41 protein-coding genes and 1 pseudogene are annotated in these 48,217 nt (G+C 68.9%); 16 read left to right on the top strand and 26 right to left on the bottom strand.

Going from position 1 to position 48,217, the window contains the following annotated elements; genetic code table 11:
* From AC5I49_RS15730 to AC5I49_RS15745, 4 genes and pseudogenes are all read right to left on the bottom strand, one after another.
* Positions 1 to 214: pseudogene (locus tag AC5I49_RS15730) on the bottom strand (phenylacetate--CoA ligase); the annotation flags it as partial.
* 12 nt (positions 215 to 226) lie between these two features.
* Positions 227 to 694 carry a hydroxyphenylacetyl-CoA thioesterase PaaI gene (paaI, locus tag AC5I49_RS15735; RefSeq protein WP_043792457.1) on the bottom strand — a complete coding sequence of 156 codons (468 nt, stop codon included), beginning with the start codon at positions 692 to 694 and terminating at the stop codon, positions 227 to 229.
* Positions 695 to 704: 10 nt separating this feature from the next.
* Positions 705 to 1,487, bottom strand: a complete 783-nt coding sequence (locus AC5I49_RS15740; RefSeq protein WP_046987044.1) for an enoyl-CoA hydratase-related protein — start codon at positions 1,485 to 1,487, stop codon at positions 705 to 707.
* Between the two features lie 167 nt (positions 1,488 to 1,654).
* Positions 1,655 to 2,650 (bottom strand): tripartite tricarboxylate transporter substrate-binding protein, encoded by a 996-nt coding sequence (locus tag AC5I49_RS15745; RefSeq protein ID WP_495789593.1) that lies wholly within the window; start codon positions 2,648 to 2,650, stop codon positions 1,655 to 1,657.
* A 177-nt stretch (positions 2,651 to 2,827) separates the two neighbouring features.
* Between AC5I49_RS15745 and hemE the strand changes: the two genes are divergently transcribed.
* The 3 genes from hemE (at position 2,828) to AC5I49_RS15760 (ending at position 8,012) form a co-directional block, all read left to right on the top strand.
* Positions 2,828 to 3,940, top strand: a complete 1,113-nt coding sequence (gene hemE / locus AC5I49_RS15750; protein WP_046987045.1) for a uroporphyrinogen decarboxylase — start codon at positions 2,828 to 2,830, stop codon at positions 3,938 to 3,940.
* 510 nt (positions 3,941 to 4,450) lie between these two features.
* A complete protein-coding gene (priA, locus tag AC5I49_RS15755; RefSeq protein WP_212646621.1) occupies positions 4,451 to 6,652 on the top strand; it encodes a replication restart helicase PriA in 2,202 nt (733 codons plus the stop codon).
* A 223-nt stretch (positions 6,653 to 6,875) separates the two neighbouring features.
* The gene (locus AC5I49_RS15760) at positions 6,876 to 8,012 is read left to right on the top strand and encodes an asparaginase (RefSeq protein ID WP_046988369.1); all 1,137 of its coding nucleotides are present in this window, start codon (positions 6,876 to 6,878) and stop codon (positions 8,010 to 8,012) included.
* 183 nt (positions 8,013 to 8,195) lie between these two features.
* Here the strand turns inward: AC5I49_RS15760 and AC5I49_RS15765 are convergent, their stop codons facing one another.
* From AC5I49_RS15765 to AC5I49_RS15805, 9 genes are all read right to left on the bottom strand, one after another.
* The gene (locus AC5I49_RS15765; protein WP_495789594.1) at positions 8,196 to 9,059 is read right to left on the bottom strand and encodes a ChbG/HpnK family deacetylase; all 864 of its coding nucleotides are present in this window, start codon (positions 9,057 to 9,059) and stop codon (positions 8,196 to 8,198) included.
* A complete protein-coding gene (locus AC5I49_RS15770; protein ID WP_017406517.1) occupies positions 9,056 to 9,478 on the bottom strand; it encodes a GtrA family protein in 423 nt (140 codons plus the stop codon). Before AC5I49_RS15770 ends, AC5I49_RS15765 begins: the two co-directional genes overlap by 4 nt.
* A 2-nt stretch (positions 9,479 to 9,480) precedes the next feature.
* Positions 9,481 to 10,485 carry a glycosyltransferase family 2 protein gene (locus AC5I49_RS15775; protein WP_016454509.1) on the bottom strand — a complete coding sequence of 335 codons (1,005 nt, stop codon included), beginning with the start codon at positions 10,483 to 10,485 and terminating at the stop codon, positions 9,481 to 9,483.
* Positions 10,482 to 12,101, bottom strand: coding sequence for a glycosyltransferase family 39 protein (locus AC5I49_RS15780; protein WP_495789595.1), 1,620 nt, complete (start codon positions 12,099 to 12,101; stop codon positions 10,482 to 10,484). The genes AC5I49_RS15775 and AC5I49_RS15780 overlap by 4 nt, the downstream gene beginning before the upstream one ends.
* A 107-nt stretch (positions 12,102 to 12,208) precedes the next feature.
* Positions 12,209 to 13,159 carry an AEC family transporter gene (locus tag AC5I49_RS15785; RefSeq protein WP_016454507.1) on the bottom strand — a complete coding sequence of 317 codons (951 nt, stop codon included), beginning with the start codon at positions 13,157 to 13,159 and terminating at the stop codon, positions 12,209 to 12,211.
* 124 nt (positions 13,160 to 13,283) lie between these two features.
* Positions 13,284 to 13,643 carry a hypothetical protein gene (locus AC5I49_RS15790; protein ID WP_016450375.1) on the bottom strand — a complete coding sequence of 120 codons (360 nt, stop codon included), beginning with the start codon at positions 13,641 to 13,643 and terminating at the stop codon, positions 13,284 to 13,286.
* A 93-nt stretch (positions 13,644 to 13,736) separates the two neighbouring features.
* Positions 13,737 to 14,138 (bottom strand): roadblock/LC7 domain-containing protein, encoded by a 402-nt coding sequence (locus AC5I49_RS15795; protein ID WP_016450374.1) that lies wholly within the window; start codon positions 14,136 to 14,138, stop codon positions 13,737 to 13,739.
* Positions 14,135 to 14,698 carry a GTP-binding protein gene (locus AC5I49_RS15800; RefSeq protein ID WP_016450373.1) on the bottom strand — a complete coding sequence of 188 codons (564 nt, stop codon included), beginning with the start codon at positions 14,696 to 14,698 and terminating at the stop codon, positions 14,135 to 14,137. The genes AC5I49_RS15795 and AC5I49_RS15800 overlap by 4 nt, the downstream gene beginning before the upstream one ends.
* A complete protein-coding gene (locus tag AC5I49_RS15805; RefSeq protein WP_016450372.1) occupies positions 14,695 to 15,453 on the bottom strand; it encodes a hypothetical protein in 759 nt (252 codons plus the stop codon). Before AC5I49_RS15805 ends, AC5I49_RS15800 begins: the two co-directional genes overlap by 4 nt.
* A 281-nt stretch (positions 15,454 to 15,734) precedes the next feature.
* Between AC5I49_RS15805 and AC5I49_RS15810 the strand changes: the two genes are divergently transcribed.
* The 4 genes from AC5I49_RS15810 to AC5I49_RS15825 all read left to right on the top strand — a co-directional run bounded on the left by AC5I49_RS15810 (position 15,735) and on the right by AC5I49_RS15825 (position 20,241).
* A complete protein-coding gene (locus tag AC5I49_RS15810) occupies positions 15,735 to 17,804 on the top strand; it encodes an ATP-dependent helicase (RefSeq protein WP_016450371.1) in 2,070 nt (689 codons plus the stop codon).
* Positions 17,805 to 17,822: 18 nt separating this feature from the next.
* Positions 17,823 to 18,305, top strand: a complete 483-nt coding sequence (locus AC5I49_RS15815) for a hypothetical protein (RefSeq protein ID WP_279494062.1) — start codon at positions 17,823 to 17,825, stop codon at positions 18,303 to 18,305.
* Positions 18,306 to 18,392: 87 nt separating this feature from the next.
* Complete coding sequence (locus AC5I49_RS15820; protein WP_047219272.1) at positions 18,393 to 19,613, top strand: phospholipase A; 1,221 nt, start codon at positions 18,393 to 18,395, stop codon at positions 19,611 to 19,613.
* A gap of 166 nt (positions 19,614 to 19,779) precedes the next feature.
* Entirely contained in the window at positions 19,780 to 20,241 is a 462-nt protein-coding gene (locus AC5I49_RS15825) for a hypothetical protein (RefSeq protein WP_160855432.1), read from the top strand.
* A 27-nt stretch (positions 20,242 to 20,268) separates the two neighbouring features.
* On the opposite strand, the gene AC5I49_RS15830 is transcribed toward AC5I49_RS15825, so the two are convergent.
* A complete protein-coding gene (locus tag AC5I49_RS15830) occupies positions 20,269 to 20,739 on the bottom strand; it encodes a universal stress protein (protein ID WP_016450367.1) in 471 nt (156 codons plus the stop codon).
* A 135-nt stretch (positions 20,740 to 20,874) separates the two neighbouring features.
* On the opposite strand from AC5I49_RS15830, the gene tgt reads away from it, so the two are divergent.
* Positions 20,875 to 22,047, top strand: a complete 1,173-nt coding sequence (gene tgt, locus AC5I49_RS15835; protein ID WP_046988757.1) for a tRNA guanosine(34) transglycosylase Tgt — start codon at positions 20,875 to 20,877, stop codon at positions 22,045 to 22,047.
* A 45-nt stretch (positions 22,048 to 22,092) separates the two neighbouring features.
* Here the strand turns inward: tgt and AC5I49_RS15840 are convergent, their stop codons facing one another.
* The gene (locus tag AC5I49_RS15840) at positions 22,093 to 23,043 is read right to left on the bottom strand and encodes a LysR family transcriptional regulator (RefSeq protein ID WP_016450365.1); all 951 of its coding nucleotides are present in this window, start codon (positions 23,041 to 23,043) and stop codon (positions 22,093 to 22,095) included.
* Between the two features lie 112 nt (positions 23,044 to 23,155).
* Here AC5I49_RS15840 and AC5I49_RS15845 point away from each other — a divergent pair, with 112 nt between their 5' ends.
* Together AC5I49_RS15845 and AC5I49_RS15850 are read left to right on the top strand one after the other, a co-directional pair.
* Positions 23,156 to 24,286: an aryl-sulfate sulfotransferase gene (locus AC5I49_RS15845; protein ID WP_016450364.1), complete on the top strand. Its 1,131-nt coding sequence runs from the start codon at positions 23,156 to 23,158 to the stop codon at positions 24,284 to 24,286.
* A complete protein-coding gene (locus AC5I49_RS15850) occupies positions 24,283 to 25,281 on the top strand; it encodes a Bug family tripartite tricarboxylate transporter substrate binding protein (RefSeq protein ID WP_016454503.1) in 999 nt (332 codons plus the stop codon). Before AC5I49_RS15845 ends, AC5I49_RS15850 begins: the two co-directional genes overlap by 4 nt.
* 34 nt (positions 25,282 to 25,315) lie before the next feature.
* On the opposite strand, the gene AC5I49_RS15855 is transcribed toward AC5I49_RS15850, so the two are convergent.
* The 7 genes from AC5I49_RS15855 to AC5I49_RS15885 form a co-directional block, all read right to left on the bottom strand.
* Positions 25,316 to 26,092 carry a D-apionate lactonase family protein gene (locus tag AC5I49_RS15855; protein ID WP_227472682.1) on the bottom strand — a complete coding sequence of 259 codons (777 nt, stop codon included), beginning with the start codon at positions 26,090 to 26,092 and terminating at the stop codon, positions 25,316 to 25,318.
* Positions 26,093 to 26,189: 97 nt separating this feature from the next.
* Positions 26,190 to 27,350, bottom strand: coding sequence for a GGDEF domain-containing protein (locus AC5I49_RS15860; protein ID WP_244160491.1), 1,161 nt, complete (start codon positions 27,348 to 27,350; stop codon positions 26,190 to 26,192).
* Positions 27,351 to 27,543: 193 nt separating this feature from the next.
* Entirely contained in the window at positions 27,544 to 28,563 is a 1,020-nt protein-coding gene (locus AC5I49_RS15865; protein ID WP_227472683.1) for a GGDEF domain-containing protein, read from the bottom strand.
* A 302-nt stretch (positions 28,564 to 28,865) separates the two neighbouring features.
* The gene (locus AC5I49_RS15870) at positions 28,866 to 29,963 is read right to left on the bottom strand and encodes a zinc ribbon domain-containing protein (protein ID WP_017406530.1); all 1,098 of its coding nucleotides are present in this window, start codon (positions 29,961 to 29,963) and stop codon (positions 28,866 to 28,868) included.
* Positions 29,964 to 30,030: 67 nt separating this feature from the next.
* On the bottom strand, positions 30,031 to 30,849 hold the full coding sequence (locus AC5I49_RS15875) for a DUF2145 domain-containing protein (protein WP_026062678.1): 819 nt from the start codon (positions 30,847 to 30,849) through the stop codon (positions 30,031 to 30,033).
* 8 nt (positions 30,850 to 30,857) lie between these two features.
* Entirely contained in the window at positions 30,858 to 31,328 is a 471-nt protein-coding gene (locus tag AC5I49_RS15880) for a hypothetical protein (protein ID WP_016450357.1), read from the bottom strand.
* Positions 31,329 to 31,365: 37 nt separating this feature from the next.
* Positions 31,366 to 31,839, bottom strand: a complete 474-nt coding sequence (locus tag AC5I49_RS15885) for a YiaA/YiaB family inner membrane protein (RefSeq protein ID WP_012202471.1) — start codon at positions 31,837 to 31,839, stop codon at positions 31,366 to 31,368.
* Positions 31,840 to 32,149: 310 nt separating this feature from the next.
* Here AC5I49_RS15885 and AC5I49_RS15890 point away from each other — a divergent pair, with 310 nt between their 5' ends.
* Positions 32,150 to 33,334, top strand: a complete 1,185-nt coding sequence (locus AC5I49_RS15890; protein ID WP_392451287.1) for a saccharopine dehydrogenase family protein — start codon at positions 32,150 to 32,152, stop codon at positions 33,332 to 33,334.
* On the opposite strand, the gene AC5I49_RS15895 is transcribed toward AC5I49_RS15890, so the two are convergent.
* Positions 33,331 to 35,295, bottom strand: a complete 1,965-nt coding sequence (locus AC5I49_RS15895; RefSeq protein ID WP_392416351.1) for an MFS transporter — start codon at positions 35,293 to 35,295, stop codon at positions 33,331 to 33,333. The genes AC5I49_RS15890 and AC5I49_RS15895 overlap by 4 nt on opposite strands.
* 11 nt (positions 35,296 to 35,306) lie before the next feature.
* Entirely contained in the window at positions 35,307 to 36,131 is an 825-nt protein-coding gene (locus AC5I49_RS15900) for a hypothetical protein (RefSeq protein WP_016454494.1), read from the bottom strand.
* Positions 36,132 to 36,245: 114 nt separating this feature from the next.
* Here AC5I49_RS15900 and AC5I49_RS15905 point away from each other — a divergent pair, with 114 nt between their 5' ends.
* The 5 genes from AC5I49_RS15905 to AC5I49_RS15925 all read left to right on the top strand — a co-directional run bounded on the left by AC5I49_RS15905 (position 36,246) and on the right by AC5I49_RS15925 (position 41,443).
* Entirely contained in the window at positions 36,246 to 36,986 is a 741-nt protein-coding gene (locus AC5I49_RS15905; protein WP_012202467.1) for a helix-turn-helix domain-containing protein, read from the top strand.
* Between the two features lie 182 nt (positions 36,987 to 37,168).
* The gene (locus tag AC5I49_RS15910) at positions 37,169 to 37,558 is read left to right on the top strand and encodes a YXWGXW repeat-containing protein (protein ID WP_016450353.1); all 390 of its coding nucleotides are present in this window, start codon (positions 37,169 to 37,171) and stop codon (positions 37,556 to 37,558) included.
* A 162-nt stretch (positions 37,559 to 37,720) separates the two neighbouring features.
* Positions 37,721 to 38,728, top strand: a complete 1,008-nt coding sequence (locus AC5I49_RS15915; protein ID WP_017406536.1) for a Bug family tripartite tricarboxylate transporter substrate binding protein — start codon at positions 37,721 to 37,723, stop codon at positions 38,726 to 38,728.
* 65 nt (positions 38,729 to 38,793) lie between these two features.
* Positions 38,794 to 40,275, top strand: coding sequence for a SidA/IucD/PvdA family monooxygenase (locus tag AC5I49_RS15920; protein WP_495789596.1), 1,482 nt, complete (start codon positions 38,794 to 38,796; stop codon positions 40,273 to 40,275).
* Between the two features lie 7 nt (positions 40,276 to 40,282).
* A complete protein-coding gene (locus AC5I49_RS15925) occupies positions 40,283 to 41,443 on the top strand; it encodes a CMD domain-containing protein (RefSeq protein WP_495789597.1) in 1,161 nt (386 codons plus the stop codon).
* Between the two features lie 136 nt (positions 41,444 to 41,579).
* On the opposite strand, the gene AC5I49_RS15930 is transcribed toward AC5I49_RS15925, so the two are convergent.
* Both AC5I49_RS15930 and AC5I49_RS15935 read right to left on the bottom strand, forming a co-directional pair.
* Entirely contained in the window at positions 41,580 to 44,198 is a 2,619-nt protein-coding gene (locus tag AC5I49_RS15930) for a PepSY domain-containing protein (RefSeq protein WP_495789598.1), read from the bottom strand.
* Positions 44,199 to 44,519: 321 nt separating this feature from the next.
* On the bottom strand, positions 44,520 to 47,936 hold the full coding sequence (locus AC5I49_RS15935; RefSeq protein ID WP_495789599.1) for a beta strand repeat-containing protein: 3,417 nt from the start codon (positions 47,934 to 47,936) through the stop codon (positions 44,520 to 44,522).
* Positions 47,937 to 48,217: the final 281 nt, after the last annotated feature.

The raw sequence follows: 48,217 nt of genomic DNA on the forward strand, positions 1-48,217 counted from the left end.
TGGTGGTGAAGGGAAAGCGGGCCAGATCGGACAGCGTGCGCAGGTCGGACGGATGAACGCCCTTCTCATCGAAGGCGCGGCGGTAATGCGGCACATGGTCGTAGGCATGCTGCAGCGACCAGCGCAGGCGCAGCAGCTGCAGCGAGGCGATCTCGTCGCGGCTGGCGGTTTCGATGGGTTCGAGTTCGCCGGGGGCGGGGCGCTGGACAGGCATGGCTGGGCCCTTTCAGACGGGCTGGTTCAGGCCGGGCACGGTGGGCCGGCCCTTGAAGCTGTGCGAGCGGCCACGGAACAGCGCGATCACTTCCTGGCGCTGGTTGGTGACCTGCACGTCATAGACGCCGGTGCGGCCTGCGCGCGAGACTTCGCGGGCCTGGGCCGTGAGCACGTCGCCGGGCCGGCCGGGCGCGACGAAGTCCACGCTCAGGCCCGAGGCCACCGTCATCTCGTTGCGCGCATTGCAGGCATAGGCAAAGGCCGTGTCGGCCAGCGCCGTGATGAAGCCGCCGTGGCAGATGTCGAAGCCATTGAGCATGTCGTCGCGCACGGCCATCTCCATGCGCGCCGCGCCGGGGGCGATGTCCGTGATGCGCAGGCCCAGGCCTTGCGCGGCGCGGTCGCGCGCCAGCATGCCGTCGCGCACCTGCTCGGCCAGTCGCTGGGCGGCCTCGCCCGGGGTGTGGTTGTCTTGCATGGCGGGCTCCTCAGCGGTCCGAGAACACGGCAGCCCGCTTGCCCAGAAAGGCGGCCACGCCCTCCTGGTAGTCGTGGGCTGCGCCCAGCTGGCCCTGCTGGCGCGCCTCGCGCGTGAGCGCATGTTCGTAGTCCAGCAGCTGGGCCGAGTCCATGGCCTCCCGCGTGCGCGCCAGGGCCCGCACCGGCATGGCGGCCAGGCGCTGCGCCAGGGTCTGGGCCTCGCTGCGCAAATCGGCATCTTCCACGCAGCGCCAGATCAGGCCGATGCGTTCGGCCTCGGCCGCAGGCAGCTTGTCGCCTAGCAGCGCAAGGCCCAGGGCGCGCGCACGGCCCACCAGGCGCGGCAGCAGCCAGGTGCCGCCGCAGTCGGGCACCAGGCCGATCTTGGCAAAGGCCTGGATGAAGCTGGCCGAGCGTGCGGCCAGCACCAGGTCGCAGGCCAGCGCGATATTGGCGCCCGCGCCGGCAGCCACGCCGTTGACGGCGGCCACCACGGGCACGGGCATGGACTTGAGACGCAGGCACAGCGGCTGGTAGCGGCGCTCGATCAGGTCGCCCAGGTTCTGGTCGGGCGCGGCCTCGGGGTCGGAGAGATCCTGGCCCGCGCAAAAGCCGCGCCCCGCGCCCGTGAGCACCACGCAGCGCACCGAGGCATCGCCGGCAGCCTGTTCCAGGGCCGAAAGCAGCTGCTCGTGCAGCTGCGCGTTGAAGCTGTTGAGCGCGTCGGGGCGGTTCAGCACCAGGGTGCGGACGGCGTCTTGCTGCTCAACCAGAACCAGCGATGGGGGCATGGAAGTCTCCGTGGCCTGTCTGCCGTCTTTATGCGGCAGATCAAACATAATTTACCGAATGGTCGGTAAATGTTAGTCGCCAGACCCTTTCCACCACAAGCGCCCAGGCACCGAGGAAACCCTAGGCCCCATGAAAAAAGGCCCTCACGGGCCGATTTGTCGAAGGTTCAGGGCTTGAAACCCGAGCGCTGCACCACCGGCGTCCACTGGGCGCGGTAGGCCTTGAGCATCTCGGCCGTCTGCGCGCTGCTGCTGGAGACCGGGGTCAGCCGGCTGGCCTCGAATTTCTGGCGCGTGTCGGGCTCCTTCATGATCTCCTGCACCATGCGCGACAGGCGCTCGGCAATGTCGGGCGCCATGCTCTGGGGCGCGAACAAGGTGTTCCAGCCCATGCCCGACAGGTTCAGGCCCGATTCCTTGAGCGTGGGGATGTCCGGCGCCATCGTGCTGCGGCGCTCGCCCGACACGGCCAGCACGCGGATCTTGCCGGCCTCGTGCTGGGGCAGCAGCACGTCGAAGGTGTCGATGGCCAGCGGCACCTGGCCGCCCACCAGGTCGGTCAGCAGCGGGGCCGAGCCCTTGTAGCCCACGGTTTCGGTCCGGACCTTGGCGGCCTCGCCCAGCATCAGCGAGAAGAAGTGCGGCAGGCTGCCCGTGGCCGGCACGCCCACGTTGGCCTGCTGCGGATTGGCACGCAGCCAGGCCAGCAGGTGCGACAGCTGCCTGACGGGCACGGCACTGGCCACGGCCACGCCGAATTCGTAGCGATTGACCTCGCTGACCGGGCGGAAGTCCTTGTCGGGGTCGTAGCCCGAGTCAGGGAACACCAGGGGCGCCACCAGCATCACGGCCGGGTTGGCCAGCAGCAGCGCGGGCTGGGAGGCCGGCGCGTTCTTCACATACTGTGCCGACAGGCGGCCTCCCGCGCCGGGCTTGTTCTCCACCACCACGGGCGAGCCCACGCGCGCCTGCAGCTTGTCGGCCAGGATGCGCGCCACGCGGTCGGTGGCGCCACCGGGCGGGTAGCCCACGACGATGCGCAGCGGCGCCTTGCCCGGAAACAGCGGCTCGGCCGCCGTGGCACTTCCAGCCAGCCCGCTGGCAGCCCAAACGGCCGAGGCCGGTGCCAGGGCCAGGATCTGGGTCAGGGTTCTTCGCTGCATCGCAAACTCTCTCCTTGCATGGACGGATTCCCGTGCGGAACGCACGCCGCACAATGTAGCGGCCTCAAAAAGCCCGTTGCCGCCGATATTGACCAGGGTTAACCCGGGGCAAGACGCCCTGCGCTGCTCGGGCATCGCGGCAACCTGGCGAAGCCGACTCGGCGACAATCGCCCACCATGAGCTTCGCCCCCCTGACCAACGACACCTTCCTGCGCGCCTGCCGGCGCCAGGCCACCGACTACACGCCGCTGTGGCTGATGCGCCAGGCGGGCCGCTACCTTCCCGAATACAAGGCCACGCGCGCCCGGGCCGGCAGCTTCATGGGCCTGGCCACCAACGTGGACTACGCCACCGAGGTCACGCTGCAGCCTCTGGAGCGCTTCCCGCTGGACGCGGCCATCCTGTTCTCCGACATCCTGACCGTGCCCGACGCCATGGGCCTGGGCCTGTCCTTTGCCGAAGGCGAAGGCCCGCGCTTTGCCAAGGTGGTGCGCGACGAGGCCGCCGTGGCCGAGCTGGCCGTGCCCGACATGGACAAGCTGCGCTATGTGTTCGATGCCGTGACCAGCATCCGCCGCGCGCTCGATGGCCGCGTGCCGCTGATCGGTTTCTCGGGCAGTCCCTGGACCCTGGCCTGCTACATGGTCGAGGGCAAGGGCAGCGACGACTACCGCCTGGTCAAGAGCCTGATGTATGCGCGCCCCGACCTGATGCACCGCATCCTGTCCGTCAACGCCGACAGCGTGGCCGCCTACCTCAACGCCCAGATCGATGCGGGCGCCCAGGCCGTGATGGTGTTCGACAGCTGGGGCGGCGTGCTGGCCGATGGCGCCTTCCAGGAATTCAGCCTGGCCTACACGAAGCGCGTGCTGGCCGGACTCAAACGCACGGGCGTCGATGGGCAGGACGTGCCGCGCATCGTCTTCACCAAGGGCGGCGGCATCTGGCTGCCCGACATGAAGGACCTGGACTGCGAGGTGCTGGGCCTGGACTGGACGGCCAACCTGGCCCGCGCCCGCGCCATCGTCGGCGGCGAGGTGGGCGGACCCGGCAAGGCGCTGCAGGGCAACATCGACCCCAATGTGCTGTTCGCGCCGCCCGAGCGCGTGGCCGAGCAGGCGCGCGCCGTGCTCGACAGCTTCGGCGCCCCGCACACCGACAGGACCACCACGGGCCCCACGCACATCTTCAACCTGGGCCACGGCATCAGCCAGTTCACGCCGCCCGAGCATGTGGCCGCCCTGGTCGAGGCCGTCCACGGCCATTCGCGCGCCATGCGCCAGCGCTGAGCGCCCGCCCTGCTCCTCATCACACGCAGGACCGGATGCCAGCGCAGCGCCGGCCCCCTGCCGTGACAGCCACCGGCCCGGCTGGGCCGCGCTGTCCACAGTCCGCGCGCCCGGCCGGCGCTTGCTGCACAAGATGGCCACAGACCATCTTATGCACAGAAAAATCTGAGCGAGGTCTTAGGACTCACAGTTGTCACCCGCGCCTGCACGCGGGCGACATATCGATATAAGCCGTTGTTTTTGAAGATTTTTTTTGATAGCACCGTTTTCAGAATGCACCACTCGGAAAGGTCAGACAAATGGGGGGATGGCCATAGATCCGAATAATCCCCACAAAGTTATCCACAGAAATTGACGATATACCCAGAAACCCGTAGCCACCGCCCGGGATGTCTGGTGTAGAACGCCGCTTCCCACGCCTCGGACGCTGCCCAAGGCTTATGCTTGGCGGCTTTGTTGCCGCTGTTCGTGCCCTGCGGCGCCAGCGTTTTCAGGCCCCGCTTTCTTCCCATGCCCCTTCCCGCCCATACCGTCCATGTCGCCGTCCAGACGCCGGCGCACAGCGCCGTGGGTGATCTGCTGAGCTACACCTGCGAGCAGCCGCTGGAGCCGGGCACCCTGGTGCGCGTGCCGCTGGGACGCCGGGAACTGCTGGGCGTGGTCTGGGACGCGCCGGCCCAGCCGCCCCCCATGCCCGAAGGCGTGGAGCTGCGCGCCATCTGCGCCGTGCTGGAGGGCATCGCGCCGCTGCCGGCGGCCTGGCGGCGGCTGGTGGCCTTCGCCGCCTACTACTACCAGCGCAGCGTGGGCGAGATCGCCGTGACGGCCCTGCCGCCGCAGCTGCGCGACATGACGGCCGAGCAACTGGCGCGCCGGCTCAGGCCGACCAAGGCCGCGGCGAAGAGAGCGGCCAAGGCTGCAAAGGCGGAACAGGCGCAACCGGCGCCTGGCGCTGCGCCTGCATCAGCGCTCGCACCGGCCCCGGCCGCCGCAGACATTCCCCCCATCGTCCTCAGCGCCGAGCAGGCCGACGTCTTCACGCAGATCGCCGCCCACCCCGGCCCCTTCCTGCTCTACGGCAGCACGGGCAGCGGCAAGACCGAGGTCTACCTGAGGACCACCCAGGCCGCGCTGGATGCCGACCCCGGCGCCCAGGTGCTGGTGATGGTGCCCGAGATCAATCTCACGCCCCAGCTGGAGCAGCGCTTCCTGGCGCGCTTTGCGCCGCAGTACGGCGCGGCCTGCGTGGTCAGCATGCACAGCGGCATGACCAACCCGCAGCGGCTCAAGAGCTGGCTGGCGGCACACACGGGCACGGCGCGCATCGTGCTGGGCACGCGCATGTCGGTGTTCGCCAGCCTGCCGGGGCTGTCGCTGATCGTGGTGGACGAGGAGCACGACGCCAGCTACAAGCAGCAGGAAGGCGCGCGCTACTCGGCGCGCGACCTGGCCATCTGGCGCGGGCGCGATACCGGCGCCAAGGTCATCCTGGGCAGCGCCACGCCCTCGCTGGAGAGCTGGCACGCCAGCCGCCCGCCCAGTGCCGACGAGCCGCAGGGCGGCCGCTACCTGCGCCTGCACATGCCCAGCCGCATCGGCGCGGCCGCCCTGCCGCGCGTGCGCCTGGTGGACATGGGCCAGCAGCCGCGCAAGGCCGTGTTCTCGCCGCCGCTGATCGATGCCATCACCGAGCGTGTGCAGCGCGGCGAGCAAAGCCTGGTGCTGCTCAACCGCCGCGGCTTCGCGCCCGTGCTGTTCTGCGCCGACTGCGGCTGGAAAAGCGACTGCCCGCACTGCAGTGCCCACCAGGTCTTCCACAAGGCCGACCGCACGCTGCGCTGCCACCACTGCGGCTACACCCAGCGCGTGCCCATGGCCTGCCCCGGCTGCGGCAATCCCGACATCCTGCCGCTGGGCAAGGGCACGGAGCAGCTGGAGGAAGAACTGGCCCGCCTGCTGCGCAATGTGCAGCGCCCCGACCGCGAGCCCGCCCGCGTGGCGCGCATAGACGCCGACACCACGCGCGCCAAGGGCGCGCTGGAGGAGCAGCTGGCCCAGGTGCATGCCGGCGACATCGATGTGCTGGTCGGCACCCAGATGGTGGCCAAGGGCCATGACTTCCGGCGTATCACCCTGGTGGCCGCCGTCCAGCCCGACAGCGCGCTGTTTTCCAGCGACTACCGCGCGCCCGAACGCCTGTTCAGCCTGCTGATGCAGGCGGCCGGCCGCGCAGGGCGCGACGCGCACTACGTGGCCGCCCAGGGCAGCCATCCGGAGATGTGGATACAGACGCACGACCCGTCCCATCCCGTCTACACCGCGCTGCGCTCGCACGACTACCCAGCCTTTGCGGCGCGCCAGCTGCGCGAGCGGCGCGATGCGGGCATGCCGCCGTTTGCCTTCCAGGCCATCGTGCGGGCCGATGCGCGCAGCCAGGAGGCCGCCCAGGCCTTTCTGGCCGCCGCCGCCCAAGCCGCGCGCCAGGCCGGCCTGCCCCATGTGGACGATGTGTTTCTCTACCCGCCCATTCCCATGTCCGTCCAGCGCGTGGCCAATGTGGAGCGGGCGCAGATGCTGATCGAGTCGGCCCAGCGGCCCGCCCTGCTGCGCTTTCTCTGGGCCTGGCAGGCGCATCTGCACTGGATCAGGGCACAGCCCGAGCACCGCGCCCTGGTGCGCTGGCTGGTGGACGTGGACCCGCTGGCCATCTGAACGTGGCACAGCCTCTGGAACGGCCCCAAAAAACCTCAAGCCTTTCAGGCCTTTGGTGCAATCCCACAAAGCGTTCACCGCTCCTTTTTCGGAAGCGCTTTTAGCGCATCCGCCGCACGGCTCCCATCGGGATTTGCGCTGATGCAGGCGGGGCATGTTTATTGCATCGTGCCGCATTCAGCCCACAAGGCTGGATCATTCAATGCCTTTCCAGGAGCGATACATGCCGTTCACCCCCTTCCGTATGACCTTGATGGCCGTCGCGCTTGCGCTGGCAGGCTGCGCGTCCCAGCCCGGCGCCAGCCAGGCCCCCGCAGCCGCAGCGCCCGCCACGGCGACCGCCCCTGCACCCGCTCCCGCCGCACAGGCCGGCAAGCCCCATGTGGTCGTCCTGGCCACGGGCGGCACCATTGCCGGCGCGGGCGCCAGCGCCGTCAACAGCGCCACCTACACGGCCGCCAAGGTCCCCGTGGACAAGCTGCTGGCCGGCCTGCCCGAGCTGAGCAACATCGCCAACGTCTCTGGCGAGCAGGTCTTCCAGATCGCCTCCGAAAGCTTCACCAACAAGGAACTGCTGACGCTGGCACGCCGCGTCAACGAGCTGGCCAAGCAGCCCGGCGTGGACGGCATCGTCGTCACCCACGGCACGGACACGCTGGAGGAGACCGGCTACTTCCTGAACCTGGTGGTGCCCACCGACAAGCCCATCGTCATGGTCGGCTCCATGCGCCCCGGCACGGCCATCTCGGCCGACGGCGCGCTGAACCTGCTGGGCGCCGTGGCCACGGCCGCCTCCAAGGACTCGGCGGGCAAGGGCGTGCTGGTCAGCATGAACGACAACATCGACTCCGCGCGCGATGTGGCCAAGCTCACCAACATCAAGACCAATGCCTTCTCCAGCCAGTGGGGCCCGCTGGGCATGGTGGTCGAGGGCAAGACCTACTGGTTCCGCGCCCCCGTCAAGCGCCACACCAGGGGCAGCGAGTTCAACATCGAGCAGATCACCGACCTGCCCGCCGTGGACATCGTCTACGGCTACGGCAACGTGCCGGCCACGGCCATCGACGCGCTGGGCAAGGCCGGCGTCAAGGCCATCGTGCACGCCGGCACGGGCAACGGCTCGGTGGCCGACCGCATCGTGCCCAAGCTCAATGAACTGCGCCAAAAGGGCGTGATCGTGGTGCGCAGCTCGCGCGTGCCGGCCGGCTTCGTGCTGCGCAACGCCGAGCAGCCCGACGACAAGTACGACTGGGTCGTCGCCCATGACCTGAACCCGCAGAAGGCCCGCCTGCTGGCCGCCGTGGCCCTGACCAAGACGCAGGACACGAAGCAGCTGCAGCGCATCTTCTGGGAGTATTGATAGGCACCCCCTGAGGCGCTGGCGCGCCTTCCCCCTCTCTACCCGCTTCGCGGGGGAGGGGGACGACACCCTCGGTGCGGGGCGGCCCTTCCTCGGTGTCTCTCGCCTTGGGGTGCGTCGGTTTTTTGCGTTGCGCCCTGAAAGCCCGGTCATTTTTGGCCGGGCTTTTTCTATTGCCGCTTGCTAGTTCGATGTGAACAGCGGGGTGAGGGGGCCTTGGGCGATGTGGCAGTGCGCTTGTTCGAGGGCCTGGGCGAAGGCGTCGGAGCGCAGGTAGGCGTATTCGACGGCGCGCTGGGCGCCTATGGCGTCGCCCTGGACGGGGGCGGTGGCGGGGTGGCACATCATGAGGCTGCCGGGCTGCAGCTGGGCCAGCCATTGGGCCATGTGGCGGCCATAGCCTTCGGGCGTGGGCTTGTCGAAGGCGTAGACGCCGCCGAAGCCGTGGTTGAGCGGCACGCCCTGGCGGCGCAGGCGGCGGGTGGTGGTCCAGCCGCCGAGCAGGGCGATGATGGCGGCCTTGGGGTCGCGCCAGAGCTGGCCGGCCGGGGTGGTGGAGCGGACCCAGGGCAGGTCGTCGGCGTTGTCGCCATAGCGCTGGCGCAATTCCTGCACCAGCGCGGCGCGCACGCCGGGGAGCTGGTGCACGTGCTGGTGGCCGTCGATGAAGTCGGGGGCCATGCCCAGCGCGTCCTCGAAGGCGTCGAGCTGGCGGCGCCAGGCGTCGCGCATGGCGGCGCCGCCGAGTGCGCCGGCATAGGCGCGCGCGATCACGGCACCGATTCCGGCGGCAGGCTGCAGGCCGTGGCCTTCGGTCAGGTTGAAGTGCAGGCCCAGCGACAGGCGCGGGCGCAGCGCGGGCAGGCGCCTGGCCGCCTGCCTCCAGTGCGGCGAGGTGGTCATGCAGCTGGTGGCCGACAGCCGGCCCTGCAGCGTGAGCTGCTCCACGGCCTCGTCGACCAGGGGGTGCAGCGCATAGTCGTCGGCGCACAGGACGACGGTTCTGGCCGGGGACTTCTCCCCGTTTATGGCAGGCATGGTGTTCATGGGGATTCCTTGCGTCCGGGGGCCGCAAAGGCCCAGAACTTGGCCAGGACGAAGGTGCCCACCGCCACCAGCACCAGCACCAGGGCCAGGCTCCAGAAATAGTGCCAGTGCAGCCAGTGCAGGGCCGCCCAGTACAGCAGCTCATTGGCCACGAAGGAGACGCAGGCCACGGCGAAGTATTTGGCCACCACGGCCCGGCCACGCGCCTGGGTCTGCACGAAGGTGAACAGCGCATGGCCGTTGTAGCTGACCACGAAGGCCACGAGAAAGGCCAGCACATTCGCATGCAGCGGCGCCATGCCCGCCAGCTGCACCAGCAGGGCGACCACGGCCAGGTGCGTGGCGGCCGCGCAGCCGCCCACCAGCACGAACTGCAGCGCCTGCGGCAGGCGGCGCAGCTGCGCGATCACGTCGTGCATGACTACTCCCGCGGCGCCAGCGGGCTGCGGTCCTCGTCGCGCGCCAGCAGATAGGTGGGACGGCGCTTGACCTCGTCATAGATCCGGCCGATGTACTCGCCCAGGATGCCGATGGACATCAGCTGCACGCCCGAGAACAGCATGATGCTGGCCGCCAGCGTAGGCCAGCCGTCCAGCGGGTTGCCGAAGATCAGCGTCTCCATGGTGATCCACAGCCCGTAGAGCAGGGCCGCCAGCGAGATCATCCCGCCCACGATGCTCCACACGCGCAGCGGCAAGGTGGTGAACGAGGTCAGCCCCAGCAGCGCCAGCGAGCCCAGGCGCCGGAAATTGAAGCTGGACGCCCCGGCCGTGCGGTCGGCCGGCACGAACGGCAGTGCCGCCGCCTTGAAGCCCACCCAGGCGTACAGGCCCTTCATGAACCGGTGGCTCTCGGGCAGGGCCTTGAGCGCGTCGGCCACGCAGCGGTCCAGCCAGCGGAAGTCGCCGGCATTGGGCGGGATCTTCACCAGGTTGCCGGCATTCATGAGCCGGTAGAACAGGTTGGTGCCCACCCGCTTGGCGCCGCTTTCGGCGCCCCGGTCGGCGATCACGCCATAGACCATGTCGTAGCCGGACTGCCACAGCTCGCACATCTGGGGCAGCATCTGCAGCGGATGCTGGAAGTCGGCATCGATCAGCACCACGGCATTGCCGCGCGCATGGTCTATGCCGGCCGACAGGGCCGCCTCCTTGCCGAAGTTGCGAGACAGCGCCAGGTAGCGCACGGGCAGCTCCTGCGCCATGCGCAGCGCGATCTCGTGCGTGGCGTCGCGGCTGCCATCGTTGACGACGATCAGCTCGTAGTCGGGCGTCAGCGTGCGCACGGTCGCGTCCAGGGCGCGCAGGAACGCCTCCAGGTTGCCCTCTTCATTGTGGGCCGGCACCACGCAGCTCAGCCGCAGCGGCGCGCGCGGCAGCATTCCCTTGGGAGCGGCCGGAGCAATGTCAGCATGCAATTCGGTCATAGGCCAGCATTGTCAGCGGGCTGGCTGCCCGCGCGCGGCAACACATCAAAAACCGCATACGCATAAGGTGTGGGCACAGGAAAACGCCAGCCCGAGCGTTGCAGCGTGAGCACACGCGGCTCCTGCGGCAGGCCCAGCTTCGCCAGCCAGGCCTGCGCCTGCCGCTCGCAATCGCGCGATTTCGCGGTCGGCCCGGGCTCGCCGGCCACGGGGCCGCGCGGGCACAGCAGCAGGCCGGGCTGGCGGCGCCAGTCCGGCAGCGCCAGCACACGCGCATATTCGCTGTCGGGCAGGCCGGGGATGGTGCGCAGATGCGGCTGTGCATAGAAGGAGAGCATGGCGTTTTCCGCCCAGTCGCCGCCCACCCACTGCAGCGGCTGCTCCGGGTGGCGCTGGTTCCAGGACAGCACGATGGCCTGGGCCGCATCGGCCGCGGGCCGGTAGTAGTCGGAACTGCTCTTGCGCGCATTGCCCCAACCCGCGGCCACGCCAATCACCAGCACCACGGCCAGGCTCGGCCACCAGGCGCGGCGCAGCGCGGCCAGGGCGGCCTGCGTCGCGGCAGGCGCCTCGGCGTCCAGGTTGCGCAGCCACAGCAGCACGAAGGCATAGCCGATGGGAATGGCCCAGGGCGTGGACAGCTCCACCACGCCGGTGGCGCCAAAGCCCAGCGTCGTCAGCCAGGGCATGAGGGCCAGCCAGAACAAGGTGTCGCCCCGCCCCTGCCAGGCCCAGCTGCGGCGCAGAAAGCGCGCGCTCCAGCGCAGCCAGCCACCGCCTTGCTGGCGGGCCTGCATGAAGCCATACACCAGGCACACGGCCAGCCAGGCCGGCAGCCAGTAGAAGATGGGCGCCAGTGCAAAGCGCAGCACATAGCCCCACACCACCTGCCCGCCGCCCTGGTCCATGGCATAGCCCAGCGTCACCCACTGGTGGTGGGCAATCCAGGCCACATGCGGCGCCAGCGCCAGGCCAAAGGCTGCCAGCGCCACATAGGGCCTGGGAGTGAGCAGCCACTGGCGACCTTCGCGCACCAGGAGGATGGGCAGCAGAAAACCGGCCAGGAACACGCCGCTGTAGTACTTGCTGAGCATGCAGGCGGCCGAGACCACGCCCAGGGCCACGCTGAAGGCCACGCCGCGCGCCCCCTTTTCCTGCCAGCTGGCCAGCAGCAGGGCCGCCGCCCAGGGCCACAGGGACAGCAGCTGGCTGTTGGCGTTGAACTTGCCGGCCAGCGTCGTATACGGGAAGCACCACAGCAGCAGCAGCGCCCCCAGCGGCGCCAGGCGCGCCAGCCCCAGGCGCTGGCCCAGCACATAGACACCCCACAGGCCCACGCCCACATTGGCATAGGACAGCAGGCGGTAGAAGGCGTCGTTCTGCGGAAACACCATGAACCACAGGCCGACCACCCAGGCGAAGAACGGCGGGTGCTTGTGCGTGCCCAGCTGCAGCGGCTGGGACCAGGCATAGTTCTCCAGCATGTCGTGGTAGCCGTCCAGGTTGCCATTGGCCAGCCAGGACACCAGGGCCCAGAGCAGGCAGGCCAGCGTCACCATCCAGAGCAGGCCCGCGCCCGTGGGGGCGCCGGCCGGGGCAGAGGGGGAGGGTTTCATGCAATCCCGTCGAGGTGGTGAAAAAACATGGGCGCGATTGTAGAGAGCGCCAGCCTGCCGACAGGCCTGGACTGTCCGGGCCTGCCAGGCCTGCCGCTCGGACCGGCTCAGGTCATCAACGCCACGGCGCCCGAGAAGCTCAGGAAGGCCAGCACCGTGGACACCAGGATGATGCGGGCCACCCGCCCGCCATGCGCACCGAAGCGCTCGGTCAGCAGCGAGACATTGCTGGCGCTGGGCAGTGCGGCCAGCAGCACCAGGGCCACGAAGGCCTCCTCACCCAGCGGCAGGCCCAGCGCCATGGCCGCGCGGGCCACGGCCCAGACCAGCAACGGATGGACCAGCAGCTTGGCCAGCGCGATGGGCACGTAGTCGCGCGCGGCCACGCGCTCATGGCTGTTCATCTGCGAGCGCGCCAGCACGGCGCCTATGGTGAACAGCGCCACGGGCGAGGCCGCGCCCGCCAGCATGGCCACGGTGCGGTCGATGGGGCCGGGCAGCGTCCAGCCCGCCGCCGACGCCACTGCGCCCAGCACGATGGACCAGGGCATGGGGTTGGAGGCCATGCCCGCCAGCGCGCGGCGCAATGCCACCGCCACACCGTGCCCGCCCGGCATTCCGAGGCGCGACAGCGCAATGCACAGCGAGGTGGTCACCACCATGTCGATGGCCATGGTGACGATGACCGGGCCCGCCGCACGCTCACCCAGCAGCGCCACCAGCATGGGCACGCCCATGAAGCCGGTATTGGGGAAGGCGGCCACCAGCGCGCCGAAGGCCGCATCGTTCCAGCCCACGCGCCGCAGCGTGAGCGCCACGGTGGCGCCCACCATCAGCAGCGCGCACAGCAGGTAGACCACGGAGACGCCCACATCCAGCAGTTGCGCGATCGGCGTCTGCGCGCCAAAGCGAAACAGCATGCAGGGCAGCGCGAAATACAGCACGAAGGCGTTGAGCCCCGGTATCGCCGCCTGCGGCAGCACGCCACGCCAGGTGGCTGCGAAGCCGCAGGCCACGAGAGCAAAGAAGGGGAAGGTGATCAGCAGGACGGACAGCACGCGGCGATTCTGGCAGCAAGCCGGCGCGTACGCTGCGCGCCCGTGGCGCACCGGTGACGGCGGGCGAAAAAAAACCTGCCGGAATCCGTCTCCGGCAGGTCTGGCGGCAAGAGCGCGGGCGCTCTCAGAGTGCCAGGTCCTTTTCGATCTCCTGCACCTTGCGGCGGGCCAGCGCCAGGTTGGAGCGGCTCTTGTCCAGCACCAGGTAGAAGAACACGCCTTCATGGGCGGCCACGGGCCGGATGACGTGGTACTGGTGGGTCAGGGTGATCAGGATGTCGTCGATGGCATCGTCCAGCTTGAGCATGCGCATGGTCTTGAGCTTGGCGCGCACCACCTCCGTGTTGCCGGCGGCGGCCAGCTCCATGTCGAGGCCGGAGCCCGCGCTGCCCATCAGCATGCCGCTGGTGCTGTCCACCAGGGCTGCGCACAGGGCGCCATCGATGCCCAGCAGGCCGTTCAGAGAATCATGTATCGAAGCCATATGCCACCTCTTTCAAATAGCAAGGGCAGGCGATGCGATGGACTCATCGCGCCCGCTCCTCGGGGGAGAAAACTCTTGAATCGGATACGGGGGTCAGAGACGGGACAGATCGCCGGCCACTTCGCCCGCGGCCCACAGCGCACGTCCCAGCAGGGCGCTTTGATCGACCACCATGCACAGGATGGCCGGGTGGCTGCCGCCCACGGCCTGGAAAAGGACGGTACCCAGTTCGGTCTCGAAGGTCAGGCGGTGGCAGGACTTGTGGCCTATCTCGGCGGCCACGGCCTTTGCCATGGCCATCAGCGAGCCCGCCATGGCAGACAGGCGCTCCGTCGGCAGCTCGCTCTTGACCCGCAGGGCCGTGATCTCGAAACCATCGGGCGTGCACAGCAAGGCGATATGCACGCCCTCGAGAGGCGCCACCACGCGATTGAGTGCAACTTGGCCAGCTTCGATCACGGTGGAGGAAATCTGGGGATGCGTTGGTGTCTTCATGCCTGACTTTGCAAGGAAAGCAAGGAAACGAGCACCCCCAGCGCATCCAGCAACTGCTGCCGGTCACGGGGGTCCGCCTGGATGACAGGCACTATACCGCGACCTCGATCGGCCAAGGCGGTGCTGAACGCCTCCTGCTGTTGTTCGCTGGCGTCACGGCAACTGAGCAGAAGCACCTGGGGTTCGACCTCCAGGGTGGCGATCTCGGACAGGAGCTGCGCGGCATAGTCCGGCGCCGAGGCATCGCCCACATCCACCATCAGCAGCACGCCCACCGAAGCATTGAGCACCCAGCGGCGCACGAAGTCGAAGCGGTCCTGGCCCGGGCTGCCCACCAGTTGCAGCCGCATTCCCTCGCCCAGATCGATCTCGCCGAACTCCGCGCCCACGGTGGTGAACTCCTTGGAATGGGCGGCCCGGTCGAGATTGGGCACATCCGTTGCGGCCATCAGCGCTCCGCACAGGCTGCGCAGCGCCGTGGTCTTGCCGATGCCCATGGGGCCGATCAGGCTCACCCGCACCAATCCCGCACCGGGCTGGTCGCTCATCCACATGCTCATGCCTGCCCTCCGCGGCGTATCCAGCCGGTCAGCCGCTGCACCCACTGGCGCGACAGGCCTGGCGCCACGGCAGTGGCAGCCCCGTGCGCCTGCGCGCGGTGGCCGCCCAGCGGCGTCGGATCGTCCGCACGGGCCGGCCTCAGGCTGCAATCGAGCGTGCCGCGCAGCCGGGGGTGGCGCAGCAGCTCGGCCACGGCGGCAGGCGCCATGCCGCTGTGCTCGCACAGTGTGGCCACATCCATCGGGCCACGGCACAGCATGGCCAGGGCCCGCAGGGATTCGGCACTGTTCCAGGGCGCGGGCAGCGCCACCCATGCCTTGAGCCGGAATTGGTAGCGGCAGCCCTCAGCCTGCTGCCGAAGGTCATCCAGGGCGCGCACCAGGGTCTGCGAGGACGCCACCTGCTGGCGCACCGTCCAGTCCATGAGAAAGACGGCGGCCCGGTCCAGCATGTCGATCAGGTCGGAGAGCGTGAAATCCAGATCCAGATAGGTGGCCAGACGCTGGGGCGTGCGTTCCAGGTGCTGCCCCTGGGGCACACCGCCCACATAGACCACGCAAGGCAGCCATCCGGCCGCCTCGGGCACGGGCAGGCTGCCGTCCACCACCAGCACCTGGGCGCTGACCAGGGGCACCTGCCGCCAGCCGCGCAGCGACTTGCGGGACGCCACGGCAAACAATGTCTCAAAACGCTGCTTGAGCAGCGGCGACCACAGCTCGGCAGCCAGGCCAATCTCATCGGTAGTGCGAGCCAACTTCAACGCCTCCCCGGATAGCAGCGGGAAATGAACAGATTGAGGTCGCCTGGAGCAAATATAGGCGAGCACTGATATTTTCGATAGTTTTCGCTCAACGATCACACCCATCAATGTGAACTTTTCTATCGGTGGCTGTACAGCCACAGACAGCTCCCAGCGGGTCGCGAGATTTGTCGCCGAATTCCAAGGGTGCTTACACCTGCCCGGACGGCCCCGACCCCCGAAGCGGTATGCTCCCGCTTCCCTCACTTTCACGCCTTTCCCCGCGCAACGCACCCATGTCCGCAGGACTCAATCTGGCCCAGCTCCAGGCCGTCCACTACACCGAAGGCCCCTGCCTGGTCCTGGCCGGCGCGGGCTCGGGCAAGACACGCGTGATCACGCACAAGATCGGACGCCTGATCGAGACGGGCATGGCGCCACGGCGCATCGCAGCCATCACCTTCACCAACAAGGCAGCGGCCGAAATGCGCGAGCGCGCGGCCGGCCTCATCGGCCGACAGGCCAAGGATGTGCTGGTCTGCACCTTCCACGCCCTGGGCGTGCGCATGGTGCGCGAGGACGGCCATGTGCTGGGCCTCAAGCCCCAGTTCAGCATCCTGGATGCCGACGACGTGACGGGCATCCTCAAGGACTGCTCGGGCGGCACCACCGACCTGGCCACGGCGCGCCAGTGGCAATGGACCATCAGCAACTGGAAGAACGCCGGCTGGGACAGCCGCAAGGCCCTGGCCATGGCCCAGGACGACAACGAACGCAGCACGGCGCTGATCATGCAGCGCTACGAAGAGCGCCTGACCGCCTACCAGAGCGTGGACTTCGACGACCTGATCGGCATGCCCATGCGCCTGCTCAAGAACCACGCCGAGGTGCGCGAGAAATGGCAGCGCCTGCTGGGCCATGTGCTGGTGGACGAATACCAGGACACCAACGCCACGCAGTACGAGCTGCTCAAGCTGCTGGTGGGCAGCCGGGCCCACTTCACGGCCGTGGGCGACGACGACCAGAGCATCTACGGCTGGCGCGGCGCCACGCTGGACAACCTCAAGAAGCTGCCGGTGGAGTTCCCGCAGCTCAAGGTGATCAAGCTGGAGCAGAACTACCGCTCCACCTCGGCCATCCTGCGTGCGGCCAACAACGTGATCCAGCCCAACCCCAAGCTCTATCCGAAGACGCTGTTCTCGGAGCTGGGCGAAGGCGAGCCCGTGCGCATCGTGGACTGCGACACCGAGGAGCACGAGGCTGAGCGCGCCGTGGCCCGCATCCAGAGCCTGCGCGCGGCCAGCAACCCGCCGCCGGACTGGAAGGATTTCGCCATCCTCTACCGCGCCAACCACCAGGCCAAGCCCTTCGAGAAGGCCTTGCGCAAGGCCAACATTCCCTACAAGGTCTCGGGCGGCACCAGCTTCTTCGACCGCGCCGAGATCAAGGACCTGTGCGCCTGGTTCCGGCTGTGGATCAACAACGACGACGACCCCGCCTTCCTGCGCGCCATCGGCACGCCCAAGCGCGGCATAGGCCACACCACGCTGGGCAAGCTGGGCGAGTTTTCCTCGCAGCACAAGCTCAGCATGTTCGGCGCCCTGTTCGCGCACATGCTGGAAGCGGCCCTGCCCAAGAAGGCGCATGACAGCCTGCTGGAGTTCGGCCGCTACATCAACGACCTCGAATACCGCGCGCGCCACACGCTGGGCGCCGAGCAGTCGCGCGGCTTCATGCTCGACTGGCTCAAGGAGATCGGCTACGAGCAGTACCTCTACGACAGCGAGGACAGCGAATCGGTGGCCGCAGCGCGATGGAGCAACGTGCTGGAGTTCTGCGACTGGATGGCCCAGCGCGCCGGCGGCCAGATCGAGGATGCGGCGGGAACGACCACGCACACCGAGGTCAAGAGCCTGCTGGAGGTGGCGCGCAACATCGCCCTGCTGTCCACCATCAGCGAGCGCGAGAAGGAGCAGGACATGGTCATCCTGTCCACGCTGCACGCCTCCAAGGGCCTGGAGTGGCCGCATGTGATGCTGGTCGGCGTGACCGAGGGCATGCTGCCCTTCAAGCTCGACGACGACGATGGCCGCCAGCAAAAGGTCAGCGACGAGACCGCCCAGCGCCTGCAGGAAGAGCGCCGCCTCATGTACGTGGGCATCACGCGCGCCCGGCGATCGCTGGCCGTGAGCTGGACCAAGCGCCGCAAGAAGGGCCGCGAGATGGTCTCCACCCTGCCCAGCCGCTTCATCAAGGAAATGGGCCTGGACGCCGCCACCTCGCGCGAAGACCCGCGCGAGAAGCTGCGCCAGCTGCGCGCCGAGTTCGCGCTCAAGGCACAGCAGTCCACGCCCGCCGACTCCTGATTCCCCGAAAGACACCGCATGCGTTTTTACCGCCCCGTTCTCAGCCTGGCGCTGGTGGCCGTGACCGCCGCCTGCTCCAGCACCGCCTTGCAGCCCACCGCCCAGGCCAAGGCCGCACCCAAGGCCGCCCGCACAGCCTCCGCACAGCCCCCTCTCTCATGCCCCGAGGGCGAGGAAATGAAGGACAGCCAGCTGCAGGGCGAATGGACCGGCACGGTCGAAGGCCAGGCCCAGCCCGTGCGCCTGCAGCTGGGACCGCACCCCCAGTGGAAGGGCAACGTCAAGGGCACGATCGCGCGCGGCGCAGACACCCGGCCCATGGTCGGCGACGTGGCCGATGACCACATCACGCTGGAAGAAAGCGCCGACGGCAAGCGCATCACCGCCACCTGGCTGGGCGATGTCGTCGAAGGCAGCTGCGCCCGCGAGATCCGCGGCAACTACCTCGAAGGCGAGGATGCCGCGCCCCGGCCCTTCGTGCTGCGCAAGCTCGCGCCCTGACCGGCCCCCGAGCCTGCACACGAGCCCCTGCTGCCTCTTCACTCATTACCCCTTACTCTTCGCTCCTTCCATCACCGGACCCCTGCCATGACGAATCCTCCACACCTGGATCGCCGCAAGCGCCCAAGCCGCACGCCGACACCCCTGCAGTGGGCCCTGGCCATGGGCCTGGGCGCCACGCCCTGGCTCGGCGCCCAGGCGCAGACCGCGCCCCGCCCCCTGTCCGAGGACGCCTGGCGCCAGTGCGCCGCCACCACGGACAACCAGTCTCGCCTGGCCTGCTTCGACACCTGGGCACAGCAGCAGCAACCGCTGACCGCGCCGCCGGCCACCGGCTGGAGTGCTCCGGCCGCCAGCGCCGCAGCCGATCCTGGCGCCCTGCCCACGCCCGCCCCCGTGGTGACGGCCGACAGCGGCCAGGGCCTGGCGCTGCCCACCACCCCCACCAACGGCGGCTGCCGCGACCCGCGCTACAGCGAGCTGTCGCGCTACTTCGAGCTGGAACCGGGCAGCGACTGCGGCACCTTCAGCTTCCGCGGCTACCGGCCCATGTCCGTGTCCGTGGTGACGGCCGACCATGTCAACCGGCAGCCCACCACGCCCGGCAAGGACCCTGCGCAGTCGCAGCCCTACAAGACCGAGGAAATGCGCGTGCAGCTGTCGGTGCGCACCAAGGTCGCCCAGGGCCTGCTGACCGGCAGCACCTCGGCGGGCAAGGACTCGCTGTGGGTCGGCTACACCCAGCAGTCGTACTGGCAGCTGTTCAGCCCCGCCATCTCGCGGCCCTTCCGCAACACGGACCACGAGCCCGAGATCTTCTACGTCTACCCCACCGATGCCCGGCTGCCCTTCGGCTGGCGCTGGCGCTACAGCGGCGTGGGACTGGTGCACCAGTCCAACGGCCAGAGCGATCCGCTGTCGCGCAGCTGGAACCGCTGGTATCTGATGACCGGCTTCGAGCTGGACAACCGCTGGCAGCTGCACGCCAAAGCCTGGCAGCGCATCCGCGAAAGCGCCGAGCACGACGACAACCCGCGCATCCAGGACTACATAGGCCGGGGCGAGGTGAAACTGGGCTGGAACGTCAATGCGCAGAACTATCTGGGCTTCACTGCGCGCGGCTCGCTGGGCCAGGGCCGCGGCTCCGGCCGCGTCGAATGGCTGCGCACCCTAGGCGAAGGATGGAACGGTGGCAAGAGCAATTTGCGCCTGCATGTCCAGCTTTTCAGCGGATACGGTGACAGCCTGATCGATTACAACTACAAGCGCACCGTGCTCAGCGTGGGCTTCAGCCTTCTGGACTTCTAGAAGGCCGGCCCTCGCGGGCACGCTTTGCCGCTTGCCCTTCGCGGGGAAGCCCCGCCCCGCTGGCTGCATTGCCAGCGGCCGGGGCCATGCGTCAGAATGCGCCGATGCCCCGGGCCTTTTCAGGCAGGCCCGGAACCCGCCCCAGAACGAACCGCGGAGGTCCGCCATGGATTTGCAATACCAGCTCAAGGCCGGCAGTTACTGCCTGTACGACATGCGCGAGACGCCCAGTGCCATCACGGGCGAGCGCCGCTGCCGGCTCAGGACCGAGCTGGTGGCCATTGCCTTCGACCTGGTCACGGGCCAGGTCCATGAGCATGGCTCGCCCACGCGCATCCATGCCTGGGCGCTGTGCATGCGCCGGCGGCTGCGCGCGGCCGGCGACTGGGACCAGGCCGACAGCATCGTCGTGGTCTCCGGGCCCCTGCCGGTGGATGAGATCAACAAATGCCTGGGCATACGCGGCTATTGCCGCCGCATGTTCCAGCGCCTGGCCAGCCTGCCGCACGGCAAGCTGCAGCCCCACGCGCATGCGCACGCTCATGGTGCCCACGGCGCCTACGGAGCTTACGGCGCCCATGCAGGCCGGCACCAGAGCCATCAGGGCCAGCAGCGGCGGGCTGCCTGAAGGCCCGCGCGCCTGCCCGGCGCGGCCTCACTCGGGACTCAGGTCCTGCTCCTCATCTTCATCGCGCGGCTCGGCATGCTTGACGATGGTCACCGGCAGCCGGCTGTTGCGCGCCACCTCGCGCGAGACCGAGCCGATCAGCACGCGCCGCAGGCCGCCCTGGCCCAGCGCGCCGATGATGATCTGCTCGCAGCCCGTGCTCTCGGCAATGTCGGCCAGCGCGGCGGCGGGCTCGCCCAGGCCGATCTCCACCTCGTAGGAAATGCCGGCCGCCCGCACCAGGGCCACGGCCGGCGCCACCAGGTGCATGCCGGCGTCCACGCTGGCGGCGGCGATCATGTCCGAGTCCTGCGTGGCCAGCTCGAACAGCGAGGCCTCCTGCTGCACATGGGCCAGCACGAAATGCGCCTGAAGGCCCTGGCGCACCAGGGAGATGGCGTGGTGCACGGCATCCAGCGAGGGCTCGGACCCGTCGACGGCAATCATGATCTTCAGCATGCAGACCTCCTTTTTTGTAGCTGGCGAATCGCAACCATCCCAGTGTAGACGCGGGCCGGCTAAGCCGGACGGGCTCCGGGGACAGTCGCGGCGCGTCCGACACGCGCATGCGGCCATCTGGGACAATGGAGGGCTATGCTGCAATTCGACCTGCTCAAGACCGATCCCTCCAGCCACGCGCGCCGCGGCCAGCTCACGCTCAACCACGGCGTGGTGCAGACACCCATCTTCATGCCCGTGGGCACCTATGGCACCGTCAAGGGCGTGATGCCGCGCAGCCTGCAGGAGATGGGCGCGCAGATCATCCTGGGCAACACCTTCCACCTGTGGATGCGCCCGGGGCTGGACATCATGCAGAGCTTCGGCGGCCTGCACGGCTTCGAGAAGTGGGACAAGCCCATCCTCACCGACTCGGGGGGCTTTCAGGTCTGGAGCCTGGGCGCCATGCGCAAGATCACCGAGGAAGGCGTGCACTTCGCCAGCCCCGTCAATGGCGACAAGCTGTTCATGTCGCCCGAAGTCAGCATGCAGATCCAGACAATCCTGAACTCGGACATCGTCATGCAGCTGGACGAATGCACGCCCTACGAGACCAACGGCCACAAGACCACCGAGGCCGAGGCACGCAAGAGCATGGAGATGAGCCGCCGCTGGGCCAAGCGCTCCAGCGACGAATTCCAGCGCCTGGGCAACCCCAACGCGCTGTTCGGCATCGTGCAGGGCGGCATGTACGAGAACCTGCGCGAGGAATCGCTGCAGGCCCTGGTCGAGATGGACTTCCCCGGCTACGCCGTGGGCGGCGTCTCGGTGGGCGAGCCCAAGGACGAAATGCTGGCCATCATGGCCCACACGCCCCACCGCCTGCCGGCCCACAAGCCGCGCTACCTGATGGGCGTGGGCACGCCCGAGGACCTGGTGCAGGGCGTGGCCGACGGCGTGGACATGTTCGACTGCGTCATGCCCACGCGCAATGCGCGCAACGGCACCATCTTCACGCGCTATGGCGACCTGAAGATCCGCAATGCCCGCCACAAGACCGACCACCAGCCGCTGGACCCCAGCTGCACCTGCCACGCCTGCGCCGGTGCCAGCGGCGTGAGCTGGGAGCAAGGCGGACGCGACGGCTTCTCGCGCGCCTACCTGCACCATCTGGACCGCTGCGGCGAGATGCTGGGCCCCATGCTCACCACCATCCACAACCTGCACTACTACCTGAACCTGATGCAGGAAGTGCGCAATGCGCTGGAGGCCGGCAACTTCAGCGAAATGCGTGCGCGCTTCAAGGCCGAGCGCGCTCGCGGCGTCTGACGCCCCGCAGCCGATCGTTCAGGTCACTCAGGTGGCCAGGGCCGCTCAGGTCGCCATATCCTTGAGCGACCAGGACACGCCGGTCTCGAAGCCGGCGCGCATCTCGTCGGCCACGCGCTCCAGCTCGTCCAGAAACAGGCGCATGGCGGCCGCCCTGGTGTAGCCGATGCGCTGGTACAGACAGCTTGGCAGCTGTGCTCCTGCATCGTGCAGGGGCCGCCAGAGCAGGCGGCCGGCCGCCACATCCTCGGCCACGTTGTCGGGCACCAGGAATCCCAGGGCCGTGCTGCCGGCCACCAGGCGCCGCACCATGGGCACGGAGCTGGTCTCCACCAGCGGCCGCTGCTGGTGCAGGGCTGCGCTGTCCATCTGCTCCAGCATGCTGCGCAGCTCCATGCCCGGCGCCATCAGGATCAGCGGATAGGCCACGCAATCGCGCAGGCGCAGCAGGCGCGGCTCGGTGGCCAGCGGATGGCCGGGGGCCATCACCGCGCCCAGCGGCTGGGGCCAGGCCCGCACCTCCTGCACGCCGGGCGGCGGCGGGCGGCGCAGGCAATAGGCCACATCGATCTCGCCCTGCGCCACGCCGCGCAGCAGTTCCTCGCCCGTGCCCGAACGCACGCTGAAGGTGATGCCCGGATAGCGTGCATGCAGGCTGGAGATCACCAGCGGCAGCAGGTACTCGGCCGTGGCATGGGACACGCCCACGCGCACATGGCCCCGGCGCAGGGCGCGCAGGTCCTCCACCTGGGCCAGCGCGTTGTCGAAGTCACGCTGGCTGCGCCGCACGGCCGCCAGCATCAGCTCCCCGGCCGTTGTCAGCTGCATGCCGCGCGGCAGGCGGTCGAACAGCGGCACGCCGACCTGGGCCTCCAGGTTGAGGATCTGCTGGTTCACGGCCGCCGCCGTCAGGTGCAGCGTGACGGCGGCCTTGCGCACCGAGCCACGGCGCGCCACCTCGTCGAAACAGCGAAAGGCCTGGGAGATTGCGGGCATGGCGCGGAGTGTAAATTTTTATCTGACACCTCATCCAAAACAAACAGCTATTCCTGACGCTTGCGACTGCCTACAGTGGCGCTCATTCCCCGCCCTCCTTTGAAAGCAGCCCATGGCAAGCACCGTAGACCAAGTCACCCAGCGCCGCCGCGGCGTCGGACTCATCGCCCACGACCCCGCCCTTTCGGCCGGCGGCTACACCCTGATCGCGCCGCAGACGGCCGACGGCCATGTCTACCTGGTGGACATCGAGGGCCGCGTGGCCCATGAATGGAAGCTGCCCGTGCGCGCGGGCCGCCATGCCGTGATCCTGCCCAACGGCAACCTGGGCTACAACGGCAACCACCCCCGCTCGCCCGATCGCTATGCGCCATGGTCCATGTGGCATGGCGGCGATTTCTACGAGGTCACGCCGCAGGGCGAGATCGTCTGGCGCCACGAGGACCCGGACCACCACCATGACGCGCAATGGCTGCCCAACGGCCATCTGCTCTACGCCGCCTGCGCGCCCGTGCCTGCGGGCTTTGCCGAACGCGTGCCCGGCGGCACCGCGCACGGAGCCGGCGAGGTGATGTACGGCGACGTGATCCGCGAGGTGGACCGCAGCGGCCGCCTGGTCTGGGAGTGGAAGGCCTGGGAGCACCTGAAGCCCGAGGATTTCCCCATCCACCCGGGCTTTGGCCGATACCACTGGCCGCTGGTCAACGGGCTGGGCGTGAGGGCCGACGGCAGCGTGCTCATGAGCCTGCGCACCACCTCCGGCATCATCGCCGTGGACAAGGCCAGCGGCGCGGTGACGCTGCACATTCCGCCTTCCGTGGTCTCGCACCAGCATGCGCCCGTGGCGCTGGACAACGGCCACATCCTGGCCTTCGACAACGGCAACTTCCGCGAAGGCGCCCACGTGGCCTTCTCGCGCGTGGTGGAGATCGATCCGGCCGACCACCGCGTGGTCTGGAGCTACCAGGACGAGATGGTCAACGCCTTCTACACCGCCTTCATGGGCAATGCCCAGCGCCTGTGGAACGGCAACACCCACATCACCGAATCGGCCACGGGCCGGCTCTTCGAGGTCACGCCTGCGGGGGAAGTGGTCTGGGAATACATCCTGCCCTGGTTCGCCGAGTATCCCGATGCCGCAGCGCGCCGCACCGGCCCCGGCCGGCTCAACAGCGTGTTCCAGACCTGGCGCTACCACGCGGACCAGCTGCCCTGGCTGGGCGCTGCCGGGAGGCTGGCATGAGCCTCAACCGCAGGCAACTGGCGGCCTGGATGCTGGGCGCGCCCTGGCTTTCGCCGGCAGCCCGCGCCTCCACGGCTGGGGCCGACGCCTGGCCCAGCCAGCCGCTGACCGTGGTGGTGCCCTTTTCGCCAGGCGGCAGCGTGGACGTGGCCGCACGCCTGGTCATGCCGAGGCTGGCCGAGCGGCTGCACCAGCCCGTGGTCATAGAGAACACGGTGGGCGCCTCGGGCACCATCGCCACCCAGCGTGTCATCAAGGCCCGGCCCGACGGGCACACCGTGCTGTTTGGCGTGGCCAGCTGCGTGCTGATCGCGCCGCTGGTCTCGCCAGAACGCTTTCGCTATGACGGCCTCAGGGAGCTGCTGCCCGTGGCGCCCGTGGCCTCTTCGGCCTTCGTGCTGGCAGGCCGCCCCGACCTGCCGGCCGCCACGGCGGCCGAGCTGGTGCAGCTGTCACGCCAGCAACCGGGCCGGCTGACCGTGGGCACCGACGGCGTGGGCACCAGCCTGCACCTGACGGCCGAAATGCTCCAGCAGCAGGCCGGCCTGTCATGGACGCATGTGCCCTACAAATCCGGCCCGCAGGCGCTGACCGAGCTGGCAGGCGGGCAGATCGACCTGGCCGTGCTGCCCGTGGCCCTGGTCCAGTCCTTCGTGCGCGAGGGCAAGCTGCGCGGCCTGGGGGTGACATCGCGCCAGCGGGCCGCCACCTTGCCGCAGACACCCAGCCTGTCGGACACGGCGGTCTGGCAGGCGTTCGATGTCGAAGCCTGGCAAGGCCTGCTGCTGCCAGCCCGCACCGATGCCCGCATTGCAGAGCGCCTGGCCCGGGAGACCGCCGCCGTGCTGGCCGAGCCGGAACTGGTGCGCAAGCTGGCCGAGGCCGGCTTCAAGCCCATGGTCATGGAGCAAGCCCAGTTCACCGCCCACCTGCAAAGGGAGAGAAAGCTGCTGGAGGCCACCGTGCAGGCCGCCCGCCTGCAAGGCACAGGCTGACCCGGCCAGGCCTGGCCAGGCGCTGCTTGCGGTGCTACTGCAGGGCGCCGGGCGAGACAAACGAGAGGCCGGCCATCTGCACCAGGGTCCGGCCCCGGGTCAACGGGTAGGAGGGCGAAGGAGACAACGCGCGCGGCTGCAGCCGGAAAAAGGCCTTGCCGCCACAGCGCTGGCCCAGCATCTCGAACTCGGCGCCTTCCAGGCGGCAATCCACCTGCAGGCCCGGTGCGGGCACATGGGCGATGCCAGACAGCTGCGACAGGCGCTGCAGCGCATCGGGCTCGGGCAGCACGGTGGTTTCGGCGCTGCCATCGACATGCTGGACATGCACGGGCCGGCCAGCCAGGACCTTGAGCGGATACACCAGCTCCAGGCCCGCCCGCCCGGCGCGCAGGCCCCGCTGCAGGCCGCCGTCGACATCCCCCTGGGCTCGCGCCCAGCACGTGAAGCTCAGTCCGCGCGCCGAACCCACGATGCGCACGCGCCAGGCCAGGCTCAGCTCCTCGCAGTCCACCACCGTTTCGTAGAAGGCCTCGAAGCGGCCGGCCCGCTCGCGCAGGCTCAGTTCGCCCGCGCCATACACACAGCGGTCACCCTGTCCGTCGCGCGCCACAAAGGCCATGGAGCGCAGGATGTCGACGCCGCCATAGCGGACATTGCGCAGGCCGCCGTCGGCCAGTTCGGCGCGGAGCGGGCCGGCCTGCAACTGGCGGGGGCCGGACTGCAGATGCCTATCCCAGCCTTGCGCAGACACCACGATGCCAGCGCCCTCGGGCCCGTTGCCGGCGATTTCAGCGAACCATTGGTTCATATTTGCACCCTTGTCCATTCCGAGCATGGATGCCGATGCTATGGACGATCGGTGCGCATGAATAACGATGTTTTCTGTCACTCGTCGTGAGCTGCACTCACAAGCGGTCAGGCATTCCGGCATCAGTCCGGGGGGCCGGGGCGCCGCTCAAGACCTGCGGGGCCTGTTGCGGCTCCAGCACCGTGCAGTTGCGGCCCTGGGCCTTGCCTCGGTACAGGGCCGCATCGGCGCGCGCGATGGTGGCCTCCACCGATTCGCCCGTGCGGTACTGCGCCGCGCCCAGCGTGCAGGTGACGCGGGCGCCATCGCCCAGGGTGTGCGTCCACGGAGCCTCGGCAATGCGCAGGCGCAGGCGCTCCAGCAATTCGCCGGCCTGGGCAAGGCCGGTGTCCGGCAGCACCAGCAGGAATTCCTCGCCGCCATAGCGGCCCACGCCATCTGTACTGCGCAGCTGCGACTTCAGCAGCGCGCCGAAAGCGCGCAACACGCGATCGCCGCCTTCATGGCCAAAGCTGTCGTTGATGCGCTTGAAGTGATCTATGTCCAGCAACGCCACGCACAGCACCTCGCCACGCTCCTGGGCGGCGGTGCGCACTTCGTGCAGCCGCTCCATCACGCCGCGCCGATTGCTGACGCCGGTCAGGTCGTCATGGCGCAGCAGGGCCTCGATCTGCGCCAGCGCAGCGGCCAGCTTGTCATTGGCGATGCCCAGCCGGTACTGCATGCTGCGAAAGAAGGTCGCCTGCACGCTGCAGCGCACCACGGCCCCCAGCACCACGCCGAAGGCCAGCAGCTGGCCCGCAGCCGTGTCCGTGGTCATGCGCATCAGCGGACCCCGCCAGCAGATGATGGCGGCCACGGCAACGAGGGTGCCTATCCACGTCAGCCAGAAGCTGGTGCGGCTGCGTGCGAGAAAACCGTCGGCGCTGAAGGCGATCAGCATCACCATCGACTGGAACGCCAGCGCGGGTGCCGCCATGACCATGCCCAGCACGCCGATGATGGACACCAGCTGGTGCGTGAGGAACATGCCCGGATCGCGCAGCTTGTGGCACCAGTCGCTGGCATAGGCCCAGGTGATGAAGCCCATGCCGGCCGCCACCCACAGTCCATAGCCCAGCACCACGGGCCAGGGCGCGTAGCCGGCCCATGCATGGCCCAGGAACAGCAGCAGCGCATAGAGATGGCTGAGCAGCACGGAGATGTGCAGCTGCCAGGTGCGGCGTTTCCAGCGCTCCAGGTGCAGCGCCTCGTCCACCAGCGGTGACGCCGGCTTCGGCCCCCAAAGGAGGCGGTCGGGAAGATTCCGGGAAATGGAGGAAAGCACGGGCATGCAATGAAGCGCGGCGGGCCGGCGGCCCCGATGGGCGCCCATTGTGACCGCATCCGGGAAATCCCGAGGAGCGCGCTCCCCCGCAGGGGATGAACAGGCCCTATCGCAGGCTGTGCGTCTAGGACGCGCGCGGCGGCCGCACATCCTCGGCCACCACGATCTGGTTGCGCCCGCAGGCGCGGCCATGCAACAGGGCTGCCTCGGCCCGCTGCACCAGCCGCTCCGAGGTCTCGCCCGCCTGGAACTCCGCCACGGCCAGGGTCAGGGTCAGCGGGTCCTTGTCGGGATCGGGGATGGGCGTTTCGCTCCAGCGCTGCTGGCGCACACCCTCGCGCACGCGCTGCAGGGCCCAGACGGCCTGGACCGAGGCGGTATCGGGCATCACCAGCATGAAGGTGTCGTCGCGGTAGCGGCCTATGCCGTCCACGGTGCGCAGATGCGTGACCAGCAGGCCGCTGAGCATGAGCAGCACGCGGTCCTGCAGCGAGGGGCCCTTGTAGGCCTGGTGAACACCCACGCGCTCCACCCACGGGTCCAGCTCCAGCAGCACCACGCAAAACGGCTCGGGCTTGCGGGCATGGCGTTCGCGCAGGCCATCGACCACATCCATCAAACGCGCGTAATTGGCCACGCCGGTGAGTGTGTCGCGCCCCGTGGGCAATTGCAGCGAGCCCACGCGTTTTTGCAACTGCTGCACATCGTCGGCCAGTTGGCCGCAATAGCTCGACAGCTGCGCCAGCTCCTCGGTGTACTGGCGCTGCATGCGGCTCAGCGCCTGCCACAGCGCCAGCGCATGCACGGCCAGCGGCAGCAGCACGCTGGCCAGCCACAGGATGCGCACGGCGACCGGGCCCGGCGCCATCTGCGGCATGGGCCTGGCCACCACCACGGCGCAGAGCATGGCCAGCATGGCGCACAGCACCACCACCTGGCCCGTGGGCAGATGCAGCGCCTGCTCGCGCTCGCCATCCCAGGGCAGCCAGGCGACGGCCGCCAGCCACAGCAGGGCACAAGCCCAGGCCAGGGTCGGCTGCCATGCCGCCAGCAGCAAGGCCATCGTGGCCTGTATCCAGCCATGGCCGCGCAGCGTCCGGGTCAGCGGCAAGCCGGCTGCATGGCAGCGCCAGATCCAGGCCATGCCGGCCAATGCCGACAGCGCGGCGTAGGCCGCCCATGCTTTCCATGAAGAAGGGCCCGCCAGCACATGACCTGCCAGAAGGGCCGCCCCCACGGCCCAGGCCGCAAGGGGAAGGACATGGGCGGACCCGCCGGCCGGTGGGTGGGCGGGTTGCGCTGGCGTGTGTTGTGGGGGATACGGCAGCTGGCGTGACATGGCATCCTCGCTGAAGACATCTGCGCCCCGGCCGAGCGCGCAAGCCATGGTGTACCACAACCCCGTGCAGCTTCAAGGGGCTTGGAGCCCCTGACGGCCAGGCCGGCTCAGCCTGGCGCCGGCCCGGGCTCCTGCGCCCGGGGCAGCACCGCACCCGCCTTTCTGCTGTGGCCATCGGCCTGGGCGCCGCAGCTGTGGCAAAAGCGTACAAAGGCGCTCTTGCGGGTGTTGCAGCTGCCGCAGCGGTCGAACAGGCCGATGCCGCAGTGGGGACAGAAGTCGATGGCGCCGTCCTTCAGATCCACGGGGCGCTCGCAGCCCGGGCACACGCCCTTGGCCAGGCGGGCCAGGGCCACGTCGTAGCCCAGTTCCTGGCGCCGCTGCGTCTCCGGCAGCGATTCCTGCTGCTTTTGCCTTTCAAGATAGCGGTTCAGGCCCAGGATGGCCGCGCGCCCCAGCAGCACCGTCACCACGATACCGACCACATAGCGCACGTAGCCGCCGTAGTCGGGCAGGTACGGCACAAGTTCAACGAAGAAAGCGAACAGCGCAAAGAAGATGAATCCCCAGACGAAGGGCCACCAGGTGCTCTTGCGCTGTTTGGCGAACAGCCAGCCGGCCGCCAGCAGCAGCGGCAGGGTCAGCGCCAGGCGGTAGAGAAAGACACGCAGCTCGACGGCGCGCATCTCCGTGCGCCAGGATTCCATGGCCCCGTCGCGCAGATCGTCCCATTGGCGGTTGGCCGCGTCCAGGCGCTGCCGCGCCCGCAGGCTCGTATCCTGCAGCCGCTCCACGGAGGCGCGGGCGGTGTTCTCTTCCTGCTTGATGGCATCGAGCGCCTGGGTGCGCGACAGCAGTTCGCTGTCCTGCTCGGGCCGGGCGGTGGCACGGCGCGTGGCCACCCAGTTGTCGAAGGTCTCGCGCGCCGAGCGGTAGCGCGACTGCGCGGCCTGGTACTTGAGCCGTGCGTTCTCCAGCGCCGTTTCCGCCTTGTCGTGGTCGGCATCGGCGGCCTTGATCTCGGCCTTCACGGGCTCGGCCGCCTCGGGCGCGATGAAGTCCTCCACCGTGCGCGGCGACTCGACCTGGGGCAGGTCGCCCACCACCAGGCCGCCCAGGCCGATGAGGAAGGACGCGAACACCACCGCCACCAGCCACAGGCCTCGGCGGAACCATTTCTCGGGCAGACGCAGGGCCTTGCTCATGGGGAAACTCCTGTTTCAGTGGCCTGCGGCCGAGGAAGACCGCAGGCGGAGGAAGAGCCGGTCCGGCTCAGGGCAGCACGCGCACCGGACCCGCCAGCTGGCTGCGCTGCAGCCACTGCGTCACCGACTCCACGGTCACGGTCTCTATGCGGCTGGCATAGCGCTTGTCGTTGGGATGGTCGTCGAAGGCGATGTTGGCGGCCGTCACGCGCCCGCCCAGCCGCGACAGCGCGCGGATGACCAGCACGCCCGGCTCGTAGCCCTTGAACTGCAGCCAGGCCTGGGCCTGCTGGCGCCGCTGCACCGTGGCCGGCTCCATGGCGGCGGCCAGGGTTTCGGTGGCCCACTGGTTGGACTGCTGGTAGCGCTGGCCCCAGGCATAGCTGACCATGCTGTAGGGCTCGTGCTGCAGGCGCAGCACGGTCTGGGGCTGGGTCAGAAAGGTCCACAGCGCCTGCTGCACGGCGGGCGTGGGCACCTGAACGCCGGCCTCGTAGCGCCACAGGTCGTCCAGGAAGAACTCGCCCAGGCCCTGGCGGTAGACATGGCCGCCGGCCGTGCCGCATTCGTTGAGCTTGTGCGCCACGCGCCAGGGGCCTTCGGGGGTCCTGTAGGCCCAGCCGTAGTGCGAGTAGTGCAGGTCGTACTTGCTCAGGTCCTGGCCCACGCGCGCCAGCAGCACGACACGGGTGCCGTTCTTCGCGTACTCGGCATCCAGCGCCTGGGATGTGCGCTGGGCAAGGTCCAGCCCCTTTTGCAGGGACTGGGGCGTGAGGGGCTTGTCCTCGCAGCTGCGCCCTGCATGGGCCGTGCCCAGCGCGGCGGCCAGCAGCAGACCCAGGCAGGCGGCACGGGCTGCAGGGGAAGGAGAAAGCGGCGGTTTCATGGCGGGCATCACAGGCGTTCGTTGTGCAGCAGGGCCTTGCCCATCTCGTTGGGGATGAAGGCCAGCACCTTGCCGGCCGCCGAGATGATGACGCCCGTGCCGATCACGCTGCAGGTCAGCACCGTGCCCACGGCGTAAGCCGAGGCGGAGGCGCCTCGCCCCACCACTTCCACGCTGGCCTGGGCGCCGTCGGAGGCACGCTCCAGCAGGTAGACCGTGCCCGTGGCCGAGGCCTGCACTGCCTTCACTGTCAGCACCGCGCCGCCCACCGACAAAGCGGCAGGCACGGCCACCACGGCGCCAGCGGCCGCCGAAGCCACCGAAGCCGTGCCCACCACGGAGGCCACGGGCAGCATGGACAGCGCCACCGAGGCCTCGCTTTGCGCATGGGCAGGCGCCATGGCCAGGGCTGCGCACAGCGCACCAGCGGCCAGCAGGGCACGCGGCAGGCGCGTGAAAACGGATTGGTTGACCATCATTGCTTGGACTCCTGGAAATGCGGGGAAGGGGTGGACATCACTCGGCGTCGGCCGGTTGCGCGGCCTCGCGGCGGCCATGCATGCGGGCCTGCGCCAGGTCGGCCTCGTGGCGGTCACGCAGCATCTTGGCCAGCGTGAAGGCGGTGGTGATGAGATAGAGCCAGCTCACGCCCAGGAAGGCCTTGTAGGTCACGTTGATGTCCATGCTCACCAGCCCCCAGCCGGTCAGCGCCATGGACACGGCAAAGCCGCCCCAGACCACCAGCTTCCACATGGGCGTGTCGCCTGCGCCGCTGCGGCCGCCCTCGTTGTCCCGCACGAACTTGGCCAGCACGAAGGCGGCCGAGAGGCAGAACACATAGCCCATCACCATGAAGGCCTGCTCCAGCTGCTCGCCGGGCAGCCATGCCAGGCCGATGGCGCACAGCGAGACCGCAATGCCGAACGACACCCACACCTGCAGTTGCCAGGCCCGGGTATCACGCTGAACGACGATGGGAGAAGAGGACATTTGCCGAGGTGCCCCTCAAGGGCATTGGTTGAACACGGGACGCATGGTGCCCAGACGTAACTTGCGTGTCTGCATTCAACCGTAACAGTGGCCAGACACAGGCCATCGAGTATCTTCAAACGGTACTTTTCAAGTTTTTGACTGTTGTTTACACCCCAAAAAGTTCCTGCATGTGACACCAGCACACAGGACATCGGGCACGGCACCTGGGCGACAGGAACCCTGCGGCGCGCCACAGACAATGCGCCCACCCCGGCTGCAGTGCAGCGGGCAATCGCACGTTCGCCACGCTGATTGATGGAGATCTCCCATGACCAAACCCTTTGACCTCGTCGTCCACGGCGCCACCGGCTTCACGGGCCGGCTGGTGGTGGAGTACCTGCTCAGGCGCTACCCCGCAGGCAGCGGCCTGCGCTGGGCCATGGGCGGGCGCAATGCCGCCAAGCTCGCGGCCGTGCGCGACGAGCTGGGCGCGCCCGCCGATACCCCGCTGGTGGTGACCGACACCGGCAATCCCGCAAGCCTGCAGGCGCTGATGGAGCAGGCCCGCCTGGTGCTGACCACGGTGGGCCCCTACCAGCTCTACGGCAACGAACTAGTGGCCGCCTGCGCCCGCGCCGGCGTGGACTATGTGGACCTGTGCGGCGAGCCAGCGTGGATGCGCCAGATGATCGATGCCCACGAGGCCGCAGCCCGGGCCAGCGGCGCGCGCATCGTGTTCTCCTGCGGCTTCGATTCCATTCCCTTCGACCTGGGCGTGTTCATGCTGCAGCGAGAGATGCAGGCCCGCTTCGGCCAGCCCGCCCAGCGCGTGCGGGGCCGGGTGCGCAAGATGAAGGGCACCTTCTCGGGCGGCACGGCCGCCAGCCTCAAGGCCACCATGGCGGCGGCCGCCGCCCAGCCGGGCGTGCTGGATCTGCTGCGCAATCCGTTCTCGCTCACGCCGGGTTTCGAGGGCCCGCGCCAGCCCTCGGGCAGCAAGCCCATGGTGGACGAGGTGCTGGGCCTGTGGGTGGCGCCCTTCGTGATGGCGGCCATCAACACGCGCAACGTGCACCGCTCCAACTTTCTGCTGGGCCATGCCTATGGCGCCGACTTTGTCTACGACGAGATGATGGTCACAGGCGCGGGCGAAAAGGGCGAGGCCCTGGCCAACGCCGTGGCGGCCGACAAGTCGCTGGGCGCGGACGACGGCCCCAAGCCTGGCGAGGGGCCATCGCGCAAAGAGCGTGAATCGGGCTTCTACGACGTGCTGTTCATCGGCACCGACACGGCCGGCCACAGCCTGCGCGTGGGCGTCAAGGGCGACCGCGATCCGGGCTACGGCTCCACGTCCAAGATGATCACCGAGGCAGCCGTCTGCCTGCTGCAGGACGCCCCGGACACGCCCGGCGGCATCTGGACCACGGCGCCCGCCATGGGCAACGCGCTCATCGCCAGGCTCAAGGCCAATGCCGGCCTGAGCTTCACGGTGGAGGAACAGAACCCCTCTTAGGCCGCCAGCAGCCGCTGCACGCGCTCGCGCAGCAGCGCGGGCTGCACCTCGGCCTGGGCCATGGGCTGGCCCACGTTCAGGCCCACGCGGTTGAACAGGCCACGGCGGAAGGGACGCACCATGGCGCCGCCCTGCTCGATGCGGCTGAAGTACGAGCCCCAGAGATTGGTCAGCGCCATGGGGACCACGGGCACCTGCAGGCCATCGGCCTGGGCACGCTCGATGATCTTCATGATGCCGCCTCGGAACTCCTGCAGCTGCCCGTCGCGCGTGATGCCGCCCTCGGGGAAGATGGCCAGCAGGTCGCCCTCGCGCAGCACCTGGGCGGCGCGCTCGAACGCAGCCTCGTAGGTGGCGGGATCTTCCTTCTGGGGCGCGACCGGAATGGCCTTGGCCAGGCGGAACAGCCAGCCCAGCACGGGCACGCGGAAGATGCGGTGGTCCATCAGGAAGTAGATGGGCCGGGGGCTGGCGGCCATGAGCAGCACGGCATCGACAAAGCTCACATGGTTGCAGGCCAGGATGGCCGCGCCGGTGGCCGGAATGTGCTCGTCGCCCTGCACCTTGAAGCGGTACACGAAGCGCGAGGCCACCCAGGCCACGAAGCGCAGCAGGTACTCGGGCACCAGCAAGAAGATGTAGGCAGCCACCACGGCATTGGCAATGCCCGTGATCAGGAACACCTGGGGAATGCTGAAACCTGCGGCCAGCAGCGCGCCGGCCAGCACGCTGGAGGCGATCATGAACAGCGCGTTGAGGATGTTGTTGGCCGCGATGATGCGCGCGCGGTGCGTGGGCTGGCTGCGCATCTGGATCAGCGCGTACATGGGCACGCTGTAGATGCCGGCCGACAGGGCCAGCATGCCCAGGTCGGCCATCACGCGCCAGTGCGCGGGCTGGGCAAAAAAGGCACCCACGCCCATCAGCTCGGAAGCCGGCAGCGCGCGCGAGGCAAAGAACAGGTCCACGGCGAACACGCTCATGCCGATGGCGCCCAGCGGCACCAGGCCGATCTCCACATGGCGGCGGCTGAACACCTCGCACAGCAGCGAGCCCGTGCCGATGCCCACCGAGAACACCACCAGCAGCAGCGAGGCCACATGCTCGTCGCCATGCAGCACCTCCTTGGCAAAGCTGGGGAACTGGGCGAGGAACACGGCGCCGAAGAACCACATCCAGCTGATGCCCAGCAGCGAGCGGAACACGGCGGGCTGCTCGCGGGCCAGCTGCAGGTTGCGCCAGGTTTCGGTGAAGGGGTTCCAGTTGATGACCAGGTGCGGGTCGGTGGCCGGCGCATTGGGGATGAACTGCGCAAAGATCCGCCCGATCACCGCCAGCGCCAGGCAGGCCACGGCCACCTGCAGATGGCCGACCTCGGGCACGGCCACCAGCAGGCCGCCGGCCACGTTGCCCAGCAAGATGGCCACGAAGGTGCCCATCTCCACCATGCCGTTGCCGCCCGTCAGCTCGCGCTCGCTGAGCACCTGGGGCAGGTAGGCGAATTTCACGGGGCCGAACAGCGTGGAGTGCAGGCCCATCAGGAAGACGCAGCCCAGCAGCAAGGGCACATTGGCCTGGATGAAGCCCCAGGCGGCCAGCGCCATGATGGCGATCTCCAGGTTCTTGACCAGGCGGAACATGCGGGTCTTGTCCCACTTGTCCGTCAGCTGGCCCGAGGTGGCCGAGAACAGCAGGAACGGCAGGATGAACAGCGCCCCGATCACCAGCCCCGCCATGGCCGAAGGCAGCCAGGAGACGCTGAGCTGGTAGGTCACCATCACGGTGAGCGCGAACTTGAACAGGTTGTCGTTGGCCGCCCCCGAGAACTGCGTCCAGAAGAACGGCGCAAAGCGCCGCTGGCCCAGCAGGGCGAACTGGTTGGGGTGCTCGTGCGCGGCCGATGGCACGGCGCCGGCCGTTGCGGTGGGGGCAGACGGGCTGCCGGTCTCTTGCTGGAACATCTTGTCTTCCCTCAACGGTTGGTGGCGCCGCCGTGGCCGCACGCATCGGCGCACATTGTGCCCGTACTGGCCATGCGCGCCGTGCCGGCCGCACGCAGCGCGGTGATCACGGGCAGGGCGGCGGCCGCCGCCACCACATGCTTGAGGCTGTGGCCGGACACCAGCCCGGCTGTGGCCTCGAAGACGGCCGCATCGCCCCACTCCAGCAGCTTGGCCGCGCCATACCAGGCGATCACCACGCCCAGGCGCAGCGCCAGCGCGCCATGGCGCGGCGCCACGCAGGCCAGGCCCAGCACCGCCAGCATGCCGCCGCCCTGCACCAGCGCCCAGGGCAGCAGGTTGCCGCCATGCAGCCAGACCAGCACCGAGGCCACGGCGGCGACCAGCATGGCCACCGCGGCGCGCACGGCCACGCGGTCGGCAATGCGCGATTGCAGCGCCAGTCCCAGCATGCCGGCAAAGGCCATGGACATGCCCAGCCGGTCGCCGGCCAGGGTGGCATCGTGGGGGGCCCAGTGGTAGACGGACGAGCCTATGGCCGAACACGCCAGCCCCGTGAAGAACAGCGCGGCCAGCCAGCGCAGGGCCGGCGCCAGCGCTTGGCTACGCCGGTCCAGCAGCAGGCGCGCGCCCGCCACGGCGGCCCATGCAAAGCCCAGGTTGCTGAGCACATCCAGCGCATGGGGCAGCGGCCCCCAGGCGCGCTGGTCGGCAAACGCGTGAAAGCCCTGGGGCTGCGGCACTGCAGGGCCAATCAAGGCGGCCAGCAGCAGCAAGGCGGCGCCCCAGTACAGCGCGCGTAGGGCGGCGGCCGGTGAAATCAATGTGGATGGCATGTGTTGCTCCTCGTGGAAAGTGGCGCGGAGTGTGGCGAGCCATCGGCCCTTCCAGCATCGTTTTTCTGCACCCGCCGCGCAAACCAGCACCTCGGGTATCGATAATCGCTACCCATGAGCACCACTGCCGACCTTGTCATCGCCCTCAAGAAGGAACTCAAGGCCGCCCAGATGACCTATGCCGACCTGGCGCGCGCCCTGGGCATGGCCGAGTCCAGCGTCAAGCGCATGCTGGCCAAGGGCGACATGCCGCTGTCGCGCATCGATGCCATCTGCCGCGCGCTGAGCCTGGACTTCGCCGACCTGGCGCGCCGCGTGGCCGACAGCCAGCCGCTGCTGCAGGAGATGACGCCGGAGCAGGAGAACGCCGTGGTCGCCGACCGCAAGCTGCTGCTGATGGCCATCTGCGTGCTCAGCCAGTGGACGCTGGAGCAGATCGTGGCCACCTACCGCATGACCGAGGCCGAAGGCATCCGCTACCTGGCCCAGCTGGACCGCATCGGCATCATCGAGCTGCGCCCCGGCAACCGCTACCGGCTGCGCCTGGCCAAGACCTTCCGCTGGCGCGCGCGCGGGCCGGTGATGGAGTACTTCCGCGAGAACGCCGTGCTCGACTATTTCGGCGGCGGCTTCGACCAGCCGGGCGAGGGCATGCTGATGGTGCACGGCTCCATCGGCCGGCATCTGGCGCCCAGCTTCGTGGAACGCATACAGCGGCTGGCCCATGATTTTTCCCAGCAGCACCTGCAGGACCAGCGCCTGCCGCCCGGCCAGCGCGAGGGCTACACCCTGGTGCTGGCCATGCGCAGCTGGGAATTCACGGCGTTCACGGCCCTGAGAAGAGGCACTGTCTGACGGCGGCTGCAGGACGGCAGCCTGCGCTGCAGCGCCTGGCAACAAGGCTTCACCAAGGCGATACACAAGATTGCAAGACTTCGCGTCGCGGCAACCCGGGCTTGACGCAGCACTCGCACCATGCAGTCATGGATTCCCGTCACAGGGACTCCAGCCCGATGAACCAAGGACAAGGAGCCGCCATGATTTCCCTTCGCACACCGCTGATCGCCGCGACCGTGGCCCTGGCCGGATGGGCCGGGACCGCGCAGGCCCAGGCCAACGTGACCTACGCGGCGCCGGGTGCCGCCATCTCTGTGCAGTTCGGCGCGCCGCCCCCCATGCGCTACGAGGCCGTTCCGGCACCGCGCCGCGGCTATGTGTGGGCGCCGGGCTACTGGCGCCCGCAAGGCCACCGCCATGCCTGGGTGGCCGGCCACTGGGTCAAGGCGCGCCCCGGCTATGTGTACCGCCAGCCCGTGTGGTCGCAGCACGGTGGCCGCTGGGGCTACGCACCCGGCCGCTGGGACCGTGACCGCGACGGCGTGCCGGACCGCCATGACCGCCGCCCCAACAACCCCTACCGCCATTGAGGGGCGCTTGCGCCCGGCATGAAGCCCGCCCCATCGGCGGGCTTTTTGCTGAGCGCTGCGGCCATGCCCACACTGGCTTCATACCAACATATGCATATAAAAGTGGCTCATTAAGTTCTCAGGAAAATATGGGAATTGATTCACCGGATTTCCCTGCACACCATGCGCCCCTCGCTTTTCCGCTCCTGGATTCCCGCCGCCGCCGCGGCCCTGGCCGTCCTCGGCTCCACCGCAGCGGTGGCAGCCGATTCGGCGGCTTCGTGGCCGCACCAGCCCGTGACCATGATCCTGGGCTTCCCGGCAGGCTCGGGCGTGGACGTGATCGCGCGCGGCGTGCAGGAGCCGCTGTCCCAGCGCCTGGGCCAGCCCCTGATCATTGACTACAAGTCGGGTGCGGCCGGCAACATCGCCAGCGAGATCGTGGCGCGCGCCAAGCCGGACGGCTACACGCTGGCCTTCGGCACGGCGGCCACGCACGGCAGCAATGCGGCGCTTTACAAGAAGCTGCCGTTTGACGTGGAAACCGACTTCGTGCCGGTGGCGCCGCTGATCGATGTGTCCAACGTGCTGACCATCAATCCCAACGTGATCAACGTCAGGAACCTCAAGGAGTTCGTGGACGAGATCAAGGCCAACCCCGGCAAGTACAACTACGCCTCCACGGGCAACGGCGCGGGCACGCACATGGCCTTTGCAGAGTTCAATGCGCGCCTGGGGCTGAACATGGTCCACGTACCCTACAAGGGCGGCCCCGAGGCCATCACCTCGGTGCTGCGCGGCGAGACCTGCTGCATCATGAACCAGGTCCAGACCGTGCTGCCGCACTACAAGAGCGGCAAGGTGCGCCTGCTGGGCGTGACCACGGCCAAGCCCGTGGAAGTGATCAAGGAAGTGCCCACCATCGCCTCCAGCGGCCTGACGGGCACCAAGGGCTTCGACAGCTCGATCTGGTTCGGCATCTTCGCGCCCAAGGGCACGGACCCGGCCATCGTGGCCAAGCTCGGCCAGGCCGTGCGCGAGGTGCTGGAGCTGCCCGAGGTGCGTGCGCGCTTCGAGTCCCAGGGCAACGCCATCCGCATAGAGACGCCCGAGCAGTTCAAGAAAACCGTGCACAACGACCGCCTGAAATGGGCACAGGTGGTCAAAGACGCGAAAATCAGCATCGATTGATGCCGCGCGCGCCCGCAGGCCCTGCCCCGCTGGCGCGCCTTTCCTCGTGAGTTCCTGGTGAGTCTATGTCCCTGACCGAACCGGCAGCCGCGGCCCCTGCGGGCCTGGCTGCCCTTGAAGAACGCCTGCGCGACGACCTCGTCGCCCTGGGCTGGCCTGCCAAGGCCTGGATTCCTCCCTCCACCCGCGACGGCCAGCCCGTGCACGATGTCCTGGTCATCGGCGCCGGCCAGGCCGGCCTGGCCCTGTCGGCCGCGCTGTCCCAGTTGGGCATCGCGGCCGTTTTGCTGGACAAGGCCCCGCTGGACTTCGAAGGCCCCTGGGCCACGACGGCGCGCATGGAAACCCTGCGCTCGCCCAAGGAGCTGACCGGCCCCGCGCTGGGCCTGCCCTCGCTGACCTTCCGCGCCTGGTTCATCGCCCAATGGGGCCGCGAAGCCTGGGCCGCGCTGGACAAGATCCCGCGCCTGCAGTGGATGGACTACCTGCGCTGGTACCGCCGCGTGATGCGCTGCGACGTGCGCAACGGCCACCAGGTCACGGCCATCCGCCCGCAGGCCGACGGCACGGTCGAGGTCGATGTGACGGCCGATGGCGCCTCGCACACCTGGCTGGCGCGCCGCGTGGTGCTGGCCACGGGCCGCGACGGCCTGGGCGGCCCGCAGATCCCCGCCTTCATGCAGGGCGTGGACCGCAGCCGCTGGGCGCATTCCTCCGACGTGCTCGACTACAGCCGCCTGGCAGGCCTGCACGTGGGCGTGGTGGGCGCGGGCTCGTCGGCCATGGACAGCGCGGCCACCGCGCTGGAGAACGGCGCCGCCAGCGTGGACCTGCTGGTGCGCCGCAGCGACCTGCCGCGCATCAACAAATCCAAGGGCTCGGGCACGCCCGGCCTCACGCACGGCCAGTTCCTGCTGCCCGACGCCTGGAAATGGCGCATACGCCACTACATCAACGTGCAGCAGGTGCCACCGCCGCACGGCAGCACGCTGCGCGTCTCGCGCCACGCCAACGCCCACTTCAGCCTGGGCTGCGCCGTGCAGAAGGTGGAGCAGGCAGGCGACAAGCTGCGCGTGAGCACGCCGCGCGGCGTGTTCGTGCTGGACTTCCTGATCGTCTCCACCGGCTTTGCCATCGACTGGCGCCAGCGCCCCGAGTTCGCCGACCTGGCGCCCCATGTGCGCATCTGGAGCGACCGCTTCGTGCCCGAGGCGGGTGCCGAGGACCAGGAACTGTCGGACTCGCCCGACCTGGGCCCGCTGTTCGAGTTCCAGGAAAAGACGCCCGGCGCCCTGCCCGGCCTGGACCATGTGCACTGCTTTTGCTATCCGGCCGCGCTGTCGCACGGCACGGTGTCGGGTGATATCCCCGCCATCAGCGACGGCGCGCGCAAGCTGGCCCAGGGCCTGGCCTCGCTGTTCTACCGCGAGGACCTGGAACACCACTACGCCCAGCTGCAGTCCTATTCCGAGCCCGAGCTCGACGGCAGCGAATGGACGCCCGCCGACCCCGAAGCCCGCGTGCGGGCCCTGGCAGACAAGACCTGAGATACCCATGACCACCGCCAACGACACCATCGACCGCCTGGCCGGCCTGACCGACCAGTCCCCCGTTTTCGCCACGCGCCGCCAGCGCGACAAGGTGGCCATCGCCACCCAGGCCTGCGAGGACCTGCTGCTGGGCGACGGCCTGGCCGACAGCCTGTCGCGCGCCGAGCGCCTGGTGCTGGCCAGCGAGCAATGCCGCGTCAGCGGCGTCCAGGCCCTGGCCGATGAATACCGCCAGCGTGCCGAGTCCCTGGGCGACGCCCTGACGCCCGCGCTGCGCACCGTGCTGGCCCAGCCCGGCGCCCAGACCGGCAACGCCCGCCTGGATGCGGCCCTGCACTTTGTGCGCACCCTGGCCCTGCACCCGGCCGAGAGCGACCGCGCGGCCCTGCTGGCCATGCCCGAGTCCGGCCTGTCCATCGACGACACCGTGCTGGTGGCCCAGCTGGTGGGTTTCATCGCCTACCAGTTGCGCCTGTTCGCGGGCGTGCAGGCCATGGTCGCGCTGGGCGGCCAGGCCAGCACGCCGGCTGCCGAAGCCGCCGCCGCACCCTTCGTGCACCCCGCCAACCTGCCGCCACCGGGCGAGCCGCTGCGCCGCAACGGCTACACCAGCGAAACGCTGGACTGGACGTCCTGGCTGCCCGTGCTCGACCCCGCCACGGCCACGGCCGAGCAGCAGGCCGTGCTGGACCTGAGCCACCCCAAGGCGCGCACGTCGGACTTCTACCTGCTGCTGGCCCGCCAGCCGCGCGTGCTGTCGGAGCGCTCGCAGGCCTTCAACGCCATCATGTACGCGCCCGGCGGCCTGTCGCGCGCCGAGCGCGAGGTGGCGGCCACGGCCGTCTCGCGCTCCAACGGCTGCGTGTACTGCGCATCGGTCCACGCCCAGCGCTTCGAGCAGCTGGCCAAGCGCAAGGATGTCATGGCCCAGATGTTCGACGACCCGGACACGGCCGGCACCAATGCGCGCGAACGCGCCATCATCCAGTCCTCGCTGGCCCTGACGCGCGCACCGGGCAGCTTTGGCGCAGCCCAGCTGCAGCCGCTGCGCGATGCCGGCCTCACGGACCAGGAAATCCTGGACATGCTGCATTCGGCCGCGCTGTTCGGCTGGGCGAACCGGTTGATGCTCAATCTCGGGAAGGAAAAGTACATCACCCCCTGAGGCGCTTACGCGCCTTCCCCCTCTCTCGCTACGCGGGAGGGGGACGACAGCCTCGCTGCGGGGCGGCCCTTGCTTGCTGTCCCCTGCTTTGGGGCCGCGCCGGTTTTATCCGCTACGTCCAGCATGCGCACCACGTTCAGTACACATCTCTTCTGTAACGGCCTTCGACGATCAGGTCTTCGACGGCGGTAGCGCCCAGGATGTCGGCCAGCGCGGCATCGACGCCTGCGGCCATGCCGTCGGCGCTGCCGCAGACGTAGAGCACGGCGCCGTCGGCGATCCAGTCGCGCAGGGGTTCGGCGGCTTCGCGCAGGGCATCCTGCACGTAGCGGCGCCGGGCCTGGTCGCGGGAGTAGATGAAGTCGGCGCGCTGCAGCTTGCCTGCGGCCAGCCAGCCGGAGACCTCGGCCTCGCAGTACCCGTCATGGGCCCGCTGGCGTTCGCCGAACAGCAGCCAGTTGCGGTGGCGGCCTGCGTGCATGCGCGCCAGCAGGTGGCCGCGCAGGCCGGCATAGCCGGAGCCGTTGCCGATGAAGATGGCCGGAGCGTCGGGCTCGGCACCTGCCTCTTCACGCGGCTCGAAGGCGCGGTTTTCCACCAGTCTCATGGCCACGGAGGTGCCCCGGGCCGCATGCGCCGTCAGCCAGCCCGACGCCACGCCCAGGCCGCCGTCATGGCGGGCCTGGCGCACCAGCAGCCGCACATGGCCGTCCTGCGGCAGCGAGGCGACCGAGTAGCTGCGCGGCAGCAGGGGCCGCAGCGCATCGGCCACGGCCTGGGGCGCGGTGCCGGGGGCGATGTCGCCCGGGGCCGGCAGCACGCTGGCGGCCAGCGCCTCGGCCAGCGTGCAGGTCTGCTGGCGCCATTGCACGGGGGCCGAACCATCACATTCCTGGACGGCCAGCCAGGCCTGCACGGTGGCTGCGCCATGGCGTGGCAGCACCTCGGCCAGCGCACCAGCCCGCCACAGCGGGGCCACGCCTTCGGGCGGTGCCAAGTCCAGCACATAAAGCCCTGCGCCCTGGCTGCCCGCGTTGCACAGGCTGCGCGCCTGCAGCGGCCATGCGGCAAAGGCCGTGGCATCGGCAAGCGGTTCCGCCGAAGACGCAGGCAGGGCATCGCACACGGGCAGCACGGCGCCGAAATGCCCTGCCAGCGCCTGCTGCCAGGCATGCCAGGCCTGGGCGTCCTCGCCATCCATCTCGATCAGCGGAAACACGGGCTGTGCGCCCAGGCGGCGCAGTTGGTGGTCCAGTGCATGGCCAAAGCCGCAGAAGGCCGCGTACTGCCGATCGCCCAACGCCAGCAGGCCGTATTGCAGGTGCGGCAGGGCCGAGCCCGAGGCCGCGCCCAGCAGGCGGGCAAAGCGGCGCGCGGCATCCGGCGGGTCGCCTTCGCCAAAGGTGCTGGCCACGAAGAGCACGCGCCGGTGGTGGCGCAGTTGCTCGGCATCCAGCGCCGCCACGGATTGCAGGCTGGCCGCCATGCCTGCGCCGCGCAACGCAGCCACGGTGGCCACGGCCAGGCGCTCGGCGCGGCCGGCCTGGCTGGCGAAGGCGACCAGCACGGTGTCCTGGCCTGCAGGCGCGGACGGTGGCGGGTCCGCCATCAGCGCCTGGCGCTCCTTGGCCAGGGCGCGCGCCTTGCGCCGGCGGTCCAGGTAGAGCATCCAGCCCGTGATGGCGAACAGGGGCATGATCAGCGAGGCCAGCGTCATGAAGATGCGCCCCGGCATGCCGAAATAAGTGCCCATGTGCAGCGGGTAGATGGCGCCCACGGCGCGGCGGCCCGTGGGCAGGTCGGCATAGCGCTCGTCGCGCTGCACCGTGCCATCGGGCAGCAACGCCATCTGGTTGCGCGCGCGCTCATGGGCGGCATCGGCATCCAGCCAGCTGATCTGCAGGGGTTGGCCCGCGCGCTCGGGCAGGCGCAACTGGGCGAACTGCCAGCCATGGGCGATGCGCTCGAAGGCGGCCCAGCCGGGCGCGATGTCGATGGGCTGCTGCGCGCCAGTCGGCTCAGGCCGGCCGCCACCGGGTTTCGAGGACGGCGCCGCGGGAGCGGCCACACGCGGCGGCACGCCGGCCCAGCCGTCCACCGTGCTGCGCACCACGCCAAAGGCCCAGTACATGCCGGTGCAGGTGAACACCACATAGGCCACCAGGGCCCAGGTGCCCGCCACCGAGTGCAGGCCCCAGAGGAAGGAGCGGCCCTTGAGCGCCGGGTCGAAGGTCAGCCAGATGCGCCAGGACAGCGGCCGGCGCGGCCAGCGCAGGTACAGGCCCGACAGCGACAGCATCAGCAGCAGGCAGGCCAGCGTGCCCGTGATGGGCTTGCCGTCATCGCGCGACAGCAGCAGCCAGCGGTGCAGGCGCTCCACCCATTCGAAGAACTCCGTGCCGTGCTGCTCAGGCAGCTGCGCGCCCGTGTAGGGATCGACAAAGACTGTCTGGCCCCGGCGCTGGCCGGCCGGTGGCTTGAAGGCCACCTGGGCCGAGCGGCCGGGCTCGGCAAAGACGGTGATGCGCTGGACCACGCGCTGCTCGCCGGCCTCGCGCAGCGCCTGCGCAATCTGCGGCGGCGCCAGCGGTGGGTCATCGCGCGCGGGCACGGAGGCAGTGCCGGGATTCATCCATCCCAGGATTTCCTCATGGAACGAGAACACCGCGCCCGACAGCCCGATGACGATGAGCACCGTGCCGGCCGTAATGCCGACGAACCAGTGCAACTGGAACCAGATTTTCTTGAAAGTCATGGGGAGCAGGCGGCGGCGTTCAGCGGTCCATCACGGTGCGCAACGGAACATCAGGACAGAACGGTGCATGGAAGGCAGGCGTGCAGGAATGAAGGGGCCAGGCGCCTGTGCGTCGGCCGGGACCCAGGGATGCAAGGCACCCATCAGCGCGAAATTCTAAATTGTTCTCATTTACGGCGTGTTGCACGCGCGATAGGCCCGCAAGGCGGCCTGGGGTTTCGTGCAGGCTTGAGCCGCCGGGATGCAGCGCCTCTACCCAATGGAAATCGCCTGCCGAAACAGGTTCGGCAGGCGATGGTTCAGCGCCTCTTCAACCGTGTGTCAACCGCGTCTGCGGCGCAGATTCCACAGGCCTGCAGCCAGCATCAGCAGCATGGCCATGGCGAGCATGCGCGGTTCGAGCGCAGGGATCGGCCGGGCACCCGGTGCCGCACCCACACGCGCCGGACCGCTGGGATCCACGATCACGCCATTGGCTGCGCGATCGTCATCACCCTGGCCGCCATCGGTGACCACCACCGAGGTCGTATTGCCCGACACCACCGCACCCGCAGGCTGATACCAGGAGTCCGCCGCCCCTGCGGACGCTGGACCGAACTTCCAGTACGCCATGCCGGTCACCGGCCCCGGCCAGGTGACGCTGACCGTGATCGAGCTGCTGGGCGTACAGCCGCGGGCCACGAAGTGCACATTGCCGTACGGGAAGCTCAACTGGCCCGGCGCACCCGCCGCAGCCGCGACGAAGGACGACTGCGACACATCGAACCCGCAGCCCGCGCCACCACCGCTCAAGGTCGCCGTGGCATTGCCTGCCCCGGTGGCTGTCGGACCCGTGAAGGTCGTTCCGAGCACGTTGAGCGAAGTCGTTGTGGCAGGTCCGGTATTGCCATTGCCGGGGTTGGTCTGGGTCGCGCTGATCGTGTGCAGACCCGGCGTCGGCAAGCCGCCGCCTGGCGTGCAGCTCCACGTCTGATCGGCCGCGACGATTGCCGTACACAGCGTCGTCGAGCCATCCTTCACCGTGATCGTGTAGCCCGGCGTGCCGGTGCCGGATATCTGCGGATAACCTCCCACCGTGGTCGGCGAAACCGTCAGCGTCGGAGCCACCGGCACCTGCGTGCTGGGAGTGACCGGCGTTGCTGGTGTCGATGCACAGTTCACAGTGCAACCGGCCGTCGGATTGACGGGGCTGATGCCGCCCGATGGATCGTAGGAAGCCGTGTTCGTGCTCGAACCCACCGCCGTCGGAACAGCCGGCAAGTTGAAGCTGGTGCTGCCACCGGCCGCCACTGCCGCAGTGAAGTTCACCGTGCAAGACAGGATCGCCGTGCCATTGCCCATGAAGGGGAAGGTATTAGGCGTGCAGGTCGCGCTGGCCACGTTCGCACCGGTCGGCACTCCTGTGATGCTGATACCCGCAGGCACCAGGTCCTTGATGGTCACGCTGGTGGCGGGACCGAAGGCTCCAGCCGCATTCGCTACCGTGAAGGCGTAGTTGAACGCAGTCCCCACAGCCAGGCTGCCGGGGTTGGCCTTGGTGACCGTCAACGCAGGCGTACCCGGCGTGACTGGAGTCACCGGTGTGGAAGCGCAGTCTGTCGTGCAACCGGCCGTCGGATTGACCGGGTTGATGCCACCCGACGGATCGTAGGAAGCCGTGTTCGTGCTCGAGCCCACCGCTGTCGGCACAGCTGGCAGGTTGAAGCTGGTGGTGCCACCGGCTGCCACTGCCGCCGTGAAGTTCACCGTACACGTCAGCACGGAGCTGCCATTACCCGCAAACGGGAAGGTGTTGGGCGTGCAGGTCGCACTGGCCACGTTTGCACCAGTCGGCACGCCCGTGATGCTGATGCCTGCCGGTACCAGATCCTTGATGGTCACGCTGGTGGCAGGACCGAAGGCACTGGCAGCGTTGGACACGGAGAACGCGTAGTTGAACGCAGTCCCCACGGCCAGACTGCCAGGGTTGGCCTTGGTGACCGTCAGCGCTGGCGTACCAGGCGTGACCGGAGTCACCGGCGTGGAAGCGCAGTCTGTCGTGCAACCCGCCGTCGGATTGACCGGGCTGATGCCGCCCGACGGATCGTAGGAGGCCGTGTTCGTGCTCGAACCCACAGCCGTCGGCACAGCCGGCAGGTTAAAGCTGGTGTTGCCACCCGCCGCCACTGCCGCAGTGAAGTTCACCGTACACGTCAGCACGGAACTGCCATTGCCCGCAAACGGGAAGGTGTTGGGCGTGCAGGTCGCACTAGCCACGTTTGCGCCGGTCGGCACGCCCGTGATGCTGATACCCGCAGGCACCAGGTCCTTGATGGTCACGCTGGTGGCGGGACCGAAGGCTCCAGCCGCATTCGCTACCGTGAAGGCGTAGTTGAACGCAGTCCCCACAGCCAGGCTGCCGGGGTTGGCCTTGGTGACCGTCAGCGCTGGCGTACCAGGGGTCACCGGCGTGGAAGGCGTCGATGCGCAATCCGTCGTGCAACCGGCCGTCGGATTGACGGGGCTGATGCCGCCCGACGGATCGTAGGAAGCCGTGTTCGTGCTCGAACCCACCGCCGTCGGCACTGCCGGCAGGTTGAAGCTGGTGGTGCCACCGGCCGCCACTGCCGCCGTGAAGTTCACCGTGCACGTCAACACGGAGCTGCCATTACCCGCAAACGGGAAGGTGTTGGGCGTGCAGGTCGCACTGGCCACGTTCGCGCCGGTCGGCACGCCCGTGATGCTGATGCCTGCCGGCACCAGGTCCTTGATGGTCACGCTGGTGGCAGGACCAAACGCTCCAGCGGCGTTGGACACGGAGAACGCGTAGTTGAACGCAGTCCCCACAGCCAGGCTGCCGGGGTTGGCCTTCGTGACCGTCAACGCAGGCGTGCCTGGCGTGACGGGCGTGGAAGGCGTCGATGCGCAATCCGTCGTGCAACCAGCCGTCGGATTGACAGGGCTGATGCCGCCCGACGGATCGTAGGAAGCCGTGTTCGTACTCGAGCCCACAGCCGTCGGAACAGCCGGCAGATTGAAGCTGGTGCTGCCCCCGGCTGCGACCGAGGTCGTGAAGTTCACTGTACAAGTCAGCACGGAGCTGCCGTTACCCGCAAACGGGAAGGTGTTGGGCGTGCAGGTCGCGCTGGCCACGTTCGCGCCGGTTGGCACGCCCGTGATGCTGATCCCCGCAGGCACCAGGTCCTTGATGGTCACGCTGGTGGCGGGACCAAAGGCACTGGCCGCATTCGCTACCGTGAAGGCGTAGTTGAACGCAGTCCCCACAGCCAAGCTACCGGGGTTGGCTTTGGTGACCGTCAGCGCAGGCGTACCAGGCGTGACCGGTGTGGTGGGTGTCGACGCGCAGTCTGTTGTGCACCCTGCCGTCGGATTGACAGGGTTGATGCCACCCGACGGATCGTAGGAGGCCGTGTTCGTGCTCGAGCCCACCGCCGTCGGAACAGCCGGCAGATTGAAGCTGGTGGTGCCACCGGCCGCCACCGGCGTGGTGAAGCTCACCGTACAAGTCAGCACGGCGCTGCCATTACCCGCAAACGGGAAGGTGTTGGGCGTGCAGGTCGCACTGGCCACGTTCGCACCGCTCGGCACGCCCGTGATGCTGATACCCGCAGGCACCAGGTCCTTGATGGTCACGCTGGTGGCGGGACCAAAGGCACTGGCCGCATTGGACACGGAGAACGCGTAGTTGAACGGCGTGCCCACAGCCAGGCTGCCGGGATTGGCCTTGGTGACCGTCAACGCTGGCGTGCCTGGCGTCACCGGAGTCACCGGTGTGGAAGCGCAGTCTGTCGTGCACCCTGCCGTCGGATTGACGGGGCTGATGCCGCCCGACGGATCGTAGGAAGCCGTGTTCGTGCTCGAACCCACAGCAGTTGGCACAGCCGGCAGATTGAAGCCGGTGTTGCCACCCGCTGCGACCGAAGCCGTGAAGTTCACCGTACACGTCAGCACAGTGCTGCCATTGCCCGCAAACGGGAAGGTGTTGGGCGTGCAGGTCGCGCTGGCCACATTGGCACCAG

Source organism: Delftia sp. (assembly GCF_059499305.1).

Excerpts from the sequence above, each read along its gene's own strand:
- paaI (WP_043792457.1), bottom strand. The coding sequence starts at position 694 with ATGCAAGACAACCACACCCCGGGCGAGGCCGCCCAGCGACTGGCCGAG.
- AC5I49_RS15740 (WP_046987044.1), bottom strand. The coding sequence starts at position 1,487 with ATGCCCCCATCGCTGGTTCTGGTTGAGCAGCAAGACGCCGTCCGCACC.
- AC5I49_RS15745 (WP_495789593.1), bottom strand. The coding sequence starts at position 2,650 with ATGCAGCGAAGAACCCTGACCCAGATCCTGGCCCTGGCACCGGCCTCG.
- hemE (WP_046987045.1), top strand. The coding sequence starts at position 2,828 with ATGAGCTTCGCCCCCCTGACCAACGACACCTTCCTGCGCGCCTGCCGG.
- priA (WP_212646621.1), top strand. The coding sequence starts at position 4,451 with ATGCCCCTTCCCGCCCATACCGTCCATGTCGCCGTCCAGACGCCGGCG.
- AC5I49_RS15760 (WP_046988369.1), top strand. The coding sequence starts at position 6,876 with ATGCCGTTCACCCCCTTCCGTATGACCTTGATGGCCGTCGCGCTTGCG.
- AC5I49_RS15765 (WP_495789594.1), bottom strand. The coding sequence starts at position 9,059 with ATGAACACCATGCCTGCCATAAACGGGGAGAAGTCCCCGGCCAGAACC.
- AC5I49_RS15770 (WP_017406517.1), bottom strand. The coding sequence starts at position 9,478 with ATGCACGACGTGATCGCGCAGCTGCGCCGCCTGCCGCAGGCGCTGCAG.
- AC5I49_RS15775 (WP_016454509.1), bottom strand. The coding sequence starts at position 10,485 with ATGACCGAATTGCATGCTGACATTGCTCCGGCCGCTCCCAAGGGAATG.
- AC5I49_RS15780 (WP_495789595.1), bottom strand. The coding sequence starts at position 12,101 with ATGAAACCCTCCCCCTCTGCCCCGGCCGGCGCCCCCACGGGCGCGGGC.
- AC5I49_RS15790 (WP_016450375.1), bottom strand. The coding sequence starts at position 13,643 with ATGGCTTCGATACATGATTCTCTGAACGGCCTGCTGGGCATCGATGGC.
- AC5I49_RS15795 (WP_016450374.1), bottom strand. The coding sequence starts at position 14,138 with ATGAAGACACCAACGCATCCCCAGATTTCCTCCACCGTGATCGAAGCT.
- AC5I49_RS15800 (WP_016450373.1), bottom strand. The coding sequence starts at position 14,698 with ATGAGCATGTGGATGAGCGACCAGCCCGGTGCGGGATTGGTGCGGGTG.
- AC5I49_RS15810 (WP_016450371.1), top strand. The coding sequence starts at position 15,735 with ATGTCCGCAGGACTCAATCTGGCCCAGCTCCAGGCCGTCCACTACACC.
- AC5I49_RS15815 (WP_279494062.1), top strand. The coding sequence starts at position 17,823 with ATGCGTTTTTACCGCCCCGTTCTCAGCCTGGCGCTGGTGGCCGTGACC.
- AC5I49_RS15820 (WP_047219272.1), top strand. The coding sequence starts at position 18,393 with ATGACGAATCCTCCACACCTGGATCGCCGCAAGCGCCCAAGCCGCACG.
- AC5I49_RS15825 (WP_160855432.1), top strand. The coding sequence starts at position 19,780 with ATGGATTTGCAATACCAGCTCAAGGCCGGCAGTTACTGCCTGTACGAC.
- AC5I49_RS15830 (WP_016450367.1), bottom strand. The coding sequence starts at position 20,739 with ATGCTGAAGATCATGATTGCCGTCGACGGGTCCGAGCCCTCGCTGGAT.
- tgt (WP_046988757.1), top strand. The coding sequence starts at position 20,875 with ATGCTGCAATTCGACCTGCTCAAGACCGATCCCTCCAGCCACGCGCGC.
- AC5I49_RS15840 (WP_016450365.1), bottom strand. The coding sequence starts at position 23,043 with ATGCCCGCAATCTCCCAGGCCTTTCGCTGTTTCGACGAGGTGGCGCGC.
- AC5I49_RS15845 (WP_016450364.1), top strand. The coding sequence starts at position 23,156 with ATGGCAAGCACCGTAGACCAAGTCACCCAGCGCCGCCGCGGCGTCGGA.
- AC5I49_RS15850 (WP_016454503.1), top strand. The coding sequence starts at position 24,283 with ATGAGCCTCAACCGCAGGCAACTGGCGGCCTGGATGCTGGGCGCGCCC.
- AC5I49_RS15855 (WP_227472682.1), bottom strand. The coding sequence starts at position 26,092 with ATGAACCAATGGTTCGCTGAAATCGCCGGCAACGGGCCCGAGGGCGCT.
- AC5I49_RS15865 (WP_227472683.1), bottom strand. The coding sequence starts at position 28,563 with ATGGCCTGGATCTGGCGCTGCCATGCAGCCGGCTTGCCGCTGACCCGG.
- AC5I49_RS15870 (WP_017406530.1), bottom strand. The coding sequence starts at position 29,963 with ATGAGCAAGGCCCTGCGTCTGCCCGAGAAATGGTTCCGCCGAGGCCTG.
- AC5I49_RS15875 (WP_026062678.1), bottom strand. The coding sequence starts at position 30,849 with ATGAAACCGCCGCTTTCTCCTTCCCCTGCAGCCCGTGCCGCCTGCCTG.
- AC5I49_RS15880 (WP_016450357.1), bottom strand. The coding sequence starts at position 31,328 with ATGATGGTCAACCAATCCGTTTTCACGCGCCTGCCGCGTGCCCTGCTG.
- AC5I49_RS15885 (WP_012202471.1), bottom strand. The coding sequence starts at position 31,839 with ATGTCCTCTTCTCCCATCGTCGTTCAGCGTGATACCCGGGCCTGGCAA.
- AC5I49_RS15890 (WP_392451287.1), top strand. The coding sequence starts at position 32,150 with ATGACCAAACCCTTTGACCTCGTCGTCCACGGCGCCACCGGCTTCACG.
- AC5I49_RS15895 (WP_392416351.1), bottom strand. The coding sequence starts at position 35,295 with ATGTTCCAGCAAGAGACCGGCAGCCCGTCTGCCCCCACCGCAACGGCC.
- AC5I49_RS15900 (WP_016454494.1), bottom strand. The coding sequence starts at position 36,131 with ATGCCATCCACATTGATTTCACCGGCCGCCGCCCTACGCGCGCTGTAC.
- AC5I49_RS15905 (WP_012202467.1), top strand. The coding sequence starts at position 36,246 with ATGAGCACCACTGCCGACCTTGTCATCGCCCTCAAGAAGGAACTCAAG.
- AC5I49_RS15910 (WP_016450353.1), top strand. The coding sequence starts at position 37,169 with ATGATTTCCCTTCGCACACCGCTGATCGCCGCGACCGTGGCCCTGGCC.
- AC5I49_RS15915 (WP_017406536.1), top strand. The coding sequence starts at position 37,721 with ATGCGCCCCTCGCTTTTCCGCTCCTGGATTCCCGCCGCCGCCGCGGCC.
- AC5I49_RS15920 (WP_495789596.1), top strand. The coding sequence starts at position 38,794 with ATGTCCCTGACCGAACCGGCAGCCGCGGCCCCTGCGGGCCTGGCTGCC.
- AC5I49_RS15925 (WP_495789597.1), top strand. The coding sequence starts at position 40,283 with ATGACCACCGCCAACGACACCATCGACCGCCTGGCCGGCCTGACCGAC.
- AC5I49_RS15930 (WP_495789598.1), bottom strand. The coding sequence starts at position 44,198 with ATGACTTTCAAGAAAATCTGGTTCCAGTTGCACTGGTTCGTCGGCATT.